The sequence below is a fragment of the Pseudarthrobacter sp. NKDBFgelt genome, assembly GCF_046097905.1.
In the GTDB taxonomy this organism is placed as follows: Bacteria; Actinomycetota; Actinomycetes; order Actinomycetales; family Micrococcaceae; genus Arthrobacter; species Arthrobacter polychromogenes.
This window is the reverse complement of record NZ_JBJURL010000011.1, coordinates 1-55,425: the sequence shown is the minus strand read 5'-3', so window position 1 is coordinate 55,425 and position 55,425 is coordinate 1. Positions and strand designations below refer to the sequence as shown.

At 65.6% G+C, this 55,425-nt stretch carries 54 protein-coding genes; 35 read left to right on the top strand and 19 right to left on the bottom strand.

What is annotated here, in order from left to right; translation table 11 throughout:
- Positions 1-108: 108 nt before the first annotated feature.
- Positions 109-1,356 carry an MFS transporter gene (locus ACKAE7_RS04945; RefSeq protein ID WP_190609826.1) on the top strand — a complete coding sequence of 416 codons (1,248 nt, stop codon included), beginning with the start codon at positions 109-111 and terminating at the stop codon, positions 1,354-1,356.
- A 56-nt stretch (positions 1,357-1,412) separates the two neighbouring features.
- Here ACKAE7_RS04945 and ACKAE7_RS04940 read toward each other — a convergent pair whose 3' ends face one another.
- Positions 1,413-1,916: an Lrp/AsnC family transcriptional regulator gene (locus ACKAE7_RS04940; RefSeq protein ID WP_066277621.1), complete on the bottom strand. Its 504-nt coding sequence runs from the start codon at positions 1,914-1,916 to the stop codon at positions 1,413-1,415.
- A gap of 163 nt (positions 1,917-2,079) precedes the next feature.
- Positions 2,080-3,318 (bottom strand): MFS transporter, encoded by a 1,239-nt coding sequence (locus ACKAE7_RS04935; RefSeq protein WP_408978632.1) that lies wholly within the window; start codon positions 3,316-3,318, stop codon positions 2,080-2,082.
- A 197-nt stretch (positions 3,319-3,515) separates the two neighbouring features.
- Between ACKAE7_RS04935 and ACKAE7_RS04930 the strand changes: the two genes are divergently transcribed.
- Together ACKAE7_RS04930 and ACKAE7_RS04925 are read left to right on the top strand one after the other, a co-directional pair.
- The gene (locus ACKAE7_RS04930; protein ID WP_408978631.1) at positions 3,516-4,490 is read left to right on the top strand and encodes a LysR family transcriptional regulator; all 975 of its coding nucleotides are present in this window, start codon (positions 3,516-3,518) and stop codon (positions 4,488-4,490) included.
- Positions 4,491-4,550: 60 nt separating this feature from the next.
- Entirely contained in the window at positions 4,551-5,498 is a 948-nt protein-coding gene (locus ACKAE7_RS04925; RefSeq protein WP_408978630.1) for an N-acetylglucosamine kinase, read from the top strand.
- Between the two features lie 15 nt (positions 5,499-5,513).
- On the opposite strand, the gene ACKAE7_RS04920 is transcribed toward ACKAE7_RS04925, so the two are convergent.
- Positions 5,514-6,527, bottom strand: a complete 1,014-nt coding sequence (locus ACKAE7_RS04920) for a pirin family protein (RefSeq protein WP_408978629.1) — start codon at positions 6,525-6,527, stop codon at positions 5,514-5,516.
- A 248-nt stretch (positions 6,528-6,775) separates the two neighbouring features.
- Between ACKAE7_RS04920 and ACKAE7_RS04915 the strand changes: the two genes are divergently transcribed.
- The 6 genes from ACKAE7_RS04915 to ACKAE7_RS04890 all read left to right on the top strand — a co-directional run bounded on the left by ACKAE7_RS04915 (position 6,776) and on the right by ACKAE7_RS04890 (position 12,534).
- Entirely contained in the window at positions 6,776-7,876 is a 1,101-nt protein-coding gene (locus tag ACKAE7_RS04915) for an ABC transporter ATP-binding protein (protein ID WP_408978628.1), read from the top strand.
- Positions 7,876-8,556, top strand: coding sequence for an ABC transporter permease (locus ACKAE7_RS04910; RefSeq protein WP_188809693.1), 681 nt, complete (start codon positions 7,876-7,878; stop codon positions 8,554-8,556). Before ACKAE7_RS04915 ends, ACKAE7_RS04910 begins: the two co-directional genes overlap by 1 nt.
- On the top strand, positions 8,553-9,299 hold the full coding sequence (locus ACKAE7_RS04905; RefSeq protein WP_104185091.1) for an ABC transporter permease: 747 nt from the start codon (positions 8,553-8,555) through the stop codon (positions 9,297-9,299). The genes ACKAE7_RS04910 and ACKAE7_RS04905 overlap by 4 nt, the downstream gene beginning before the upstream one ends.
- Positions 9,296-10,258, top strand: a complete 963-nt coding sequence (locus tag ACKAE7_RS04900; RefSeq protein WP_188809694.1) for an ABC transporter substrate-binding protein — start codon at positions 9,296-9,298, stop codon at positions 10,256-10,258. Before ACKAE7_RS04905 ends, ACKAE7_RS04900 begins: the two co-directional genes overlap by 4 nt.
- A 149-nt stretch (positions 10,259-10,407) precedes the next feature.
- Entirely contained in the window at positions 10,408-11,628 is a 1,221-nt protein-coding gene (locus ACKAE7_RS04895) for a pyridoxal phosphate-dependent aminotransferase (protein WP_066277595.1), read from the top strand.
- Between the two features lie 51 nt (positions 11,629-11,679).
- The gene (locus tag ACKAE7_RS04890) at positions 11,680-12,534 is read left to right on the top strand and encodes a polyphosphate kinase 2 family protein (protein WP_188809695.1); all 855 of its coding nucleotides are present in this window, start codon (positions 11,680-11,682) and stop codon (positions 12,532-12,534) included.
- 25 nt (positions 12,535-12,559) lie between these two features.
- On the opposite strand, the gene ACKAE7_RS04885 is transcribed toward ACKAE7_RS04890, so the two are convergent.
- Both ACKAE7_RS04885 and xseA read right to left on the bottom strand, forming a co-directional pair.
- A complete protein-coding gene (locus ACKAE7_RS04885; protein WP_066277590.1) occupies positions 12,560-12,778 on the bottom strand; it encodes an exodeoxyribonuclease VII small subunit in 219 nt (72 codons plus the stop codon).
- Positions 12,771-14,111: an exodeoxyribonuclease VII large subunit gene (gene xseA, locus ACKAE7_RS04880; RefSeq protein ID WP_188809696.1), complete on the bottom strand. Its 1,341-nt coding sequence runs from the start codon at positions 14,109-14,111 to the stop codon at positions 12,771-12,773. The genes ACKAE7_RS04885 and xseA overlap by 8 nt, the downstream gene beginning before the upstream one ends.
- A gap of 225 nt (positions 14,112-14,336) precedes the next feature.
- Between xseA and ACKAE7_RS04875 the strand changes: the two genes are divergently transcribed.
- Together ACKAE7_RS04875 and ACKAE7_RS04870 are read left to right on the top strand one after the other, a co-directional pair.
- Positions 14,337-15,188 (top strand): hypothetical protein, encoded by an 852-nt coding sequence (locus tag ACKAE7_RS04875; RefSeq protein ID WP_408978627.1) that lies wholly within the window; start codon positions 14,337-14,339, stop codon positions 15,186-15,188.
- 9 nt (positions 15,189-15,197) lie between these two features.
- Entirely contained in the window at positions 15,198-16,277 is a 1,080-nt protein-coding gene (locus ACKAE7_RS04870; protein ID WP_066277584.1) for a 4-hydroxy-3-methylbut-2-enyl diphosphate reductase, read from the top strand.
- A gap of 120 nt (positions 16,278-16,397) precedes the next feature.
- On the opposite strand, the gene ACKAE7_RS04865 is transcribed toward ACKAE7_RS04870, so the two are convergent.
- Complete coding sequence (locus tag ACKAE7_RS04865; protein ID WP_188809699.1) at positions 16,398-17,645, bottom strand: DNA recombination protein RmuC; 1,248 nt, start codon at positions 17,643-17,645, stop codon at positions 16,398-16,400.
- Positions 17,646-17,745: 100 nt separating this feature from the next.
- Between ACKAE7_RS04865 and ychF the strand changes: the two genes are divergently transcribed.
- The 8 genes from ychF to ACKAE7_RS04825 all read left to right on the top strand — a co-directional run bounded on the left by ychF (position 17,746) and on the right by ACKAE7_RS04825 (position 28,739).
- On the top strand, positions 17,746-18,831 hold the full coding sequence (ychF, locus tag ACKAE7_RS04860; protein ID WP_190609834.1) for a redox-regulated ATPase YchF: 1,086 nt from the start codon (positions 17,746-17,748) through the stop codon (positions 18,829-18,831).
- A gap of 38 nt (positions 18,832-18,869) precedes the next feature.
- Positions 18,870-19,523: an SDR family NAD(P)-dependent oxidoreductase gene (locus ACKAE7_RS04855; RefSeq protein ID WP_408978626.1), complete on the top strand. Its 654-nt coding sequence runs from the start codon at positions 18,870-18,872 to the stop codon at positions 19,521-19,523.
- 101 nt (positions 19,524-19,624) lie between these two features.
- Positions 19,625-21,247: a cryptochrome/photolyase family protein gene (locus ACKAE7_RS04850; RefSeq protein WP_408978625.1), complete on the top strand. Its 1,623-nt coding sequence runs from the start codon at positions 19,625-19,627 to the stop codon at positions 21,245-21,247.
- A gap of 63 nt (positions 21,248-21,310) precedes the next feature.
- Complete coding sequence (locus ACKAE7_RS04845) at positions 21,311-23,089, top strand: ABC transporter family substrate-binding protein (protein WP_408978624.1); 1,779 nt, start codon at positions 21,311-21,313, stop codon at positions 23,087-23,089.
- A gap of 262 nt (positions 23,090-23,351) precedes the next feature.
- The gene (locus ACKAE7_RS04840; RefSeq protein ID WP_408978623.1) at positions 23,352-25,022 is read left to right on the top strand and encodes an ABC transporter substrate-binding protein; all 1,671 of its coding nucleotides are present in this window, start codon (positions 23,352-23,354) and stop codon (positions 25,020-25,022) included.
- 129 nt (positions 25,023-25,151) lie between these two features.
- The gene (locus ACKAE7_RS04835; protein ID WP_188809704.1) at positions 25,152-26,081 is read left to right on the top strand and encodes an ABC transporter permease; all 930 of its coding nucleotides are present in this window, start codon (positions 25,152-25,154) and stop codon (positions 26,079-26,081) included.
- Positions 26,071-27,021 carry an ABC transporter permease gene (locus ACKAE7_RS04830; RefSeq protein ID WP_188809705.1) on the top strand — a complete coding sequence of 317 codons (951 nt, stop codon included), beginning with the start codon at positions 26,071-26,073 and terminating at the stop codon, positions 27,019-27,021. Before ACKAE7_RS04835 ends, ACKAE7_RS04830 begins: the two co-directional genes overlap by 11 nt.
- An 11-nt stretch (positions 27,022-27,032) precedes the next feature.
- Complete coding sequence (locus tag ACKAE7_RS04825; protein WP_408978622.1) at positions 27,033-28,739, top strand: dipeptide ABC transporter ATP-binding protein; 1,707 nt, start codon at positions 27,033-27,035, stop codon at positions 28,737-28,739.
- 69 nt (positions 28,740-28,808) lie between these two features.
- Here the strand turns inward: ACKAE7_RS04825 and ACKAE7_RS04820 are convergent, their stop codons facing one another.
- Positions 28,809-29,693 (bottom strand): SGNH/GDSL hydrolase family protein, encoded by an 885-nt coding sequence (locus tag ACKAE7_RS04820; protein WP_408978621.1) that lies wholly within the window; start codon positions 29,691-29,693, stop codon positions 28,809-28,811.
- Positions 29,694-29,963: 270 nt separating this feature from the next.
- Here ACKAE7_RS04820 and typA point away from each other — a divergent pair, with 270 nt between their 5' ends.
- Positions 29,964-31,892, top strand: a complete 1,929-nt coding sequence (gene typA, locus ACKAE7_RS04815) for a translational GTPase TypA (RefSeq protein ID WP_104185076.1) — start codon at positions 29,964-29,966, stop codon at positions 31,890-31,892.
- 706 nt (positions 31,893-32,598) lie between these two features.
- On the top strand, positions 32,599-32,931 hold the full coding sequence (locus ACKAE7_RS04810; protein WP_188809709.1) for a hypothetical protein: 333 nt from the start codon (positions 32,599-32,601) through the stop codon (positions 32,929-32,931).
- 49 nt (positions 32,932-32,980) lie between these two features.
- Here the strand turns inward: ACKAE7_RS04810 and ACKAE7_RS04805 are convergent, their stop codons facing one another.
- On the bottom strand, positions 32,981-33,220 hold the full coding sequence (locus ACKAE7_RS04805) for a hypothetical protein (protein WP_321202333.1): 240 nt from the start codon (positions 33,218-33,220) through the stop codon (positions 32,981-32,983).
- Positions 33,221-33,356: 136 nt separating this feature from the next.
- On the opposite strand from ACKAE7_RS04805, the gene fdxA reads away from it, so the two are divergent.
- The 3 genes from fdxA to ACKAE7_RS04790 all read left to right on the top strand — a co-directional run bounded on the left by fdxA (position 33,357) and on the right by ACKAE7_RS04790 (position 36,360).
- Positions 33,357-33,683, top strand: coding sequence for a ferredoxin (fdxA, locus tag ACKAE7_RS04800; RefSeq protein ID WP_026265673.1), 327 nt, complete (start codon positions 33,357-33,359; stop codon positions 33,681-33,683).
- A 14-nt stretch (positions 33,684-33,697) separates the two neighbouring features.
- A complete protein-coding gene (dapC, locus tag ACKAE7_RS04795; protein WP_408978620.1) occupies positions 33,698-34,846 on the top strand; it encodes a succinyldiaminopimelate transaminase in 1,149 nt (382 codons plus the stop codon).
- Between the two features lie 227 nt (positions 34,847-35,073).
- Complete coding sequence (locus ACKAE7_RS04790) at positions 35,074-36,360, top strand: citrate synthase (RefSeq protein WP_066277559.1); 1,287 nt, start codon at positions 35,074-35,076, stop codon at positions 36,358-36,360.
- Positions 36,361-36,505: 145 nt separating this feature from the next.
- Here the strand turns inward: ACKAE7_RS04790 and galE are convergent, their stop codons facing one another.
- Positions 36,506-37,519, bottom strand: a complete 1,014-nt coding sequence (gene galE / locus ACKAE7_RS04785) for a UDP-glucose 4-epimerase GalE (RefSeq protein WP_190609851.1) — start codon at positions 37,517-37,519, stop codon at positions 36,506-36,508.
- A gap of 153 nt (positions 37,520-37,672) precedes the next feature.
- Between galE and ACKAE7_RS04780 the strand changes: the two genes are divergently transcribed.
- Together ACKAE7_RS04780 and ACKAE7_RS04775 are read left to right on the top strand one after the other, a co-directional pair.
- A complete protein-coding gene (locus tag ACKAE7_RS04780; protein ID WP_190609853.1) occupies positions 37,673-38,275 on the top strand; it encodes a TetR family transcriptional regulator C-terminal domain-containing protein in 603 nt (200 codons plus the stop codon).
- Between the two features lie 99 nt (positions 38,276-38,374).
- A complete protein-coding gene (locus ACKAE7_RS04775) occupies positions 38,375-38,986 on the top strand; it encodes a hypothetical protein (protein WP_188809713.1) in 612 nt (203 codons plus the stop codon).
- Between the two features lie 60 nt (positions 38,987-39,046).
- Here ACKAE7_RS04775 and ACKAE7_RS04770 read toward each other — a convergent pair whose 3' ends face one another.
- A complete protein-coding gene (locus ACKAE7_RS04770; RefSeq protein WP_188809714.1) occupies positions 39,047-39,904 on the bottom strand; it encodes a hypothetical protein in 858 nt (285 codons plus the stop codon).
- Between the two features lie 7 nt (positions 39,905-39,911).
- Positions 39,912-40,934 (bottom strand): 2,3,4,5-tetrahydropyridine-2,6-dicarboxylate N-succinyltransferase, encoded by a 1,023-nt coding sequence (dapD, locus tag ACKAE7_RS04765; protein ID WP_188809715.1) that lies wholly within the window; start codon positions 40,932-40,934, stop codon positions 39,912-39,914.
- 50 nt (positions 40,935-40,984) lie between these two features.
- Here dapD and dapE point away from each other — a divergent pair, with 50 nt between their 5' ends.
- Complete coding sequence (gene dapE, locus ACKAE7_RS04760; protein ID WP_408978619.1) at positions 40,985-42,121, top strand: succinyl-diaminopimelate desuccinylase; 1,137 nt, start codon at positions 40,985-40,987, stop codon at positions 42,119-42,121.
- Positions 42,122-42,179: 58 nt separating this feature from the next.
- Here dapE and ACKAE7_RS04755 read toward each other — a convergent pair whose 3' ends face one another.
- From ACKAE7_RS04755 to ACKAE7_RS04740, 4 genes are all read right to left on the bottom strand, one after another.
- A complete protein-coding gene (locus ACKAE7_RS04755) occupies positions 42,180-43,019 on the bottom strand; it encodes an amino acid ABC transporter permease (RefSeq protein ID WP_188809717.1) in 840 nt (279 codons plus the stop codon).
- The gene (locus tag ACKAE7_RS04750) at positions 43,016-43,666 is read right to left on the bottom strand and encodes an amino acid ABC transporter permease (RefSeq protein WP_102974984.1); all 651 of its coding nucleotides are present in this window, start codon (positions 43,664-43,666) and stop codon (positions 43,016-43,018) included. Before ACKAE7_RS04750 ends, ACKAE7_RS04755 begins: the two co-directional genes overlap by 4 nt.
- 85 nt (positions 43,667-43,751) lie before the next feature.
- Positions 43,752-44,639, bottom strand: coding sequence for a glutamate ABC transporter substrate-binding protein (locus ACKAE7_RS04745; protein ID WP_188809718.1), 888 nt, complete (start codon positions 44,637-44,639; stop codon positions 43,752-43,754).
- A gap of 66 nt (positions 44,640-44,705) precedes the next feature.
- Positions 44,706-45,461 carry an amino acid ABC transporter ATP-binding protein gene (locus ACKAE7_RS04740; RefSeq protein ID WP_188727622.1) on the bottom strand — a complete coding sequence of 252 codons (756 nt, stop codon included), beginning with the start codon at positions 45,459-45,461 and terminating at the stop codon, positions 44,706-44,708.
- 104 nt (positions 45,462-45,565) lie between these two features.
- On the opposite strand from ACKAE7_RS04740, the gene ACKAE7_RS04735 reads away from it, so the two are divergent.
- From ACKAE7_RS04735 to ACKAE7_RS04720, 4 genes are all read left to right on the top strand, one after another.
- Positions 45,566-46,348 carry a TIGR00730 family Rossman fold protein gene (locus tag ACKAE7_RS04735; protein ID WP_104185063.1) on the top strand — a complete coding sequence of 261 codons (783 nt, stop codon included), beginning with the start codon at positions 45,566-45,568 and terminating at the stop codon, positions 46,346-46,348.
- A gap of 58 nt (positions 46,349-46,406) precedes the next feature.
- Complete coding sequence (locus ACKAE7_RS04730) at positions 46,407-46,787, top strand: DivIVA domain-containing protein (RefSeq protein WP_188809719.1); 381 nt, start codon at positions 46,407-46,409, stop codon at positions 46,785-46,787.
- A complete protein-coding gene (locus ACKAE7_RS04725) occupies positions 46,784-48,079 on the top strand; it encodes a hypothetical protein (protein ID WP_408978618.1) in 1,296 nt (431 codons plus the stop codon). Before ACKAE7_RS04730 ends, ACKAE7_RS04725 begins: the two co-directional genes overlap by 4 nt.
- Positions 48,080-48,312: 233 nt before the next feature.
- Positions 48,313-48,480 carry a DUF3117 domain-containing protein gene (locus ACKAE7_RS04720; RefSeq protein WP_009357720.1) on the top strand — a complete coding sequence of 56 codons (168 nt, stop codon included), beginning with the start codon at positions 48,313-48,315 and terminating at the stop codon, positions 48,478-48,480.
- Positions 48,481-48,537: 57 nt separating this feature from the next.
- Here ACKAE7_RS04720 and ACKAE7_RS04715 read toward each other — a convergent pair whose 3' ends face one another.
- Positions 48,538-49,170, bottom strand: coding sequence for an O-methyltransferase (locus ACKAE7_RS04715; protein ID WP_104185061.1), 633 nt, complete (start codon positions 49,168-49,170; stop codon positions 48,538-48,540).
- Between the two features lie 225 nt (positions 49,171-49,395).
- On the opposite strand from ACKAE7_RS04715, the gene sigE reads away from it, so the two are divergent.
- The 3 genes from sigE to ACKAE7_RS04700 all read left to right on the top strand — a co-directional run bounded on the left by sigE (position 49,396) and on the right by ACKAE7_RS04700 (position 51,391).
- A complete protein-coding gene (gene sigE, locus ACKAE7_RS04710) occupies positions 49,396-50,010 on the top strand; it encodes an RNA polymerase sigma factor SigE (protein ID WP_408978617.1) in 615 nt (204 codons plus the stop codon).
- Between the two features lie 109 nt (positions 50,011-50,119).
- Positions 50,120-50,914: an anti-sigma factor gene (locus ACKAE7_RS04705; protein WP_408978616.1), complete on the top strand. Its 795-nt coding sequence runs from the start codon at positions 50,120-50,122 to the stop codon at positions 50,912-50,914.
- 69 nt (positions 50,915-50,983) lie between these two features.
- Positions 50,984-51,391 carry a Sec-independent protein translocase TatB gene (locus ACKAE7_RS04700; protein WP_188809721.1) on the top strand — a complete coding sequence of 136 codons (408 nt, stop codon included), beginning with the start codon at positions 50,984-50,986 and terminating at the stop codon, positions 51,389-51,391.
- Positions 51,392-51,458: 67 nt separating this feature from the next.
- On the opposite strand, the gene ACKAE7_RS04695 is transcribed toward ACKAE7_RS04700, so the two are convergent.
- Genes ACKAE7_RS04695 through ACKAE7_RS04685 form a run of 3 tightly spaced genes read right to left on the bottom strand, consistent with a single transcriptional unit; the run spans position 51,459 to position 54,569 of the window.
- Complete coding sequence (locus ACKAE7_RS04695) at positions 51,459-52,601, bottom strand: Mrp/NBP35 family ATP-binding protein (protein WP_190609868.1); 1,143 nt, start codon at positions 52,599-52,601, stop codon at positions 51,459-51,461.
- Positions 52,601-53,302 carry a DUF1003 domain-containing protein gene (locus tag ACKAE7_RS04690; RefSeq protein WP_174176464.1) on the bottom strand — a complete coding sequence of 234 codons (702 nt, stop codon included), beginning with the start codon at positions 53,300-53,302 and terminating at the stop codon, positions 52,601-52,603. Before ACKAE7_RS04690 ends, ACKAE7_RS04695 begins: the two co-directional genes overlap by 1 nt.
- Entirely contained in the window at positions 53,286-54,569 is a 1,284-nt protein-coding gene (locus ACKAE7_RS04685) for a magnesium transporter MgtE N-terminal domain-containing protein (RefSeq protein WP_066277496.1), read from the bottom strand. Before ACKAE7_RS04685 ends, ACKAE7_RS04690 begins: the two co-directional genes overlap by 17 nt.
- Before the next feature lie 77 nt (positions 54,570-54,646).
- Between ACKAE7_RS04685 and ACKAE7_RS04680 the strand changes: the two genes are divergently transcribed.
- The coding region (locus ACKAE7_RS04680) for a general stress protein (protein WP_408978615.1) at positions 54,647-55,425 on the top strand (779 nt) is incomplete at its 3' end.

Sequence of the window (55,425 nt, the reverse complement as noted above, 5' to 3'; positions counted from 1 at the left end):
ATCCGGTCAAAGGAGCAGAAGTAACGCACTCTTGAGGCATCGGATATCCACCCCGCGCCGGACTCCCACAAGGATTTCCACCGCGGTATGAACCAGAGGCGGCACACGATGACGGTCTTCAGTGAACTCCGCATGCGCCCGGCCCCGGCTGCTGCGTCCGCCGGGTGGGATGCGTCCACCACAACCCGGCTCGTAATGGCGGGAACCGTAATTTTCACCCTCCTGGTGGGCGCCAACCTGGCGACACCGTTGTATCCCCTCCTGCAGGCCGAACTTGGGCTGTCCACGCTGGGAGTCACCGCCGCGTTCGCCAGCTACGTCCTGTCCCTGGTTGCCACGCTGATGCTGGCCGGACACTGGTCTGACCACATCGGCCGGCGGGCGGCGCTCATCCTGGCCGTCCTTGCAGGACTGGCCGGCGGGTGGCTCTTCTCCGAAGCAGAGACGCTCGCCGCGCTGTGTGCCGGCAGGGCACTGCAGGGGACAGCGGTTGCGCTGGCCACGGGTGCCAGTGCCGCAGCCCTGCGCGAACTCCTTCCGTCCCGCCCGGAGTGGGCCTCCCGCTTCACGTTGCTGGCCTCATCCGGGGGAGTGGCGGCGGGGCCGGTCATTGGGGGACTGCTGTCACTCCTCCCGGGCGCCACCACAGCCCCGTACTATGTCCATTCACTGATCCTGGCCGGGCTCCTTGTGCCGCTGTTCCTGCTGCGTGCCCGCCCCGCGATCAGCCTCCCCGAGCCTTCCCGGCCGCTGAAGGCCCTCGCGCCGCGCCTCCCTTCCGTGTCCCGAGAGGCGAGGGGCGCCTTCTGGCTCGCCGCCGGCGTCGGATTCCTCAGCTTTGCGGTCTTCGGTTTCTGCCTGTCGCTTGCTCCCGGCTACTTTGCGCAGGTGCTGCACACCGATTCCCGCCCCCTGGTGGGCGTCCTGGCCGGGCTCGCCCTGGCGTCCTCCGCGCTGAGCCAGCTGCTGACCCTCCGCGGCCGCTACACGGTTCCGGCCGGACTGGCGGTCCTGGGCGTGTCCGTCCTGCTCCTGGGGGCGGCGGGAGCATGGCACAGTCCCGTGCTGCTGGTGGCCGCCGCCCTTGCCGCCGGTGTGGGCCAGGGAATCGCGTTCCGCACCGTCTTCAACGACGTTGCGGCCAGGGTGGAGGCATCGCGGCACGCACAGATTGTCAGCACCGTCTACGTCATCACCTACCTTGGCAGCGCGGTGCCGGTCCTCGGCCTTGGCTGGGCAGCCGGCGTCTTCGGCCTGCCCGCTGCCGTGGCCGGATTCGTGGGGCTGTGCGGCGGTGCGGCACTGATCCTGTCGGCCGTCACGCTCCGGCTCGCGCTGATCGGCCGGCACAGGTAGCCTGCCCAGGCACGTTCCGGCAGGCACATTCCGGCCAGCAGGTTGCGGCAGCCCTGCTAATCCGGCAGCGGACCGTGGTTCCCCTGGATGTGTTCGAACACCAGCGTTGTTTCGGTGTGCCCCACCACGGGGTCCGTCGCCAGGTTGTCCAGAACCCAGTCCCGCAGGTCCTCGGTGGTAGCGACGGCAATATGCAGCAGGTAGTCCACCGAGCCCGAGGTGTGGAAGGTGGACAGCACGGCAGGCAGGTGCGGCACCCTGCCCGTGAAACGGTCAATCTGGTCGCGGTCATGGGCCCGGAGCCGCACGGCAACCAGCGCCTGTACGGACCGGCCGATCGCGGACAGGTTGAGCTTAGCCTCGTAGCCCTGGACGATTCCCCGCTCTGACAGGGCGCGGGTGCGCATCAGGGCGGTGGAAGGGGCGATTCCCACCAGTTCCGCGAGCTGCTTGTTGGAGATCCGGGCATCGGCCACCAGGGCCGCCAGGAGCCGCTCGTCAATCGCGTCCAACGGTTCCAGATGCGCTCCCGGCCTGGCGTTCCTGGCATTCGTGCTCACTGCAGCTCCTCGTGACGGTCCTGGGTTTCATCCTAGCCGCGCCCGGCTGCGGTACCAGGTACTTTGCGGGCTGGCCGCCGAATTTCGCGTTGCCGCTTTCCGCGGGGAGAGCAGGATCTTCACGGGAGCACCCTGGTAGGCGGAACCGCAGTGCCGCCGGCTTCTAGGCCGCGGCGCGTTCCGTACCGGGATGGACGACGGCGACAGCCGCCGCAGTGAGGCAGGCAAGGACCATGACTGCCGCGGCCAGGGCATTCCAGCCAAGGGACTGGAACACCAGGCCGCCGGCCCAGCCGATGATGCTGGACCCGAGGTAGTAGGCCAGGTTGTACAGCGAGGCGGCCTGGGCCCGGCCGGTGCTGGCAAGCGCACCGGTCCAGCCCGCCCCGATGCTGTGGGCGGCGAAGAAACCGCCGGTGAACACCACCAGGCCGGCCAGGATCAGGACAAGGGACTGCGTCAGCGTCAGGGCAAGGCCGGCCGTGGACAACGCCAGGCCTGCGAGCAGGACAGTCCGGCGGCCAAAGCGAAGGGTCAGTCCCGCCGACCAGCGCGACGTGACGGTCCCCGACAGGTAGGCCAGGAAGATCAGGCTGATCAGTGTTCCCGGAAGGCCGAAGGGTTCGCCGGAAAGCCGGAACCCCAGGTAGTTGTACACCGCCACGAACCCGCCCATCATCAGGAAGGCCTGGCCATAAAGGACCAGCAGCCGGACATTCCGCAAGTGGCCGCCGAGGGTCCGGAAAGCCCCGCGCAGCCCGGCGGCAGGGGCGGTGACAAAACCCTGGGCCTTCGGCACCAGGATGAGGAAGGCGACGGCGGCGAGGGTGGCCAGGATGGAGACCGCCAGTGCCGCCGCGCGCCAGCCCCACAGTTCGCCGGCCGGACCGGCCACCAGCCGTCCGGCGAGCCCGCCCAGGGTGGTGCCGGCGACGTAGCTTCCGGCCGCCAGGGCTGCGTGGGCTTTGGTGACTTCCTCGTTGAGGTAGGCAATGGCGATGGCCGGGATGCCGCCCAGCGCCATTCCTTCCAGGAGCCGCAGGGCAAGCAGCATGCCAAAGCTGGTGGACAGCGGAACCAGCAGGCCAAGGACTGTGGCTATCGAAATGCCCCATGCCATGGCCCGGACCCGGCCGATCCGGTCCGCCAGGAAAGACCACGGAATCACAGTCACCGCAAGGCCCACCGTGGCCAGGGAGATGGTCAGGGCGGCCTCCGCCGCACTGACCTGGAGGTCTGAGGCCAGGATCGGCAGTACGGCCTGGGTGGAGTAAAGCTGGGCGAAGGTGGCCACACCGGCGAAGGACAGGCCGGCGAGGATCCTGACGTACGCCGTCGAGCCCTTTGCATGTCCGTTCCAGCGCGGGAACGGAGCGCTGGTGGGGCGGACGATGTGTGCCATGCCGCCAGCGTAGCTTTTCCGCATAGATGCATCCAATGCATGCGTCGTGTAAAACTGATAGCAATTTCGCATGCGTCTCCAAACTCGGCGGCTTTTTCCCAACTAGGTAGCGCCAAGTGTCGTTATGAGCCGTCAAAACGACACTTGGCGCTACCCGGTTGGGCCGGTGGGGAGCAGGAAAGTGGGAGAACAAGCACATGGAGCCAGACCACAAACAGCTGGTGCAGCTGCTGCCGCTCCTGCCCGTGCTCGCTGAGCTGGGGCGCACCGAGCACGTCACGGAAACCGCGGAACTGCTCGGAGTACCCCAGTCCACGGTGAGCCGCGCTTTGGCCCGGGCGAGCGCCGTCGTCGGTACCGAACTCCTGGTCCGGGACGGCAGGGGAGTCCGGCTGACACCCGCCGCCCGCACCCTGCTGCCGTACATCGAGCAGGCCCTCACGGCGTTCCAGGCGGGATTGGACCTCGTCCGCGACGAGTCGGACGTGGTGCGGGGAAGGATTTCCCTCTCTTTCCAGCACACGTTCGGCGAGGCAGCCCTGCCGCTCCTGATCAGTGCCTTCCGGACCCGTCATCCCGGCGCTGCCTTCACACTGAGCCAGGGCGCCCGGAACGCCTGCCTTGACGAACTGGCCTCGGGTGGGTCGGACCTGGCACTGACGGCTCCCGTGGCGCCGCCCGGCCGGAACCTGTCCTCGGCGCCGCTGTACCGTGAGCCGCTCCGCCTGGTGGTGCACCACAGCCATCCCCTCGCCGCACAGCCCTCCGCCCGGCTCGCCGACATCAGGGCAGACCCCTTCGTGGCGCTCGGGCCCGGGTACGGCATGCGTTCGCTCACCGATGCGTTGTTCCGCGAGGCCGGCTACCGGCCGCGCATCGCGTTCGAAAGCCAAGACTCGCACACGGTCCGGGGACTGGTCTCCGCGGGCCTGGGCGTCAGCATCCTGCCGCCGGGAGGTGATGCCCCGGGCCGTACCGTCAGCCCCGAAACCGGGAACCTGGGCTGGGTCGAAGTTCCCCTGGACTCCGGCCTGGCGTTCCGCGAGGTGGGCCTGTCCTGGCGGCGGCGGAAACCTGGCGCGGAGCCGGTGCCGGTACGGCTGTTCCGGGACATGGTGGTGACGGAGGGGCCCGGACTGCTGGCCGGGCTGGTGCGGCGGCGGTCCCGTTGACTGATGCCGGGAAATGCGGGGATGGGCCTTCCGCCGCCCCCGCACCATTACCCTTGTGACGTGACCAACACCGAAAATTCCTCCGCGCTCCCCGCCGCCCCCCAGGTTCCCGCATCAACTCCGCCCGGCGGTGTCATCATCGGGCTGGACATCGGTGGCACCAAGACCCACGGGGTCCGCTTCGAGGACGGGGTGCCGGTTGCGGATGAGTCCGCCGGCAGCTCCAACGTGCAGAACGTGAGCCGCGACGAGGCGGCCGCCAACCTTGCCCACCTCTTCTCGCGCATTGGCGGAGGGCAGGTGTCCCAGGTTTACGCGGGCTCGGGCGGCATCGACACCGAAGACGACGCCGCAGCCCTGGCGTCCCTGATCCAGCCGCACGTGCCCGGTGCACGGGTGACGGTGGTGCATGATTCACGCCTGCTGCTGGCCGCCGGGCACGCGAGCACGGGAGTCGCGGTGATTGCGGGCACCGGCTCGGCCGCCTGGGGCAGGAATGCCGACGGCGGCGAGGCCAGGGCAGGCGGCTGGGGCTACCTCCTGGGCGACGAAGGCAGCGGTTACTGGCTTGGCCGCGAAGCGGTCCGGCACAGCCTGGGCCGGATGAACCGGGGACTGCCCGCCGACGAACTCACCACGGCCCTGCTGCAGTCCTGCGGAGTGGGCGACCCCAACCGCCTCATCGCGCTGTTCCATTCACCGAAGACCGGCCGGCGCTTCTGGGCCCAGCAGGCCCGGTATGTGGTGGAGGCCGCGGCGGGCGGCCACCCTGAAAGCCAGGCGCTGCTGGACCAGGCCGGGAAGGACCTTGCCGGCCTGGCGCTGCAGGTGCTGCAGCAGCTGGGTATTACCGGCCCCGTGATCCTGGGCGGCGGCCTGGGTATGAACGTGGCACCGCTGCAGCACTCGTTCCGCCGCCATCTGACGGACGCCGGCGTGACCGATATCCGCGTGCTGGACCAGGAACCCGTGTTCGGTGTGCTGCAGTTGGTGGCAGAGCAGGCCTGACCCGCGCTGGCCTTTTTAGAGCCGCTTCCGGGGCGTCAGCCGCACGCCGGGCAGGGGAGGGGCGGGAATGCGTCCAGCCTCTGGCCCCGCGTCCGGACCGTGGCCGGGAACCAGGCCATACCGTGCCGCCGCCGTTTCCGTGTCCGGGAGGCCGGCCTGCGCCTCCCAGTCGCTTCTGGCCTGCTCCACTTCGTCGTGGGTGCGGCCCACAAAGTTCCACCACATCAGCAGCTCGTCCTGGAAGGGCTCGCCGCCGATGAGGAGGAAGCGCGTCCCGGGGAGCGCCTGCACCTGCAGCTCCGCACGGCCGGTGCCCAGGTAGCCCAGCGGGCCCGGTGGAACCTCCTGCCCGTCCACCGCCAGGCCGCCGTCGAGCACCAGGATGCCGTGCTCAAACCCCGCGTTCAGCGGCAGCACGGCGGCGCCTTCACACAAAATGTCCGCACCCACGATTGGTGAGTACATGGTGGCGGGGGAAGTGGCGCCGGCAAATTCGCCCACCATCACCGTGGCGGTGAAACCCTTACCACTGACCTGGGGAAGTTCGCGGTGCTGTTCGAAGGCCGGCTCCCGGTGCCGTTCACCGCCGGGCAGGGCAACCCAGAGCTGCAGCCCGCGCTGCACCGGCAGGGCTTCCCCGGCTGGCGGAAGCACGGCGAACTCGGAATGGGAGACGCCGTGGCCCGCCGTCATGATGTTCAGTTCACCCGGCCGGACCACAACATCGCTGCCCACGCTGTCCCGGTGGCGGATGCGGCCGGCCAGCGGCCAGGTCACTGTCTGCAGGCCGGTGTGGGGGTGGGGAAGCACGGACATGGCAGTCCGGTCCGGGCCGAAGCTGTCCAGGAAACACCATGCCCCGATGGTGGGGAGGCCACGCTGCGGAAGCGTCCGCTGGACGTTCATGGCGCGGACTCCGCCGAGCGGCACTTCGCGTTGCGGCCACAGCTGCAGGCAGGGTCCGGAACTGCCTTCAGGGGCCGCCGGCGGACAGAGTTCCTGCTGCGGTGCTATTTCCAAATTGGTCACCCCACCACTTTAGGCCGGTCTTCCCGCGGCGGAACAGCGCCCAGAGCCATGGTGGTTTCCGGCCGGAAGGACGGTTCCCATCCGGCACGCCCGCGGCTCCGAATGGTTACAGTAGGGATTCCTTTGCCCGGATTCGGGGCGCTGCAGGTGTTGCCGGCCCCGGTTTGGGTTACCGTAACTATCAGCGTGCTGATGACAATGTCGCGGTGCTTCCAGAGGCCGTCCCAGAGAACAGGTGAGTCCGCGCCATGGACCAGGCCATGATCGAGTTTCAGAGCGTTACCAAGCAGTTCCAGGGCGGGCAGCCGGCCGTGGACAATCTTTCCATGTCCATCGCCAAGGGCTCCATTACCGTCTTCGTGGGCCCGTCAGGCTGCGGCAAGACAACCTCGCTGCGGATGATCAACCGGATGGTGGAACCTACCTCCGGGACCATCACGGTGGACGGCAAGGATGTCACCTCCGTGCCGGCGCCCGAACTCCGCCGCTCCATGGGGTACGTGATGCAGTCGGCCGGGCTGCTGCCCCACCGCTCCGTGCTGGACAACATTGCCACCGTTCCCCGGCTGAACGGCGTGTCCAAGGCGGATGCCCGCCGCCGCGCGGAGGAGCTCCTGGACGTTGTAGGCCTGGCCCGGCCGCTCGCCAAGCGTTACCCGTCGCAACTCTCCGGCGGCCAGCAGCAGCGCGTGGGGGTAGCCCGCGCGCTCGCCGCCGATCCACCCATTTTGCTCATGGATGAGCCGTTCAGCGCCGTGGATCCCGTGGTCCGGGACGAGCTCCAGCAGGAGCTGCTGCGGCTCCAGAAGGACCTGGCCAAGACCATCGTCTTCGTCACGCACGACATCGATGAAGCCACCGTGCTGGGCGACAGGGTGGCCGTCTTCGCGGTGGGCGGAAAACTGGCGCAGTACGCCACGCCGGAGGAAATCCTCCGTGCCCCGGCGAACGACTTCGTGGCCTCCTTCGTGGGACGGGACCGGGGGTTCCGGCACCTTGGCTTTACCGCTTCCGACGGCGTGACCCTCCACTCGGTGCCGACAATCGTCCGCGGCCGCACCGGCTCCGGAACCGATCCGGACGCAACAAGCGGCTGGCAGCTGGTGGTTGACGAAGAGATGCGCCCGCTGGGCTGGTCCACGCCCGGCACTGCCACCGGCCTCATTCCGGGAGGTTCGTTGTTCCGCCCCGGGGAAAGCCTGCGCCGCGCACTGGACGCTGCGCTGTCCTCGCCGTCGGGCCTCGGCGTCGCAGTGGATACGGAGGGCCGGGTGCAGGGTGTCATCCGGGGCGGCGAAGTACTGGCCCTCATTGAAGAAGCACGCCAGCTCCGTCAGGCTGCACTCTGATGGAGTGGTTCCTGGCCAACATCGACATGGTCCTGGAACGGTCCGGCCAGCACCTGGTGCTTGCCCTGGTCCCCATGGTCCTGGGACTGGTCATCTCCCTTCCCCTGGCGCAGCTGGCCCGGCAGAACCGGGCCCTCCGCTCGGTGGTGCTGACCGCATCCTCGCTTCTGTACACCATTCCGTCACTCGCACTCTTCATCATCCTTCCCACCATCCTGGGCACCAGGATCCTGGACCCGCTCAACGTGGTGGTGGCCCTGACCATCTACGCGGTTGCGCTCCTGGTCCGTGCCGCACTGGACGCTTTCGACTCGGTGAGCGAGGACGTGGGACAGGCCGCTGTGGCAATGGGATACAAACCGCTGGCCCGGTTCCTGCGGGTGGACCTTCCGCTGTCCCTGCCGGTGATGTTCGCAGGGCTCCGGGTGGTGTCCGTCAGCAACATCTCCCTGGTCAGCGTGGCAGCGCTGCTTGGCATCGGAAACCTGGGCATGCTGTTCACATCAGGGCTGCAGCGGGGCTTCATAACGGAAATCGTGGTGGGGATTATTGCCATCCTTGTCCTCGCCCTGCTGATGGACGCTTTGCTTGTCCTGCTGGAACGGCTCCTCACGCCGTGGGAGCGGGCCGGAAAGATCCGCCCGGGACTGGTGCCGGCCGCTGAGGGGGACCGGGCATGAGCAACGTTTTCACCGACACCTTCGCCTGGCTGGCCGATCCGCTGCACTGGACCGGCGCCGCAGGAATACCCGCCCGGCTGGGAGAGCACCTCCAGTACACCGGCCTGGTCATGCTGATCGCTGTTGCCATTGCCGTCCCCGTTGGCATGTACGTGGGCCACACGGGCAGGGGAAGGGTTGCCGTGGTGGCGCTCGCCGGTGCGCTGCGCGCCTTGCCCACCCTGGGCCTGCTGACACTCTTCGTGCTGCTCGCCGGGATCGGGCTGATGCCGCCCATCTGGGCGCTCGTTATCCTCACGGTTCCCCCGCTGCTGGCCGGCACCTATGCCGGTATTTCCAGCGTGGACCGCAACGTGGTGGATGCCGCCCGCGCCATGGGCATGACCGAACTGCAGGTCCTGTTCCGGGCTGAACTGCCCAACGCCCTCACCGTCATGTTTGGCGGCTTCCGGACCGGCGTGCTGCAGGTCATCGCCACGGTCTCCGTGGTGGCCTACATCAACCTTGGCGGTTTGGGCCGCTACCTTTTCGACGGCCTGGTCCTCAGCGACTTCCCCCAGATGCTCGGTGGGTCCCTGCTCATCGCAGCGCTGGCCATCGCCGTCGACCTCGTCCTGTCCCTTTTCCAGAGGCTGTTCCTGGCAACAGGCGCCTCCGGCCAGTCCCGCCGCAGCCAGCAGGCTGCGGCCGATCTCACAGACCCCGTCCTGACGGAGGCTGTGGTACAAGGAGGTAAATCATGAAGGAAAGCCGTCCACACCACCTCGGCAGGCGGGCATTCAGCGGGCTCGCCGCCGGGCTCGGCCTGGCCATGGCATTGTCCGCGTGCGGAGGGTCCTCCGATCCGCTGAGCAACGCGCCGGCCACCACCGGCGCAGCCTCCGGGGAAGCAACGTCCCTCGTCGTCGGCTCGGCTGACTTCCCGGAAAGCCAGATCGTGGCGGAACTCTACGCAGGAGCCCTGACCGCCGCCGGCATCACCGCCACCACCAAGCCGAACATCGGCTCCCGCGAGGTGTACATCAAGGCCGTCCAGGACGGATCGGTGGATGTGGTTCCGGACTACACGGGCAACCTCCTGCTGCACGTGGACAAGGAAGCGTCCGAGGAGTCGGCGGAGGACATCGCGGCGGCCCTGCCGGAGAAGCTGCCGGACGGACTGGCGGTGCTGGAACCCTCCAAAGCCGAGAACAAGGATGCCATGGTGGTCACCAAGGCCACGGCCGAGAAGTACCAGCTGAAGTCCCTCGAGGACCTGGCCAAGGTGTGCAGCGAGATCGTGGTGGGCGCCCCCGCCACCTTCGCCGAGCGGGCCTACGGGCTGCCCGGCCTGAAGGAGAACTACAACTGCGAGCCGAAGAAACTGGAGCCCTTCAGTGACGGCGGCGGTCCCGTGACGCTCAAGGCGCTCCTGGAGGACCAGGTGCAGGTGGCGGACATCTACACCACAACCCCGTCCATCGCCGACAACGATCTTGTGGTCCTTGAAGACCCCAAGAACAACTTCATCGCCCAGCAGGTGGTTCCGCTGTACAACGAGGCGAAGATGACCGACACGGCCAGGGAGGCCCTCAACTCGGTGTCCCGCATCCTGACCACCGAGGACCTCATCAACCTGAACCGTGCCGTCAGCGGCAGCCAGAAGCAGGGTGCCAAGGAAGCGGCGGACGCCTGGCTCAAGGAAAAGGGCATCATCAAGTAGGGCTTCCTTCCTGACCACAAGCAGGACGACGGCGGCTGCCGGACTTCCAGAAGTCCGGCAGCCGCCGTCGTCCGTTCCGGGTGGCGGCGCGCGCACCCTGTGGCTGACGTCTCAACGGCCGTCCATCCTTCCTGTGGCATATTTGAGGAATGGCAGAATTCAGGCAGTCCACCAAGCTCAACAACGTCCTTTATGACATTCGTGGGCCGATCCTCCAGGCTGCCCAGCAGATGGAAGCGGAGGGGCACCGGATCCTCAAGCTGAACATCGGAAATCCCGCGCCGTTTGGCTTTGAAGCGCCGGACGCCATCCTCGTGGACATGATCCGCCACCTGCCGCACGCCCAGGGCTACAGCGATTCCCGGGGCATCTTCTCCGCACGGACCGCCGTCTCGCAGTACTACCAGACCCGGGACATCCAGAACATCCACGTGGATGACATCTACCTGGGCAACGGCGTCAGCGAACTCATCACCATGTCCCTGATGGCCCTGCTCAATGACGGTGACGAAGTCCTGATCCCCACTCCGGACTACCCGCTGTGGACCGCGTCCGTGGCGCTCGCCGGCGGCAGGCCCGTCCACTACCTCTGCGACGAGGAAACGGGCTGGCAGCCGGACCTTGAGGACATGGAAGCCAAGATCACGCCCCGCACCAAGGGACTCGTGGTCATCAATCCGAACAACCCCACCGGCGCGGTCTACCCGGAAGAGACGCTGAAGAAGATCGTTGCCCTTGCTGAGAAGCACGGCCTGGTGGTCTTTGCCGACGAGATCTACGAAAAGATCCTGTACGAGGACGCAGTCCACATCAACCTGGCCAAACTGACCGGCGACGACGTCCTGTGCCTGACGTTCAGCGGCCTGTCCAAGGCGTACCGGGTATGCGGCTACCGGGCCGGCTGGATGGCCATCTCAGGCCCCAAGAAGGACGCGGCGGACTACCTCGAAGGCATCAGCCTCCTGGCCAACATGCGCCTGTGCGCCAACGTTCCGGCCCAGCATGCCATCCAGACGGCGCTGGGTGGGTACCAGAGCATCAACGACCTGATCCTGCCCGGCGGGCGCCTGCTGGAGCAGCGCAACAAGGCCTACGACATGCTCAACGCCATCCCCGGCGTGAGCACCCAGCAGGCGCGGGGCGCACTCTACCTCTTCCCGAAGCTGGACCCCGAGGTCTACCACATCCGCGACGACGAGAAGTTCGTCCTGGACCTGCTGAGGGAACAAAAGATCCTGGTGTCCCACGGCAGGGCCTTCAACTGGGTCCGCCCGGACCACTTCCGCATGGTCACCCTGCCCAACGTCAAGGACATCGAAGAAGCGGTGGGCCGGATGGGGGACTTCCTCAGCAGGTACCAGGGCAACTAGCCTGTGCTCACGGGCGCTTCGATCCCGTGGAACTTCGCGAAAGGATTTCCCATGTCCGCCGCCACAGGCTTTGATCAGCACCCCTCTGAGACCCTGCGGGCAGGAAAGGGTTTTTCGCTGGCCGGCGTGGACCCTGATTCCACGCCGGGCTTCAAGGGCACCAAGGAGGACGGCCAGGCCCTGCTGGCGGAACTCGACGACGGGCTGGCGGAACTGCAGGAAAAGCTGTTCGCCGAGTCCCGGTTCGGCGGCCGCAAGCGTCTCCTGCTGATCCTCCAGGCCATGGACACCGCGGGCAAGGGCGGCATCGTCAACCATGTGATGGCCGCTATGGATCCCCAGGGTGTGCAGTTCAAGGCCTTCAAGGCTCCCACGGATGAAGAAAAATCCTACGATTTCCTGTGGCGGATCGAAAAGGAAGTACCCGCCGCCGGGATGGTGGGGGTGTTCGACCGTTCCCACTACGAGGACGTCCTGATCCACCGCGTCCACCGCTGGGCCAGCCCGGAGGAGATCAAGCGCCGGTACGTGGCCATCAACGAGTTCGAGGCCAGGCTCAGCAGTTCCGGAACCACGGTGGTCAAGGTGATGCTCCACATCAGTGGAGACGAGCAGAAGGAGCGGCTGCTGGCCCGGCTGGACAACCCGGCCAAGCACTGGAAGTACAGCCGCGGCGACCTTGACGAGCGGGCTTTCTGGGAGGACTACATGAGCGCCTACCAGGCTGCCATCGATGAAACTAACACCCCGAATGCGCCCTGGCACGTGGTCCCCGCCAACAAGAAGTGGTTCGCCCGGATCGCCGTGCAGCAGCTGCTGCTGGGTGCGCTGAACGGAATGGACCTTCAATGGCCCAAGGCCGAGTTCGACGTCGCCCTGGAACGCGAGCTGGTAGTGCGGTCCTGACGCTTCCTTTCAGCCCGCGGCGGGCCTAGAGCGGCTGGTCGCGGGCAGCTGCCAGCCGCTTCCGGGCGCCTTCCAGCCATTCCTCGCACCGTGCGGCCAGGGCCTCGCCGCGTTCCCACAGGGCCAGGGATTCTTCAAGACTGGCGCCGCCGGCCTCAAGTTTTCCCACCACAGCGATGAGCTGCTCACGGGCCTCCTCATAGCTCAGTGCCTGGATGTCGGCCGCTGGTTTCTGCTCAGTCATTCAGTTCTCCGGTTTCGGTAATGGGCTGTTCAAGTGTCCCGGTGGAGGTTGCGCCGAATCGGCCTTCAGCCACGCGGATGGACAGGGGCGAGCCGGGCGGAGCTTCGGCCGGGCGGCGCACCACGGCATGGCCGGCGGTGCCGGCTTCTTCCGCCCGCTTTCCGGCGAGTTCGACGACGGCGTACCCCCGGTCCAGCGTCTTCTGCGGCGACAGCGCCCGCACCTGGGCTTTCAGGTGCTCCAGCTGGTCGGCCGCGCGGACCACGGAGGAGCTGACGGCGGCGGAGGACCTCCGGAGCAGCCGCTCAATTTCCTCGGACCGGATGGTCACGAGTCCTTCCGGCGCTGCCAGCACGGGCCGTGAGTGGAGGGACGCCAGGCGGTCCGATTCCCTGTCCACCAGGCGTTCCATGCACCGGCGCAGCTGCACCCTTGCCTGGCGGACCCCTGCCAGTTCCTCGGATACTTCCGGGACAATCCGCTTGGCGGCGTCCGTGGGCGTGGAAGCCCTTAGGTCAGCGACGTCGTCCAGCAGCGGACGGTCCGCCTCGTGGCCGATGGCGCTGACCACCGGGGTGGCGGCGGCGGCCACGGCACGGATCAGTTCTTCGCTGTTGAAGGGCAGGAGGTCTTCCAGGGCTCCGCCGCCGCGGGCGATCACGATGACATCCACTTCGGGCAGGGCGTCCAGGTCGCGGAGGGCGCGGACCACCTGGGCCACCGCGGTGTTCCCCTGCACTGCCACCTCCCGGATTTCGAACTCGACTGCCGGCCAGCGCAGGGCTGCGTTGCGCAGGATGTCCTTCTTGGCGTCGGAATCGCGGCCGGTAATGAGGCCGATGCGGTGCGGCAGCAGGGGCAGGGGCTTCTTGCGGGAGTCCGCGAAGAGCCCTTCGGCGGAGAGCGCCTGGCGCAGCCGCTCGATCCGGGCCAGGAGATCGCCCAGGCCCACCGGCCTGATGTCCCTGACCAACATGTTCAGCCGGCCGGTCTTGAGCCAGAACTCCGGCTTCAGCAAGGCAACCACGCGGGAGCCCCGCTCCAGCGGCAGGTTCTGGCGCTCCAGCACCTTGGTCCACACGGACGCAGGCAGCGACACCTCGGCGTCGACATCCCGAAGGGTGAGGTAGGCGTTGGTGCCCCGGCGGTTCAGCTCAATAACCTGCCCTTCAACCCAAGCAGACGGCGTACGGTCGATATGGGCTTTGAGCTTCTGTGACAGCAGCTGGAGCGGCCACGGATTGTCCGGGCTGGTCTCGGCAGCAGTGGCAGGCAGGGTGGTGGGCGGCTCGAGCTGCTGGCCGGGGACCGGAAGCGACGCCTGTTCAGACATGCCGACGCTCGTGGCGGGCTGGAGCTGCGGGCATGGGGTCCTTCGTCCGTTGGTCGGCTGGTTGTTTCGGAGCACTCGTTGCAATAAAAGCTGGTTGAAATAAGAGCTGGTGGTGTCCGGCGGTCATTCAACCTTATCCATAAGCTCTACCACCACGGACTGACAAGGGTGCCGCCCGGGGCCCGCCTAGGATGGGGTGACCCCTGCCAACATGAAGGATCCTCCGTGCGAAGTTTTGTTTCCGCTGCCGCCGCCGTACTGGCTGTGCTGCTGGCCGCCGTCGCAATCCCCGCCATCTGGCTTGACCGCAACATCGTCCAGGAGCAGGGCTTCGTTGAGATGGCCGCTCCGCTCGGAAGGAACCCCGGGTTCCAGCAGCAGCTGGCCGTGGCAGCGGTGGCAACCATCGACACCAGCGCCGTTCCAGGTTTCCTCTCGGATCTGGTCCAACCGGTGCTGGAGGACGCCGCGTCCGCACTGACCGCCCTGCCGGAGTATCCGGCCGCGTGGGAGGAAACGCTGCGCAAGAGCCACCGTCTCAGCTTTGCCGGCCCGGCAACGGACGACGGCGGATCAGCCCCTGCGTCGTCCCTCACCCTGGACGTCGCTCCCTTGGTGTCGCTGGGTGCCGGGGAAATTTCACGCACCACCGGGTTGCCCCTGGACCCGTCGGACCAGACCCTCATCAACGTGGGCCAGCCTGAGCACAAGGAATGGACTGAGAGGCTCACCACGTATGCCCCCGCCGGCTACCTGCTGGCCGGAGGTGCAGCCATTGCACTGCTCCTGGCCCTGGTGGCTGCGAACCGGCGCTGGACAGTGGTTGCCGGAGCAGGAGCAGGCGCGCTTCTGCTGGCGGCTGCGTGGACCGTCGGTGCCGGGATTGCCTCCGCTGCTGCTGTGTCCGCGGACAGCGGAAATGAGGTTGCCAACATGTTCAGGGATGAATTCGTGCCTGCCGCTGCAGCAGATTTCCAGGGCTGGACCATGGCAGCGGCCGCTGGAGGCGGTGTGCTGTTGCTGATGGGCCTGGTGGCCGGGTTCGCCACGCGAAAGCGGGCCCGGGCAAGCCGGTAGCATGGAGTAATGACCCCCTCAGCTGTTTCCCTTTCGATGCCCACCATCCCGCGTAGGCGCCGCTCACCTGAGGAAGTAGCTGCCGCAGCCCCCGTCTCCGGAACCAAGAAGGTGCTGCTCGCTGCTCCCCGCGGTTACTGTGCCGGCGTTGACCGTGCGGTCATCGCCGTCGAGAAGGCCCTGGAACACTACGGTCCTCCGGTGTACGTGCGGAAGCAGATCGTCCACAACGTGCACGTGGTCAGCTCCCTGGAGGAACAGGGTGCCATCTTCGTCGACGAAACGGACGAAGTGCCCGAAGGTGCCCTGGTCATCTTCTCGGCCCACGGCGTATCGCCTGCAGTGGTCCAGTCCGCCGAGGACCGCGGCCTGCGCACCATCGATGCCACCTGCCCCCTGGTGACCAAGGTCCACAAGGAGGCCGTCCGGTTTGCCAAGGACGATTTCGACATCCTGCTGATCGGCCACGACGGCCATGAGGAAGTCGAGGGCACGGCGGGGGAAGCGCCGGAACACATCCAGATCATCAACGGCCCGCACGAGGTGGACAAGGTAACCGTCCGGGACCCGGAGAAGGTGATCTGGCTTTCCCAGACCACCCTCAGCGTCGACGAAACCATGGAAACGGTCCGCCTGCTCAAGCAGCGGTTCCCCACCCTGCAGGATCCGCCCAGCGACGACATCTGCTACGCCACCACCAACCGCCAGGTGGCCATCAAGAAGATCTCGCCGCAGGCAGACCTGGTGATCGTGGTGGGCTCAGCGAACTCCTCCAACTCTGTCCGCCTGGTGGAAGTGGCACTGGAGTACGGGGCGAAGGCGTCCTACCGCGTAGATTTCGCGAACGAGGTTGATGAAGCCTGGTTTGAAGGCGTCGCCACTGTCGGCGTGACATCCGGGGCATCAGTCCCGGAAGTCCTGGTCCAGGACGTCCTGCGCCTGCTGGCCGAGTACGGCTACGGCACCGTGGAGGAAGTTGTTACGGCCGAGGAGGACCTGCTCTTCTCGCTGCCCAAGGAACTCCGGGCAACACTCAAGCAGGCCGGCGACGTCAGCCGTGCCCTGGGCGGACGCCGCTCGCGCGACTGACCTGCAACACGGCCGGGACCGCGCAGCCCGCAGTGCGCGCAGCCAGTGACCGCGCATCTGATCTTATGGAAGTGGGCCCGGCAACTGCCGGGCCCACTTTTTTGCCTCTTGGCGTTGCTGTCAGGCTGCTTCGTGGTCGCTTTGCAGCTCAGGTGCCGCCAGGGCCCGCGGCGTGACCTCGACGACCGGAGGGGCAGCAAGTCCGGACTCCTCAAGCGAGTTCAGCTTCCGCGCCGTGGGAAGGACGCGGGCTTCCAGGGTCCCCACCATGGCGTTGTAGCGGTCCACTGACGATTTCAGGGACGAGCCCAGCTTGGTGACGTTCTCGCCCAGGGTCCCCATCCGGTCGTACAGCTGCCGCGCCAGTTCGAACAACTCCCTGGCGCTGTCCGTGAGGACGTCCTGCCGCCAGGTGAAGGCCACAGACTTCAGAACGGCCAGCAGCGTGCTGGGTGACGCCAGGACCACGTTCTTCGACAGTGCGTGGTCGAGGAGCCCGGCGTCGGCCATGAGCGCGGCGGCCAGGATGGACTCGGCAGGAATGAAGCAGATCACGAGTTCGGGGGAGTTGCCCGGAATGTCCCAGTACTTCTTGCTGCTCAGGGAATCAACGTGTGCCCGCAGTGCCTTGGCATGGGCGGCCAGCAGCGCCTGCTGGTTCCGGCGGTCGCTCCCGGACAGCGGTCCGGTGTGCCGGGCGCTGGAATCCTCGGCCGGGCGGAGGTCCTGCGACGCACCCAGTTCCTGGGCTTCCAGGTAGGAGGAAAGCGGTACTTTTGCGTCCACCACCAGCTGCTTTTCGCCCGGCAGCTGTACCACCAGGTCCGGCCTTATGCCCGTATCATGACCGGCGCTGTGGACCTGCTCCACGAAATCGACGTGCCGCAGCATGCCCGATGCTTCCACCACCCGGCGGAGCTGGACTTCGCCCCACTGGCCCCGGGCACTGTTGGACCTCAGGGCAGACTCCAGGGCGTGGGTGGAACGGATGAGCTGTTCATCGGAGAGCCGCGCTTCCTGCAGTTGCTGGGCGAGCTGGCCGTACTGCTCCACCCGGTCCCGTTCCAGCAGCGCCACCTGCTGCTGGACAGCCGTCAGTTTTTCCGCCACCGGGGCAAGTGCGCGCAGCACGCTGCCGTCCTGCGTCCTGGCCTCACCCAGCTCGCGGTTCTGTGCCGCCAAAAGCCTTCGCTCGGCGTCGGCCGCGGCAAACTGCGCGCTGACCTCTGAAAGCCGTGACGACACGGCGTCGAAGTCCTCTTCCAGGCCGCGGGTGTTTTTCCGCAGCACGAAGAACACGGCGGCAGCACCCGCAAAGGCACCCAGCAGCAGCATGAACAAAGCAAGAATCAACGCGAAACCATCCATGCCCTCACTGTCGCATGGGGCTGTGACATTTTGCCGAAGCGACATTTTCCCGGACCGGCGCCGGACCCCGGGCCGCCGGCTGCGGGTAGAATAAATCCTCGTGGCTCTTACTATTGGCATCGTCGGACTGCCCAACGTCGGCAAATCAACTCTCTTCAACGCACTCACCCGCAACCAGGTCCTGGCCGCGAACTACCCGTTCGCCACCATCGAACCCAACGTCGGCGTCGTGAACCTGCCCGACCCCCGGCTTCAGAAGCTGGCTGAGATCTTCGGATCGCAGCGCCTCCTGCCCGCGCCGGTGTCGTTCGTGGACATCGCCGGCATCGTCAAGGGCGCCTCTGAAGGAGAAGGCCTGGGCAACAAGTTCCTGGCCAACATCCGCGAAGCCGAAGCCATTGCCCAGGTGGTGCGGGTGTTCGATGACCCCGATGTCATCCACGTCGACGGCAAGGTGGACCCCCAGTCCGACATGGAAACCATCAACACCGAGCTCATCCTGGCCGACCTGCAGACTATCGAGAACGCCATTCCGCGGATCGAAAAGGAAGTCAAGATCAAGAAGCGGGAAGCTGCGGAGCTTGCCGCCATCAAGGCAGCCCAGGTGGTCCTGGAGCGCGGCGACACCATCTTCTCTTCCATCAAGAGCGACAAGCTCGAAATGGAACACCTCAAGGAGCTCGGCCTCCTGACGGCCAAGCCGTTCATCTACGTCTTCAACGCCGATGAAGGCATCCTGGGCAGTCCCGAAAAGCAGGCGGAACTGCGGGCCATGGTTGCCCCGGCGGACGCCGTTTTCCTTGATGCCAAGCTCGAAGCCGACCTCGTGGAACTGGACGAGGAAGAAGCCCGCGAGATGCTGGAAATGAACGGCCAGGACGAATCCGGGCTGGACCAGCTGGCGCGCGTCGGCTTCCACACGCTGGGGCTGCAGACCTACCTGACCGCCGGCCCTAAGGAAACCCGCGCCTGGACCATCCGCCAAGGTGATACTGCACCGCAGGCCGCCGGGGTAATCCACTCCGACTTCCAGCGCGGCTTCATCAAGGCCGAGGTGGTGTCCTTCAACGACCTGGTGGAAGCCGGTTCCATGGCGGAGGCCAAATCACGCGGCAAGGTCCGTATTGAGGGCAAGGAATACGTGATGGCCGACGGCGACGTGGTGGAGTTCCGCTTCAACGTCTAGCCCACAGGATTTTCGGGCACGTGACCTAGGATCTACCCATGACGACTCTTCAGGGTGCGGTTGTTTTGGTAGTCGGCGCCACTGGCGGACTCGGTTCGCGCATCGCCGCCCAGCTGGAAAGTAAGGGCGCCATCGTCGCCCGGTCGTCTAAGTCTGCTGGGCACGATCTGCGCGCACCCTCCGTGATCCAGGAGGTCCTGGATGAGACGAATGCGCAGTACGGACGCCTCGACGGGCTAGTGCTTGCGTCCGGGGTCGTCGCCTTCGGCGCCGCATCAGACCTTGAACCCGCCACGGTGGACGAACTCTTCGCTGTGAATACGACCAGTCCGATTCAGCTCATTACCCAGAGCCAGCCCTACCTCGCGGCCTCGGCACGTGAGGGCCGGGAGCCCTTCGTTGTCACACTGAGCGGCGTTGTCGCCGAGGCGCCCGTCGCTGGTCTGGCAGCATACTCGGCGTCGAAGGCTGGGCTTGCGGCCTTCGTTGTCGCAGCGGCGCGCGAATATCGCCGCGCGGGCATCCGAATCGTGGACGCCCGCCCGGGCCACACTGGCACGGCGCTGTCCGAACATCCGATCGCCGGGTCAGCGCCGAGATTCGGCGCGGGGCTGGATCCAGACCTGGTTGCAGCGCGGATTATCACTGCGATCGTCGATGGCGAGAAGGATCTGCCCAGCACCGCCTTCTAGGTCCGGCTGAGGCCCTGCAACTGAGCACCAAAGAAGCTAATGGACCCCGAAGCGGGTTCATTGGTGGCGGCGGAGGCGTCCAATCCATCTAGGGTGGGGGAATGACGTCCGGCCCGCCTCTGCGCCTGGTTCTGCCGCATCAGTTGTTCAGGGAGCACTTCGATGCGGCAGACGGTACCGTGTTTGTGCTGATCGAGCATGACCTGCTCTTTCGCCAGTACTCGTTCCACTCCCACAAGCTGGTCCTGCACCGGGCGTCCATGAACCGTTTCGCCCGCCGCCTCGGCGGGACGGGCCACGAGGTCGTCGTCCTCCGCAGTGACGCCGGCCGCAGCTCCCGCCAGCAGCTCGCAGACCTGGTGCGCCACCGCCGCCCGGCCCAGGTGACCTGGTTCGATGTGGTGGACGACTGGCTTGAACAGGACCTGTATTCCGGCCTGGCCGACGGCGGCTACCGGATGCGCGGCGAAGACGTGCTGGAGACGCCGAACTTCCTCACCGACCGCGGGCAGATTGACGCTTGGTTTGCCGCCAACACTGCCCGCATGCACGACTTCTACGTGTGGCAGCGGCGCCGGCTCGGCGTCCTTGTCGACGGCGGCGGGAAGCCGGCCGGCGGGAAATGGTCCTTTGACGCAGACAACCGGAAGAAGCTTCCCCGAGGGTACACGCCTCCCACGGTGGGCCGGTTCGCCCGCCACCCCATCCAGCGGCCGGAGGGGACTTTTGACCTCGAAGCCCTCACTGGACCAGAAGCAGCTGCCGGAGACGAACCGCCCGACGACGTCGACCAGGCGATTGCCTGGGTGGCGGAGGAGTTTCCGGATGCTCCGGGCGATCCCGCCCTCTTTGCCTGGCCCACGAGCGCGGACGAGGCACGCAGGCACCTGCACGAGTTCGTCCGCCAGCGGCTGGACGACTTCGGCCCCTACGAGGACGCAATTTCCACCACGCATCCGTTTATCGCCCATGGCCTGCTCACGCCGGCGTTGAACATCGGGCTGCTGGACCCGCGGGAGATCCTGGAGGCCGTGCTAGAGAATGCAGGCCCAAATACTCCCCTTGCCTCCCTGGAGGGTTTCGTCCGGCAGGTGATTGGCTGGCGTGAATACATGCGCGCCACCTACCGGACCCGCGGCCGGCAGATGCGCACTGCCAACCGGTTGAACCACAGCAATGGGCTGGGGGACGGGTGGTGGGACGCGGGCACCGGGCTGGCTCCGGTGGACATGGTGATCTCGCGGGTACTTGCCACGGGGTATGCCCACCACATTGAGCGGTTGATGGTCCTGGGCAACGCCATGTCCCTGCTGCGGATCCATCCCGACGACGTCTACGAATGGTTTATGGAACTCTTCGTCGACGCGTACGACTGGGTGATGGTCCCCAACGTGTACGCCATGAGCCAGTTCGCGGCGGGGGAGGAGATCACCAAGAAACCGTACGTTTCGGGCAGCAACTACCTCCGCAGGATGTCGGACCTGCCGGCAGGGGAATGGATGCAAGACTGGGACGGGCTGTACTGGACCTTCATCGATGACCATCGGGAGGTCTTCGAAAGGAATCCCCGCTCGCGGATGGCGGTCTCCCTGTTGGACAGCATGGACCCGGACAAGCGGCGGGAGCACCGCCGTCGTGCTGAAGCCCTGCTCGGCGTAGGACGGGAAGCAACACGGCTGCTGCGGACGGCACCGCCAATCGAGGGCCCGGACGCCTTATCCTGAGTACAGGGCGTGATCCTGGCGATTCCAGGAGCCCCTCCCGCAGAAGGAAAACAAGGAGGCGGCATGCCGTTCAGGCGTCTGGTGCGCTACATCACCGCGGCGGTGGCTTCCGCCCTGGTCCTGTCGGGGTGCTCGGGCAACGGCGGCACCACCCCTGTGGTGGTGGGGGAGGCCGAGCGCGGCGGCAGCGTGAGCGTCGCGGAGGTCAACGCGTTCTCGTCCTTCAACCCGTTCAGCGCGGACGGCAACACCGATATCAACTCCAAGATCGGTTACATCACCCACTCGGGTTTCTATTACCTGGATGACGCCGCAAAAGTGGTGCGGAACGAAAAATTCGGGCGCTATGAGAAGGTCTCGGACCAGCCGCTGAAGGTCAGATACACCGTTAACGAGGGCGTCAAATGGTCCGACGGCGAGGCGGTCGACGCCGGCGACCTCCTCCTGAGCTGGGCGGCCGGGTCAGGGTATTTTGACGACGCCGACGCCCTGGCGGGGACAGGCAGCAAATACTTTGCGGTAGCCTCCGACACCAGCGGCCTTGCCGGCACCGTGCTGCCGGAAATCGGGGCAGACGGCCGTTCCATCACCCTGGAATACGCTGTGCCCTACGCTGACTGGGAAGTGGCGTTCGACGTCGGCCTGCCGGCACACGTGGTGGCAGCGAAAGGCGGCCTGAACGACGAAGAGGACCTGATCGACCTGATCCGGGACTCGCCCCGCGGCAATGAGGAGGAGCCTGCAGTCAACGAACCCCTCAAGCAGGTCAGCGACTTCTGGAACTCCGGGTTTGACTCCAAAAGCCTGCCCGATGACCCGTCCGTGTTCCTCTCCAGCGGCCCGTACATCGTCCGCGACATCGTCCCCGAAGTCTCCATGACCCTCGTCCGGAACCGCGACTACGTGTGGGGCCAGGAGCCCTGGCTGGATGAAATAACCGTCCGCTTCACAGGTTCCGTGCCCACGGCAGTCGAAGCGCTCCGCAACGGCCAAGCGGACATCATCTCGCCACAGCCCTCCGCCGAGACCGGGGAACTCCTGGCAGGACTCGCGGACCAGGGCAACACCGTCGAGTGGTACAATCAGTCAGGCTACGACCACCTGGACCTCAACTTCTCCGGGCCGTTCGCCGACGAGGACGTCCGCCAGGCATTCCTCAAGGCGGTACCCCGCCAGGCCATCATGGGCGCCGTGGTGGGCGACAGGCAGCCCGATGCGGCGCCGCTGGATTCGCACGTCTTCCTTCCCGCCCAGCCGAAATATAACGACACCGCCAAGAACAACGGCTCGTCGGACTACGCGGAGGTGGACATCGACGGGGCAAAGGCGCTCCTGGATGGTGACACCCCCACCATCCGGATCCTCTACAACCGGGACAACCCCAACCGCGCCATAGCGTTTTCCCTGATTCGGGATTCCGCCGCGCTCGCAGGGTTCGACGTGGTCGATGCAGGGCAGGGGAGTGCTGACTGGGCCCGGGCACTCGGTGGCGGAGGCTACGACGCCGCGCTGCTGGGATGGATTGGCACCGCCGCTGGGGTCAGCCGCGTCCCCCAGATTTTCCGCACCGGAGCCGGCAGCAACTTCAACGGCTTTTCCGACGGCGACGCCGACAGGCTGATGGAACAGCTTGCCGGCACCACGGACCTGGGCAAGCAGGATGAGCTCCTGGCCGAGATCGACAAACAGATCTGGGAAAACGCCTATGGCCTACCGCTGTACCAGACCATTGGCGCCACAGCCTTCAGCGCCCGGGTGGCCGGGGTCAAGACGAGCGCCGGCCCCTTGGGTGTCTGGTGGAACGTGTGGGACTGGCGCCTGGCGCAGCCGGCGTCGTCCTGAAATTTCTGGGCAAAACCTTCCCTCCTGCCCGATTCGCCGTAGGGGCTACCGGCGAGTAGCATGTGACTTGCACAACTTCCGTTGACCGACTAGGCGTTCAGTTGAAGCCGGTCACGGTTTGGCAACGGAGTACCAGTATCTGGACTTCGTGCGGTTAGGCTACTCGTATATGTAGGTTGCGTCACAGTCGAAAGCTGCGTCTCGCCTGCGGGGAACCACCAGATTCCCCCCTCGTTATCTCCCACAACTCATAGGAGGCGGAATGCGTTTTACGCGCACTTCCAAAGCACTGGGCATGGTGGCAATCGCCGCCCTCGCCCTGACCGGCTGCGGCGCTGGAGGCGGCAGCAATGAAGGGGCAAGCGACGCCGCAGGCGATCCGGCCAAGATCATCACGGCTTACAGCAACGAACCCCAGAACCCGTTGCTGCCGGCAAACACCAACGAGGTCTATGGCGGCCGCGTTGTTGAGCTTCTCTTTGAGGGCTTGACCAGCTACAGCCCCAGTGGTGAGTCGGTCAACGCGCTGGCTGAGTCCATCGAATCCCCGGATGGCCAGAACTACACCATCAAGGTCAAGAGCGGCACCAAGTTCACCAACGGCGAGGAAGTCACCGCCAAGAGCTTCGTTGACGCATGGAACTTCGCCGCGCTGAGCACCAACGCCCAGGCGAACAGCAGCTTCTTCGAATCCATCGAGGGCTACGACGCCGTCAGCGCCACCAAGAAGGAAGGCGAAACGGAAATCCCCGCCCCAACGGCAGAGACCCTCTCCGGCCTGGTCCTCAAGGATGACTCCACCATCGAGGTCAAGCTGACGCAGCCGGAGGCCGACTGGCCGCTGCGCCTTGGCTACACGGCCTTTATGCCGCTTCCCTCCGAGGCCATCGCTGATCCCAAGGCTTACGGCGAGAACCCGGTGGGCAACGGCCCGTACAAGATGGCCAAGGAAGGCGCCTGGCAGCACGACAGCCAGATTGAACTCGTCAAGAACGAGGACTACGCCGGCACCCGCGAAGCCAAGAACGGCGGCGTGACCTTCAAGTTCTACACGGACCCGGCTCCCGCCTACACCGACATCCAGGCCAACAACCTGGACGTCACGGATGTCCTTCCCACCAACGCCCTGAAGACCTACACCATGGACTTCCCGGACAACCACCTCAACAAGCCGTACGCAGGCAACTCCACCCTGAACATCCCGGGCTACCTGCCCGAGTTCCAGGGCGAAGCAGGCAAGCTGCGCCGCCAGGCCATCTCCATGGCCATCAACCGTGACGAGATCACCAAGGTCATCTTCAGCGGCACCCGCATCCCGGCCAAGGACTTCACCTCCCCGGCCGTGGACGGCTACAACGAGAACGTCGAGGGATCCGACGTCCTGAAGTTCGATGCCGCCAAGGCCAAGGAAACCTGGGAAAAGGCCAATGCCATCAGCCCGTGGCCGGCAGACAAGACCCTCCAGCTCGGCTACAACACCGATGGCGGCAACAAGGAATGGATCGACGCTGTTGCCAACAACCTGAAGAACAACCTCGGCATCCAGGCTGAAGGCCAGCCCTTCGCCAAGTTTGCTGAACTTCTGGACCTGCGCAAGTCCCAGACGCTTCCCGGCTTCGCCCGGGCCGGCTGGCAGGCAGACTACCCGTCGCTCTACAACTTCCTCGGCCCGCTGCTGCGGACCGGTGCCAGCGCCAACTACGAGGGCTACTCGAACCCCGAGTTCGACAAGCTCCTCGACGAAGGCCTGGGCTCCAAGTCCACCGACGACGCCAACGCGAAGTTCACCGAGGCCCAGGAAATCCTGTTCCAGGACCTGCCCAACCTCCCGCTGTGGTACTCCGCACGCCAGGTCGTGTGGAGCCAGAACGTCACCAACGTGGACAGCGGCTGGAACGGTGTCATCCAGTACTACAACATCACCGCAAAGTAGTCCTGAGACCGTCCAACTCAAATAGCTAGTGGGGGTCCGGCACCAGCCGGGCCCCCATAGCCTTGATACCGGCAGGAAGCTGTCCTACATGAAATTCCCCCCATCTCCACAAGCCCCGGAGGGTCAGCTGTGATCCAGTTCATTTTCCGGCGCCTGCTCCAAGTCATCCCCGTGTTCCTGGGCACCACCCTGCTGGTCTACTTCATGGTGTTTGCCCTCCCCGGGGACCCCATCAGGGCGCTCTTCGGAGACCGTCCGCCCAGCGAAGCCGTCATCGCGGCCCTTCGCCAGCAGTACAACCTGGACCAGCCGTTCTGGGTCCAGTACGGCTTGTTCCTCAAGAATCTCTTTACGTTCAACCTGGGTGTCGATTTCACCGGCCAGCCCATCGCCGCCACGCTCGGCCGCGTCTTCCCCGTCACCGTAATGCTGGCCGTCGAAGCGCTCGTCATCCAGGCAGTGTTCGGCATCGGTTTCGGACTCATCGCCGGCCTCCGCAAGGGAAAGATCTTCGACTCGACGGTCCTGCTCGCCTCGCTCGTCGTCATCGCCATCCCCATCTTTGTCCTCGGCTTCGTCCTGCAGTTGGTTTTCGGTGTGTACCTGGGCTGGGCCAAACCCACAGTGGGCACGGACGTCAGCTGGAGCACGCTGCTGCTTCCGGCGTTCGCGCTTGCGCTGGTCTCGTTCGCCTACGTGCTTCGCCTCACCCGCGCGTCCGTGATTGAAAACTCAACGGCCGATTACGTCCGTACCGCCACTGCGAAGGGACTGTCCCGGCCCCGCGTGGTCATGGCGCATATCCTCCGCAACTCGATGATTCCCGTTGTCACCTACCTGGGCGCCAGCCTCGGCGGATTGATGGGTGGCGCCATCGTCACTGAAGGCATCTTCAACGTCCCCGGTGTGGGGCAGAAGCTCTACCAGGCGATTCTCCGCAGCGAAGGACCCACCGTCGTCGCGATCGTGAGTGTGCTGGTGCTGGTCTTCGTTATCGCCAACCTGCTGGTTGATTTGCTGTACGCCTGGCTTGATCCGAGGATTCGCTATGAAAAGTAACCAAGACACCACGCACTTCGTTGCCCCCATCGAGGAGACCCCTCTGCTGGCAACGGATGCGGTGAAGACTGACCAGGCCCCGCTGAGCCTGTGGGCTGACGCCTGGCGGAAGCTCCGCCGTCGTCCGCTGTTCATCGTCTCGGCAGTGATGATCCTGGTCATCCTGATTGTCGCGTTCTTCCCGGGCCTGTTCACCCAGACTCCACCGAACGACAACTGCCAGCTGGCAAATTCGGACGGCGCCCCTTCGGCCGGCCATCCGTTCGGGTTCACCTTCCAGGGCTGCGACGTGTACGCCCGCGTCATTTACGGCACACAGGCCTCCGTCATGGTTGGCGTGTTCGCCGTCATCGGCGTGCTCATCATCGGCGTGACCCTGGGCGCGCTGGCCGGCTTCTACGGCGGCTGGATCGATGCCGTGATCGCCCGCCTCGGCGACATCTTCTTTGCCCTGCCGCTGGTGCTCGGTGCGCTGGTGGTCACCCAGCTGCCGTTCTTCCGCGAGAACAAGAGTGTGTGGACGGTCATCATGATCATCGTGCTGCTTGCGTGGCCGCAGATGGCAAGGTTGACCCGCGGCGCGGTGATAGAGGTCCGCAACGCCGATTTCATCACGGCGGCCCGGTCGCTGGGGGTGTCCAGGATCCAGAGCCTCATCAAGCATGTGCTGCCCAACGCCCTCGCCCCCATCATCGTGCTGGCCACGATGGAGCTGGGTGTGTTCATCGTGCTGGAGGCGACGTTGTCGTTCCTTGGCATCGGCCTTCCAGGAAGCATCATGTCCTGGGGGAATGACATTTCCGCGGCGCAGTCGTCCATCCGCACCAACCCCGCCGTGCTCCTCTACCCGGCTGCCGCACTGTCCATCACCGTCCTGAGCTTCATCATGCTGGGCGACGCCCTGCGCGATGCTCTTGACCCGAAGAGCCGCCAGCGATGAAGGAGGCACATGTGACTGCATCAGATGTCACCATTACTGAAGCCGGAACACCCGCAAACCGGCCGCTCCTGGAAATCCGGGACCTCGCCATCACGTTCAACACCAGCAACGGCGAGGTGAACGCTGTCCGGAATGCCCACCTGACCATCATGCCGGGTGAGACCGTGGCGATCGTGGGAGAATCCGGCTCGGGCAAATCAACAACCGCCCTCGCAGCCATTGGGTTGCTGCCGGCAAACGGCCGGGTCTCCGGCGGACAGATCCTGCTGGACGGCGAAGACATCTCGGATGCGCCGGAAAAGCGGATGATCGAGCTGCGCGGCAACACCATCGGCATGGTGCCCCAGGACCCCATGTCCAACCTCAACCCGGTCTGGAAGATCGGGTACCAGGTCAAGGAGACCCTGCGCGCCAACGGCAGGCCCAGCGGACCGGACGACATCGCGAAGGTTTTGGCCGAGGCTGGCCTTCCGGACGCCCATCGGCGCGCGAGGCAGTACCCGCACGAGTTCTCCGGCGGTATGCGCCAGCGGGCCCTGATCGCCATCGGCCTGTCCTGCCAGCCCCGGCTGCTGATCGCGGATGAGCCCACGTCAGCGCTGGATGTCACGGTGCAACGGCAGATCCTGGACCACCTTGAAGGGATGACATCCGAGCTCGGCACGGCTGTCCTGCTGATCACCCACGACCTCGGCCTCGCCGCCGAACGCGCGGACAAGGTTGTGGTGATGTACCGGGGCCAGGTGGTCGAATCCGGGCCGTCCCTGGAGCTGCTGCAAAACCCCCAGCATCCCTACACGAAGCGGCTCGTGGAGTCGGCACCGTCCCTGGCCAGCCGACGGATCCAGGTTGCCAAGGAACAGGGCGTGGAAGCGGCTGACCTCCTGGCTCCGGCCGCCGAGGCGCTCACCGCCGACAACGTCCTGCAGATCCAGGACCTGCGGAAGGTGTACAAGCTCCGGCAGGGCCTGGGCAAATCATCCGATTTCGCGGCCGTCGACGGCGTCACCTTCGACGTCCTTCGGGGAACCACGACGGCGATCGTGGGGGAGTCGGGCTCCGGCAAGTCCACAGTGGCCAAGATGGTGCTCCAGCTGGAGAAGCCGACCGACGGCAAGATACTTTTCGACGGCGTGGACACCTCACTGCTGAAGCCCTCGGAACTGTTCAAGTTCCGGCGCCGGGTGCAGCCCATCTTCCAGGACCCCTATGGATCCCTGGACCCGATGTACAACATCTACCGGACCATTGAGGAGCCCTTGCGGGTCCACAAGATCGGGAACAAGGCCAGCCGCGAGAAGAAGGTCCGCGAGCTGCTGGACCAGGTGGCGCTGCCGCAATCCACCATGCAGCGGTACCCGAACGAGCTCTCCGGCGGGCAGCGGCAGCGCGTTGCCATTGCCCGTGCGCTGGCGTTGGATCCCGAAGTCATCATCTGTGACGAGGCGGTGTCCGCCCTGGACGTGCTGGTCCAGGCGCAGGTGCTGAACCTCCTCGCGGACCTGCAGTCCAACCTCGGCCTGACCTACCTCTTTATCACCCACGACCTTGCGGTGGTCCGCCAGATCGCCGACCATGTCTGCGTGATGGAGAAAGGGCGCCTGGTGGAGACAGGTTCCACAGACGACGTCTTCGACGCACCGCAGCAGGAGTACACGCAGGCGCTGCTCAACGCCATCCCGGGGGCCAAGCTAATGCTTCCGCCGGAAGTTGCATAAGCGGGCTGCCCGCACCACAAGAACGGCTGGAGCCGGGGCCTTCGGGCCTCGGCTCCAGCCGTCTGCATTTCAGTCCTGGCCCGGGCCGTCGTCCATGGTGCCTGAGGCCCGCAGCGGCTGCTGGTCCGCCGTCGGCTTGCGGTCCAGGCCCAGGTCATGGAGGCGGTCCTCGAGGAGGGTTCCCAATTTCTGGCGGCCAGCGGGGTTCATGTGCACTGTGTCCGCGAGATCCTTGACCAGGCCGTACCGTGTCAACCAGTCACCCACGGATACGAAGGGGAGGGCATGGGACGCTGCCACCGACCCCAACAGGGCATCGACTTCGGTTCGCCGCCCGCCGCCGTGGGCTTCCCCACGGGCAAGCGTTCCGATCATCGCCATGCGCGTGCCGGGGTAGCGCTCCCGGAGCTCGGCGATGAGGCGTTCGGCATTGGCGGCTATCTGGCTGTCACTAGCTGCACCGGCGGCGTCATTGCCGCCGCCCTGAATGACAATGAGCGCCGGCGTGCCGGACGGGAGCAGCCAGTCGCCGCGCAGCAGGGCATCGATGTAGTTGCCCGTTGCACCGTTCGACGAGACAAAGCCGGTCCCGCCCCGGCCGCAGAAGTACACCTTGTACCCCGCCGCAGCCAGGCCCAGCCGTGGCCAGCCGTCCAGGGGTTCCGACTGTGAATCACCGATCAGCAGGACAGTCCTGCTGATCTCGGGGACAACGGCCTCGAGCCGCCCGTTGGCCGGGTTCAGGACGCGGGCACCGGCAGCTACTCCAACAGGATTCCCGGGTGCCCCTTGGGATCCCGCCGCCACTGCCGCCGCCGCAACTGGACGGGCGGATTTTTCGGGGGACGGGGCGGGCAGGCTGCAGCCGGAGAGGCCGGCAGACAAGGCAATAACGGCAGCGACGCCGGACGCGGCACAACGGGTCCAGGCCTTGGCGGCCGGGGATTTTCGCATCTGGTGTCTTTCGGGCTTGCACGGTCTGTCAGAGCAATCATGTGGCATGCCGATCCTTATGGCCAGTGATATTGCCCACAATTTTCCGTGGCGTCTCAGGGCCGGGGCCACGGAGTGCCCGCACGCCGCCGGAGAATTTAGGCCAATAAATGGCACTGGCGCTAGAATGGAGGAAGGCGCCCTGTGCTAAGGGCCTGATCCGTCGTGCGTTCCGGTTGGAAATGTCGCGATACAACAGCTGACTTTCACCACTGAATCGAGCCATTACGCATGTCTGAAACCACCACCAACACCGCGGTAGCCACTGCATCACGCAGTGACCTCCGCAACGTCGCGATTGTGGCCCACGTTGACCACGGCAAGACCACCCTGGTCGACGCCATGCTCAAGCAGACCAACTCCTTTGCCGAGCACAACCACCTTGAAGACCGCGTGATGGACTCCGGTGACCTGGAGCGCGAAAAAGGCATCACCATCCTGGCCAAGAACACCACCGTGGCCTACAACGGACCGTCCTCCAACGGCGAGACCATCACCATCAACGTCATCGACACCCCCGGCCACGCCGACTTCGGCGGCGAGGTGGAGCGCGGCCTGTCCATGGTCGACGGCGTCGTCCTCCTCGTTGACGCTTCCGAGGGCCCGCTGCCCCAGACCCGCTTCGTGCTGCGCAAGGCCCTTGCCGCACACCTGCCCGTCATCCTGCTGGTCAACAAGACCGACCGTCCCGATGCCCGCATCGAGGAAGTCGTCCACGAGTCCATGGACCTCCTCCTGGGCCTTGCCTCGGACCTGGCGGACGAAGTTCCGGACCTGGACCTGGACAAGATCCTCGAAGTTCCCGTTGTCTACGCAGCCGCCAAGGTTGGCCGCGCTTCCCTCGACCAGCCCGCTGACGGCACTGCTCCGGAGAACGAAGACCTGGAGCCGCTGTTCAAGACCATCATCGAGCACATCCCGGCACCCACTTACAACCCGGAGGGTGTGCTGCAGGCGCACGTCACCAACCTGGACGCATCCCCGTTCCTGGGCCGTCTCGCCCTGCTGCGCATCTACAACGGCACCCTGCGCAAGGGCCAGACCGTTGCCTGGGCCCGCGCCAACGGTGAGCTCAAGAACGTCAAGATCACCGAACTGCTGGCCACCAAGGCCCTGGACCGCGTTCCCGCAGAGTCCGCAGGCCCGGGTGAGATTGTCGCCGTCGCCGGCATCGAGGAAATCACCATCGGTGAGACCCTGACCGACGCCGAGAACCCGCAGCCGCTGCCGCTGATCACCGTGGACGATCCCGCGATCTCCATGACCATCGGTATCAACACCTCGCCGCTGGCCGGCAAGGTCAAGGGCGCCAAGGTCACCGCGCGCCAGGTGAAGGACCGCCTGGACAAGGAACTGATCGGTAACGTCTCCATCAAGGTTCTCCCCACCGAGCGTCCCGACGCCTGGGAAGTCCAGGGCCGTGGCGAGCTGGCACTGGCCATCCTCGTTGAGCAGATGCGCCGCGAAGGCTTCGAACTGACCGTGGGCAAGCCGCAGGTGGTCACCAAGACCATCGACGGCAAGATCCACGAGCCGATGGAGCACATGACCATCGACGTCCCCGAGGAATACCTCGGCGCCGTGACCCAGCTGATGGCCGCCCGCAAGGGCCGCATGACCAACATGGCCAACCACGGCACCGGCTGGTGCCGGATGGAATTCATCGTTCCCGCCCGTGGCCTGATCGGCTTCCGCACCAAGTTCCTCACGGACACCCGCGGCGCCGGCATCGCAGCGTCCATCTCCGAGGGCTACGAGCCGTGGGCCGGCCCCATCGAGTACCGCACCAACGGCTCGATGATCGCTGACCGCGCCGGGGTTGTCACGCCGTTCGCCATGATCAACCTGCAGGAGCGCGGCTCGTTCTTCGTCAAGCCCACCTCCGAGGTCTACGAAGGTATGATCGTCGGCGAGAACTCCCGCGCCGACGACATGGACGTCAACATCACCAAGGAAAAGAAGCTCACCAACATGCGTGCAGCCTCCTCCGACACCTTCGAGAACCTGACGCCCCCGCGCGACCTGACCCTCGAAGAGTCCCTCGAATTCGCCCGCGAGGACGAGTGTGTGGAAGTGACCCCGGAAGCCATCCGCATCCGCAAGGTCATCCTGGACACCAACGAGCGCGCCAAGGCCAACCGCGCCCGCGCCAAGGTCTAGTCACCCAGGCCCATAACTGAAACTGCCGGTACGGCGGTGGGTAATTCCCGCCGTCGTACCGGCTTTTTCTTTGTCCGACGGGGCGGCGCGGTCTGCGCAGTAATACCCGGGTTCGTTGCGCCGGAACGCTCCCTGCGCAACGAACGGCCCCTTCAACGCGCCCGGGCGTTTTCCACATAGCCGATCTTCACCGCTGTGTCTGAGCCCGTGGGCAGGCAGCACTGCTCTCATGCGGACTGTTACTGCGGCGCTGGCCGCACTTGGGGGAGTTGCCAGCACCACTTCACTGCAGCGGGCCGGAGTATCCCGGCGAAGTATTGAAGCCGGTGTGCTTGACGCCGCTGTCCAAAGAGTGGCGCGGGGCGTGTATGCGCTGCCGAACTCAGATCCCTTGCTGGTCCACGCCGGCCGCCATCATGCGGTTCCGGGCTGCGTCACGGCTGCCTCCGCAGCGGGGCTATGGGTCATCAGAACGCCCGGTAAACCGCATCTGACTGCGCGGCATGGCAGGCCGGTCAGTGGTTGCGTGGTGCACCGGGGCCCCGTCCCACCCACGCATCTGGACATTGTGTGTCAGGCCCTGCGCTGCCTGCCGCCCCTTGAAGGACTGACAATTGCGGAATCTGCAGTCAAAAAGGGGCTGGTTCAGCTCCCGGCGCTGCGGTACCGGTTTCCGGCGGCACGGGAACAGGCGATTTTTCGCTTGGTGGCCAGAATCCGCCCGCAATCCGGGTCCATCATCGAGACGATGGCCCGGTACCTGCTGGAAGAGGCAGGGCTGACCGTCGAGTTGCAGGTCCAGATTCCCGGCATGGGTCACCTGGATCTGCTGGTTGACGGTCTGCTGGGCGTTGAGGCAGATGGGTACGCCCATCACGCCAGCAGGGAAGCGTACCGGGAGGACAGGCGGCGATGGAACGTGACCGTTATCCGGGGTGTTCCCACCCTTCGCGTGACCTACGAAATGCTGCTCAGCGAGCCCCAGGAGTTCGTGCGCCTGGTGCGCCAGGCCCTCGCAACGTACCGGTCTGCGCAGTGACCCGCGGGTTCGATCCGCTGCGGCAGTTCCTGCGCAGTGTGGGCCGCGCCTACTGCGCGGGCCGGCGCCGCTCGGGTGCCGGCGGAACTTCCTTGGCGGCCACCACGTCTGCCAGCTGGATGACGACGTCGGCCTTCCGCGTGCGGATGGTGCACGCACCGGCGTCGCATTCCGCCAGATGGCCCAAGGCATCCGTCAGGCCGCCCTCGATGCGGTACCGCACCACCACCCGCATTCCGGGTGTTGCGCCGGAGAGGAATCCGGCAGGGGCAGGTACAGGCTGACTCACCAGTTCATACTAGGGTGTCCGGCTAGGTTCGCGGGAACGGGCTGGGAGATAATAGGCTCAGATGTCAAGGGTCCGGCCGCAGCGCCGGATGCAAGTGCCGGCGGGTTGCCGGAACCAACGTGGAGAGGCCAGGGACGTGACGTACGTAATCGCGCAGCCGTGTGTAGATGTCAAGGACAAGGCATGTATCGAGGAATGCCCCGTCGACTGCATCTATGAGGGTGAGCGTTCGCTGTACATCCATCCGGACGAGTGCGTGGACTGCGGTGCCTGTGAACCGGTGTGCCCTGTTGAAGCCATTTACTACGAGGATGACACCCCGGAGGAATGGGCGGACTACTACAAGGCCAACGTTGAGTTCTTCGACGACCTCGGTTCGCCCGGCGGAGCAGCGAAGGTCGGCAACACCGGCAAGGACCACCCGATGATCGCCGCACTGCCGCCGCAGAACCAAGACCACTGACGCGGGAAGATACCGTGACCGCAGCAGCGAGGACGTTTGGCCTGGACCTGCCCGACTACCCGTGGGAAGCCATGGCGCCGTACGCCGCCAAAGCGGCGCAGCACCCCGGCGGGGCCGTTAATCTGTCCATCGGGACCCCGGTGGATCCTACGCCGGCCCTGATCCAGGACGCGCTCAAGGCCGCGGCGGACGCCCCCGGATACCCCACCGTGCACGGCACAGCGGCCTTGCGTGAAGCTATCGCAGGGTGGTTCGAAAGGCGCCGCGGCGTGGCAGGGCTCGATCCCCGCAACGTCATGCCCACCGTGGGCTCCAAGGAACTGGTGGCTTGGCTGCCGCTCCTCTTGGGACTCAAGCCGGGAGACGTCGTCGTCCGCCCCAAGGTTGCGTACCCCACGTACGACATCGGCGCCACCCTCGCCGGCGTGACGTCCGTGGCAACGGACAATCTGGACGAACTGGATGACGCCACCCGTGCTCGCGTCCGGCTGATCTGGGTTAATTCCCCGGGGAACCCGACCGGCAGCGTCCGGGGTGTCGAATCCCTGAAGGCGCTGGTGCAGCAGGCAAGGGAACTGGGCGCCGTGGTGGCCTCCGACGAGTGCTACGCAGAACTTGGCTGGGGCGACTGGGATGTCCAGCGAGGCGGCCAAGCCGTTCCCAGCATCCTCGATCCGCGCGTAGCCGGCGGATCCCATCAGGGCCTGCTGGCTGTCTACTCCCTGAGCAAGCAGTCCAACGTGGCGGGCTACCGGGCAGCATTCGTGGCGGGCGACCCCGGCCTCATGCCCAACCTGGTGAACAGCCGCAAGCACGCGGGCATGATCGTGCCCTATCCGGTGCAGGAGGCCATGCGCGTGGCGCTCGGCGACGACGCCCACGTGGAGGCGCAGAAGGACCTGTACCGGGGGCGGCGCGAGCGGCTGGTTCCGGCGCTGCTGGACTTCGGCCTCGAGATCAAGGATTCCGACGCCGGACTGTACCTGTGGTCCACCGCCGGGGAAAGCACCTGGGACACGGTGGCCCGGCTGGCGGACCGCGGGATTGTGGTGGGCCCCGGGGTTTTCTATGGCGAGGCGGGCAACGGGTATATCCGCGTGGCGCTGACCGGAACGGACGAGCGTGTCGACGCAGCAGTGTCCCGGCTCGTTGCGACACCGTAACAATACTATGACTCGCGCCACAACGGCCCGGTTTTAGGGGCTTCCGGACCGTCTCGGATTAGTGGCACCCGCCAAGGGGCGGTACTTTTTAAGTGACTATCAATGGTGGCTTTCTACAAGAAGGCAGCCCGGGTGTTGGAACCTGTGTTCTCAGGCTTCGTGCGCGGCTCACCTGATGTTGGATCAAGCTTTCGACAGAGGCCCAGAAGCCTCATGAAGGGGACTCCATGACTGAGACCAACAATGCGGCCACCCTGCACCACGCAGGAGGCGAGCTCAAGCTGCCGCGCATCCAGGTTGTTGAAGGAAACGAGGGCTACGACGTTTCCAAGCTGCTGAAGCAGACGGGCGCAGTCACCTTTGACCCCGGCTTCATGAACACGGCAGCCACGACTTCGGCCATCACCTACATCGACGGCGATGCTGGCATCCTGCGCTACCGCGGGTACCCCATCGAGCAGCTGGCCCAGCACTCCAGCTTCCTCGAGGTGTCCTACCTTTTGATCTACGGCAACCTGCCCAGCCCCACGGAGCTGGAAGAGTTCGATCAGAAGATCCGCCGCCACACCCTGCTGCATGAAGAGCTCAAGGGCTTCTTCAGCGGCTTCCCGCGCGACGCGCACCCCATGCCTGTGCTGTCCTCGGCGGTGTCCGCGCTGTCCACGTTCTACCAGGACTCGCTGGACCCGTTCAACGCCGAGCAGGTGGAGGTTTCCACTATCCGCCTGATGGCCAAGATGCCGGTGATCGCGGCGTACGCGCACAAGAAGTCCATCGGCCAGCCCATGCTGTACCCGGACAACTCCCACAACCTCGTGGAAAACTTCATGCGCCTGAGCTTCGGCCTGCCGGCCGAGCAGTACGAAGTCGACCCGGTCATTGCCAAGGCGCTGGACCTGCTGCTGATCCTGCACGCAGACCACGAACAGAACTGTTCAACGTCCACCGTGCGCCTGGTGGGCTCGTCCAACGCCAACCTGTTCGCATCGGTCTCCGCTGGCATCAACGCGCTCTTCGGTCCCGCCCACGGTGGCGCCAACGAGGCAGTGCTCAAGATGCTCCGCCAGATCCAGGCCGACGGCACGAAGCCCGAGGACTACATGGAGAAGGTGAAGAACAAGGAAGACGGCGTCCGCCTCATGGGCTTCGGGCACCGCGTCTACAAGAACTACGATCCGCGCGCGAAGATCGTCAAGGCCACGGCCCACGAGATCCTCAGCAAGCTTGGCGGCAACGACGAACTGCTGGACATCGCCCTGCGCCTGGAAGAGAAGGCGCTCAACGATGACTACTTCATCCAGCGCAAGCTCTACCCGAACGTGGACTTCTACACCGGCCTGATCTACAAGGCCATGGGCTTCCCCGAGAAGATGTTCACGGTACTGTTCGCCATCGGCCGCCTCCCCGGCTGGATCGCCCAGTGGCGCGAAATGATCAGCGACCCGAACACCAAGATCGGCCGCCCGCGCCAGCTCTACATCGGCGAGCCGGAACGGGACTACCCGGTCCGCTAACTCCCCGGATCAATCCCTGCAATTACGACGGCGGCCGCCCACCTTCCAAAGATGGGCGGCCGACGTCGTTAATCACCATCGATTGCTCCGTAGGTGTCGTTTTGGGTCGTCAAAACGACACCTACGGAGCAATCGACGGGGGAGATCAAGAGGTGTAGCCCTGCGGGTTGTTCTTCTGCCAGCGCCAGTGGTCCTCGCACATCTGGTCAACGGTTTTGGTGGTGGACCAGCTGAGGTCTGCCAAGGCGGACGTGGCGTCCGCCCAGAAGGCGGGGAGGTCACCGGCACGGCGGCCGGTGATCTCGTAGGGGATGGGCTGTCCGACGGCCTTCTCGAAGGAACGCAGCACCTCCAGGACGGAGGAGCCCTTGCCCGAGCCCAGGTTCCAGCGGAAGACGCCGGTGCGGTCCGCAACGTAGTTCAGCGCGGCCACGTGGCCTTCGGCGAGGTCCACAACGTGGATGTAGTCGCGCAGGCAGGTGCCGTCCGGGGTGTCGTAGTCGCCGCCGAAGACCATCAGCTTCTCGCGGCGGCCGACGGCCACCTGGGCGATGAAGGGAACCAGGTTGTTGGGAATGCCCTGGGGGTCCTCGCCGATCCGGCCGGAGGGGTGGGCGCCGACCGGGTTGAAATAGCGCAGCAGGGCTATGTGCCAGCGGGGGTCAGCGGCACCCAGGTCCGAGAGGATGTCCTCGATCTGCTCCTTGGTGCGGCCGTACGGGTTGTTGGCCCCGATCTCCATCTTCTCCACATAGGGAATGGGGTTGTGCTCGCCGTAGACGGTGGCCGAGGAACTGAAGACGATGGACCGGACGTCGTGGCGGTCCATGACCCGGATGAGGTTCAGGGTCCCCACCAGGTTGTTGTGGTAGTACTTGAGCGGCTCACGGACGGATTCGCCAACGGCTTTCAGCCCGGCAAAGTGGATCACCGCGTCAATGGGGCTGGCGGCGAAGACACGCTCGACGGCGGCCTCATCCACCAGGTCCACGTGGTGGAAGTCCGCGGTCTTGCCGCTGAGTTCGGCAACCCGGCGGAGCGATTCCTCGCTGGAGTTGACCAGGTTGTCGATAACCACCACATCATGGCCGGCTTCCTGCAGGGATAGAACAGTGTGGGAACCAATGTAGCCGGTGCCCCCGGTGACCAGAATTTTCATGCCTCTAACGCTATCCCAAGGACACCGGCTGCCGCCGCCGTGTTCCGGATGCCGGGCAGGGCCCACCTGAACCACGGTGAGGCGCAGCAGGTCACGGCGGCGGCGCGGCATGCCGGACCGTCCAATGGAGCACATCCGTGCTAAATAGGAGGAGTGCCAAAAATCGTAGATGCCGAAGCCCGGCGCCAGGACGTTGTTGAAGCAGTCCTACGCATCATCGCCGGTGACGGGCTGGAACGGGCTTCCCTCAGGGAAACGGCGGACGAAGCCGGGCTGGCTGTGGGTTCTGTCCGCCACTATTTCGCGGGTAGTGAGGAATTGCTGGCATTCGCCTTCGCCTCTGTGGTGGACCGCATCGTGCGCCGCCTGGAGGCATCCATGCCTGACGTGCACGCGGCGGAACCCGGTACCCCTGAGCATCGCGCGGCCATATTAACCCTCCTGTGCGGGCTGCTGCCCCTGGACGGGCCCCGGGCGCTTGAGGTGTGCGCCTGGATGGCGTTCCGGAATGCCGCGAGGGTCCGCCCGTTCCTTGCCGCTGAGGCAGACCGTAGCCACCGGGAGGTGGCCGTCATCGTGGGCAGGGTCATCAGCGCCCTGAGGCCCGAGGACGAGCCGAAGGAAAGCCTGGTGGTGGAAGCCGAGCGGCTGCTCGCGACCCTGGACGGGCTGTGCATGCACGCCCTGCTGCAGCCCGGATGGATGACCCGGGAAATGTGCGTGGACGTCCTGGAACAGCACCTCGACGGGATGTGATGACTGCCACTAACGTGGGCATCAGGGGGAATAGACTGGGAGCCGGGGGCGCTACCGGATCGCCCCTCCCGGCAAGGGCACGCGACGGAAGGACGTCGGATGTATCAGACAAGCGGTACCAGGTGGCAAATCACCGCGGACACGTCGGGGCCAATGATGATAGCCCTGTTCGTCCGGGATACTGCGGGGCTCGACGGCGCAGGGCACCCCGCGCTGTCCCACGCAGCGCCCAAGGTACGCAGCGCCGATCATTCACACTTGACCGCGGACGTCGGCGGCCTGAGTGCCCTCAAGACAGAGTGGGAGGCATGGTGGGAGCAACTGCTCAAGGCACATCCACAGACGTCTCCCGAGCTGTCACCGCCGGACTTCGACGCCTTTGGCAATTCTCCTGCCCTGCAGCGCGTGCTCCAGGCCCACTTCGGGTCCGCCCTCACCTGGGCCCGGGAGCGCAGGAGCGAATACGCGGAAATTGAGGCGGAGCGTGCTGCCAGCGGCGCGGACCAGCTGCTGGAGGACTTGGTGGACGACAGGCTGATGGAGGTTGGCCGCGATTCCCGTGACTTCAAGCTGACCATCATCGAGCTTCCGCTGAACGAGCAGCGGGCCTGGTACCTGGAGCCGGACAAGATCATTATGAGCAACCGGCTGATGGCCGAGCCTGAGCTCTTCCGCAGTTACGTGCAGCCGGTGGTTGAGATCCTCGTCTAGGGACCTCCATCCGGCAGCAGGCCGCCGGCAGCCACGGGGCAGTATTCCTGCGGCAGCCGTTCAGCTGCCGGTCCCGTCCGCCGCCACCGTGATCCGAACCTGTCCGTCCGTGGCCGCAGAGGCCTGCCACCCGTCCCGGGCCTCCCGGTTCCAGCTCCGGCCGGCGACGTCCACCTGCGTGACCTCGAAGCCTTTGGCGTTGGCAACCGCCCATTGCGCCACGGACCAGGCCTGGCTGCCGGCAGCGTCCACCACCAGCGTTTCACCCTCAACAGCCGTCCCCAGCGGCCCGTAGGCCTGGCTGAGTTCCGCTGACAACGCGGCGGTATCCCCGCCGGTGCCGGGCGCGCGGAGGGTGCACCGGACGGCTTCGGGCGTCTGGCCGGTCAGCCCGGAAGCAAAGGTTCGCCCCATCTCCTCGTGCTGGGCATAGGCGGTGGGGTAGGCGGAGCGCTGGACGCGCTGGGCTGCGTCCGTGATCTCAAGTGACTCGTAGCCTGGAACTTTGACCAAGGCGTCGTAGAAGGCGTTCGCGGCGTAGTAGGGATCCATGATCTGTGCTTCGGTTCCCCATCCCTGGGAGGGGCGCTGCTGGAACAGCCCGCGGGAGTCCGGGCCGGCCTTGTCCCCGTGATCAATGTTCCGGAGTTTGGACTCCTGCATGGCGGTGGCGAGGGCGATGCTGGCAGCCCGCGGTGGAAGCCCGCGCTGCACCGCCACGGCGGTGATCAGGGAAGCGTTGACGGCCTGGTCCGGGGCGAGTTCCGAGGTTCGCTCGCCAATAACGGCCCTGCAGCGCTCCGAAACGAGTGTTTCGGAGCGCTGCAGGAAAAAGACGGCCGAGTAAACGCCGCCTGCCACCAGTGCCAAGGCCAGCACCAGTACTGTGAGGCGGCGCAGTCCGCGTCTTCGTGCCATGGAATGATCAGTTGGCGTGGAGGGCGTCGTTCAGCTCCACGGTCTGGCCCTGGCGGGGGAGGACCTCCACCGCGCCCGTGGTGGAATTGCGGCGGAACAGCAGGTTGGGCACACCGGACAGTTCGGCAGCCTTAACGATCTTTGTGGTGTCCTCGCCCACCTCGTCCTTGGGCCCGGGCACGCGGACCCGGGTTCCGGCCGTGACGTACAGGCCTGCCTCCACCACGGAGTCGTCGCCGATGCTGATGCCCACGCCGGAGTTCGCCCCCAGCAGCACCCGCTCGCCGATGGTGATCTTTTCCTTGCCGCCGCCGGACAGCGTGCCCATGATGGAGGCGCCGCCGCCCACGTCGCTGCCGTCGCCGGTGACCACGCCCGCAGAGATGCGGCCTTCCACCATCGACGTACCCAGGGTGCCGGCGTTGAAGTTCACGAACCCTTCGTGCATCACGGTGGTTCCTTCGGCCAGGTGCGCACCCAGCCGCACCCGGTCGGCGTCGGCAATCCTCACTCCGGAAGGCACAACGTAGTCCACCATGCGCGGGAACTTGTCGATGCCGTAGACGGTGACGGCACCGCGGCGCCTCAGCCGCGCACGGGTGAGCTCAAAGCCTTCCACTGCGGCGGGGCCGAAGTTTGTCCACACAACGTTGGGCAGCTTGCCGAAGATGCCGTCAAGGTTGATGGTATTGGGCCGGACCAGGCGATGCGAGAGGAGGTGCAGGCGCAGGTAGGCATCGGCGGTGTCGGCCGGGGCTTCATCGAGGTGGATCTGGGCAAAAACCACCTTCTGCTCGGTGCCGCGGTCCTGGTCCGCACCATTCTCGGCGATGCTGGTCAGCGATGCATCCGCGTTCTCGACGGAACGAAGGTTTTCGGCGGCGACACCAAGCGCCGGAGCGGGAAACCATACATCCAGGACGCTGGCATCAGCGGTGGAAACGGTGGCCACGCCGAAGCCGTAGGCGGAGCGGTGGTCGGTGGATGCATGCGAGGTTTCGGGCACGGCAGAAGAAGCAGTCTCAGTCATGGCCCCAGTCTATCGACGGGCGGGGACAGGGTCCGAACTAGACTGGCTTCGTGACTGCCGAAACCACACCCCAGCCTTCCACCCTGCAGCTCGACCTCCGCCAGGATGTTGCGTGCCTCACCGCCGCCATTATGGACATCAACAGCGTGTCCGGCCACGAAAAGGAACTTGCGGACGCCGTTGAAGCGGCCCTGTTGGCAGTTCCCCAGCTGAGCGTTCTCCGGGACGGCGATTCGATCATCGCCCGCACCGATCTGGGCCTTCCCGAACGCGTCATCCTGGCAGGACACCTCGACACCGTGCCGCTGCCCCTGGCAGGTGATGCGAAAGGGACCGTTCCCTCCAGCTGGGAGTCGGGCGTTCCGGGGGAGGGCATCCTGTACGGCCGTGGCGCTACCGACATGAAGGGCGGCGTTGCGGTGCAGCTTGCCCTGGCGGCCACAATGTTCGACGACGGCGCCTCGCCAAAGCGGGACGTCACCTTTGTGTTCTACGACCACGAGGAAGTGGAAGCCGTCAAGAGCGGTCTGGGCCGCCTGGTCCGCAACCACGGCCACCTGCTCCGCGGTGACTTCGCCATCCTGCTGGAACCGACGCACGGCACGGTGGAGGGCGGCTGCAACGGCACCAGCAGGTTTGAGGTGACCACGGTGGGGGAGGCAGCCCACTCCGCCCGTGCGTGGATGGGCAGCAACGCCATCCACGCCGCGGCACCGATCCTGGCCAGGCTGGCCAGCTACGAACCGCAGACCATCACCGTGGACGGACTCGAGTACCGCGAGAGCCTCAATGCCGTGAAGATCAATGGCGGGACGGCCGGGAACGTGATCCCGGACCGGTGCGTGGTGGAAATCAACTACCGGTTCGCCCCGGATAAAACCCCCGACCAGGCCGAGGCCGTCGTTCGGGACCTGCTGTCAGGTTTCAACGTTGTCCGCACCGATGCTGCCGCCGGCGCCCGGCCCGGTCTGCACCATCCGGCCGCCGCGTCCTTCGTTTCCGCCGTGGGAGCCGAGCCGAAGCCCAAATACGGCTGGACCGACGTCGCCCGTTTCAGCGAACTGGGCATCCCGGCGGTGAACTTCGGTCCGGGTGATCCCTTGCTGGCACACAAGGACAACGAACACGTGCACGCAGACGCCATCCGCACGTGCCTGGCGGCGCTGCGGAAGTGGTTGGCAACCTGAACTTAAGAACGACGGCCCGGACCAGTTGGTCCGGGCCATCGTCATTTAGGGAGGACTATCAGGGAACGGGTGCTTCGGCAGCTTCGGGTTCGGCCTTGGCCACACCGCCGGCTGCCTTCTTGGATCCGCGCCTCTCGATCCACACCGCGATCCTCGAAACGAGGATGTTGATGGCGATGTAGATGGCTGCCGCCACGAAGAAGATCGGGAACAGGAACTGCGTTCCCAGGAAGTCTGCCATGACCTGCACGGCGCGAAGGAGCTCGCCGTACGCCACGATGTAGCCGAGCGAGGTGTCCTTGAGGAGCACCACCATCTGCGCCACCAGGGACGGCATCATGCGCCGGACCGCCTGCGGAAGCTCGATCAGCATGCGTGACTTGAAGCTGGTGAGGCCGATGGCAAGCCCGGCCTCGCGCTGCCCCTTGGGCAGCGACTGGATACCGGCACGGATGATTTCGGCAAACACTGCCGAGTTGTACAGCACCAGGCCGGTAACAACAGCAATGAAGGGCGACGTGCCAAAGCCCAGCAGGACGAACAGCATCATCAGGACAACCGGCATGCCGCGGAGGAATTCCAGCACCACCCGGGTGGGGATCCGGATGAAGGCTGCATCCGAGATGCGCAGCAGGCAGAGCAGCAGACCCAGGGGGAAGGCGATGACAGCCGCGAGGGCTGCAGCGCTGAGGGTTGCGCCCAGGCCATTGCCCAGGAGCATCCACACATCGGCCCGGGTGAAGATCTGCCAGCGGCGCCCTTCAAAGATGCCCTGCTGCGCGAACGTCATGATGATCCAGGCCAGCAGGCCCAGGATCAGCAGCGAACCCACGATGGATCCGATCAGGGAGATGCGCCGGGCTTTGGGGCCTGGCACGTCGTAGAGGACTGAGCTCATCGGGCAATCGCCACCTTTCGTTCCACCGTGCTGGCCAGGATGCCCAGCGGAACGGTGAGGAGCAGATAGAAGAATGCAACGCCCAGCAGGACGGGGATGACGGCGTCACCGTTGGCGTTTGCCAGCTGCCGGCCGTAGCCGAACAGCTCCAGGACGAAGAATGCGCCGGCCACCGAGGAGTTCTTGACCAGGGCGATCAGGATGTTGATGAGCGGCGGGACCACCGTCCGCAGGGCCTGCGGCAGGATGATGAGGTTCAGGACTTGCCCGAAGTTCATGCCAATGCTGCGGGCCGCTTCGGCCTGGCCCACCGGGACGCTGTTGACACCGGAGCGGACAGCTTCGGCGATGAACGCTGCGGTGTAGGTGCTGAGTGCAATGATGGCGGCAATTTCGAACTGCTCGAACTTCACTCCGAGCCGGGGAAGGACAATCGCCGCGAAGAAGAAGGCAATGGTCAGGGGAGTGTTCCGGAGGACCTCCACGTAAACCGTGCTGAATCCGCGGAGCGCTGCCACGGGGGAAACCCTGGCTGCCGCGAGGAGGGTGCCGAGTACCAGTGCGATGACGCCGGAAACGGCGGAGAGGAAAAGCGTGCGAAGAAAACCGTTCCAGTAGAGGGGAAGGTTCTCAAGAATGACGTCCATAGGATCCTTTGGATGTGGGCGTGGACGGAAGCGGAGACGGCGGTTGCCGGGGCCGCGGAGCAGCCCCGGCAACCACTGGGGTTACTTAGTAACGGTCAATCTCGGGCAGCTCGGGGGCAGTCTTGATGACGGAGCCCGCAGTGTCTTCCCATGCCTTCTTGTACGACCCGTCCTCTTCGAAGGATTCCAGCTGGTCGTTGATCCAGTTGCGGAACTCGGTGTCGTCCTTCTTCAGGCCGATGCCGTAGGGCTCCTTGGTGAAGGTCTCATCGGAGGCGAGCTTGAAGGCTTCCGGTTCCTTGTCCACGAAGCCGGCCAGGATCACGTTGTCCGTGGTGACGGCCTCTACCTGCTTGTTGCGCAGCGGCTCAAGGCAGGCGGAGTAGGTTGCAGCCGGAACGAGTTCCGCTCCGTACTGGTCCACGATGGTGGCTGCGGGGGTGGAGCCGGTTACTGAGCAGACCTTCTTGCCGCGGACGTCCTCGGGGGTCTTGATGGTGTCATTGTCCGCATTGACCATCAGCGCCTGGCCGGCCTCGTAGTACGGCCCTGCGAAGCTGACAACCTGCTTGCGCTTGTCGTTGATGGTGTAGGTGGCGATGACCAGGTCGACCTTGCCCTGTTCGATGAACGGCTCGCGGTTGGCGGAAACGGTCTCGGACCATTCGATCTTGTCAGCCGGGATGCCCAGCTTGGCCGCGATGAGCTTGCCGATCTCCACGTCGAAGCCGATGGGCTTGCCGTCCAGGCCCACCTGGCCGAAGAGGGGCTGGTCGTACTTGGTGCCGATCTTGATGGTGCCGGCCGAGGCGAGCTTTTCCATGGTGGTGCCGGCAGCGAAGGTGGGCTCTGCAGCAACCGAGGGATCGCCTCCGGCATCGGTGCCGCCTCCGCCGCAGGCGCTCAGGGACAGGGCGAGGGCGGCGGTAGCCGCCACGAAGAATGACTTCCGCCGGGTCATAAATGCCTTCATGACATTCCTTTCATTGCGGCCGTGGGTCACGGCCTGGGTGCGAACTTGGATGTTTGTCCGGGTGGATCAGTGGGTGAGGAGCTTGGACAGGAAGTCCTTGGCGCGGTCGCTCTTCGGATTGGTGAAGAACTCCTCCGGGGTGGCGTCCTCAACGATCTGGCCGTCCGCCATGAAGACGACGCGGTCCGCAGCCTTGCGGGCGAAGCCCATCTCGTGGGTGACCACGATCATGGTCATGCCCTCCTTGGCCAGCTGGATCATGACGTCCAGGACCTCATTGATCATTTCCGGGTCGAGCGCCGAGGTGGGCTCGTCAAAGAGCATGACCTTGGGCTTCATGGCCAGCGCCCGGGCGATCGCGACGCGCTGCTGCTGGCCGCCGGACAGCTGTGCCGGAAGCTTTGGGGCCTGGTGCCCCACGCCAACGCGTTCGAGGAGCGCCATTGCGTCCTTGTCCGCGGTTGCCTTCGGGACGTTCTTGACCTTGATGGGCCCGAGGGTCACGTTTTCGAGGATGGTTTTGTGGGCGAAGAGGTTGAACGACTGGAAGACCATTCCGACGTCGGCACGCAGCTGCGCCAGCTCCTTGCCTTCCTCGGGGAGGACCTTTCCATCGATGCTGATGGTCCCGCCCTCGATGGTTTCCAGGCGGTTGATGGCGCGGCAAAGGGTGGACTTACCGGAGCCTGAAGGTCCGATGACCACAACAACCTCGCCCTTGCGGACCTGGAGGTTGATGTCTTTCAGTACGTGCAGCTGGCCGTAATGCTTGTTTACGGCGTTCAGGGAGACGAGGGCATCGCCGGGCACATGAGTAGTCATAGGAAGAATCTAGCGAACAACACCGGCTTATGACGCGAATCACCCCATGTTCCTGCGGATCGTGATTCAAGAGATACCTCCCGCCGGCAGGTTAGCCTAGGGGAATGAGCATCAGTGCAGATCCGGCAAGAAATTCCCAGCCACGCCGCAAGGGGCCCCTTGAGCTGCGCCGCAAACAGGCGGCCGTGGAGATGTCGGACCAGCATCTGCTCGACACCAAGGGCCCCGGGCAGTTCGTCCACACAGATCCCTGGCGGGTCCTGCGCATCCAGAGCGAGTTCGTGGAAGGGTTTGGTGCCCTGGCGGACATCGGCAAGGCCGTGAGCGTCTTCGGTTCAGCACGCACCAAGCCCGGCAGCCCCTACTACGAGATGGGCGTGGAGGTGGGGCGGAAACTGGCGGAGGCCGGTGTTGCCGTCATCACCGGCGGCGGTCCCGGATCCATGGAGGCTGCCAACCGCGGCACCGTGGAAGGCAACGGCGTGTCCGTGGGCCTGGGGATCGAGCTGCCGTTCGAGCAGGGCCTGAACCAGTGGGTGGACCTGGGCATCAACTTCCGGTACTTTTTCGCCCGCAAAACCATGTTCGTCAAATACGCCCAGGGTTTCATCGTCCTGCCCGGCGGGCTGGGAACACTCGACGAGCTGTTCGAGGCCATGGTGCTGGTCCAGACGCGGAAGGTGACATCGTTCCCGATCGTCCTCCTCGGCGTTGACTTCTGGGGTCCCATGATCGAGTGGATCAGGGGCACCCTCGTGGCTGAGGGCATGGTCTCCGAGAAGGACCTGGACCTGATCCAGGTGGTTGACGATCCCGCCGAGGCCGTGGACCGCGTGCTCCACGGGGCCGTTACTCCCTCCTTCAAGGGAGAGCAGCGGCCGGAGTAACCGGTCCCGCGCGGGTGTCCGGACTGGCAGCAGCCACCCGGTCTGGCACGATGGAATGGTGAGTTTCTTTCTGGTTTTCCTGGCCATAGGGCTGGTCGGGGCGGTTTTCTGGGTGGGCCTTGGCCTGCGTTCCGGCAGGACAGGCAATGGTCCGTTGCCTGTCCTGCTCGACGGCGGCTTCGAGCAGCCGCCTGCCAACCTTCCCCCTGTCCTGCTGCCCGCCCAGGCCGCGCCGGAGGATGTGGACCGTGTGCGCTTCTCCCTTGGCCTCCGTGGCTACAGGATGGACCAGGTGGACCAGGTTTTGGATGAGCTGCGGGACCAGTTCGCCTCCAAACAGGAGGAGATTGACGCCTTGCGGGCTGAGCTGCGGGCCCTGCGGGAAGCCGGCACTGCTGAACCCGGCGGGACCGCGTCCGCTGGAAAGAACACGCTGTGAGCACAGTGGCTCGTCGCCGCCCAGGCCTGCTCCCGTCGCTTCAAGGGGTGGCCGGGCGGGCGGGAACGGCTCTTCGGGGCTGGCCGTGGTGGCTGCAGGCCACCGCCGTCTATATGGCTGCCCGCCTTGTCAGCGCCTGCATTTTCATGGCCGCTGCCCTCCACCAGGGTCCCAATCCCTGGTTTCCGGCAAAGCCTGATTACTGGAATTTCATCAACATCTGGGACGCGCGCTGGTACGCCCAGGTGATTGCCGGGGGCTACCCCTCCGTGCTGCCGACTGATGCGGCAGGCAATGTCCAGGAAAACACGTGGGCCTTCTATCCCTTGTTTCCAGCGTTGGCCGGAGGACTCAGCGGCCTCACCGGCATGGCCCCCACGGCGGCCCTGACCCTCATCGCCATGCTTGCGGGCTGGGGAGCGGCGCTGGTTGTCTACGTCCTGTTCCGGCACAAGGCTTCCCACGCACCGGCGCTTTGGGGCGTGGTTTTCTTCGCTACCTTCCCTGTGGCTGCCGTCCTGCAGGTGCCGTATGCTGAACCGCTGTCCTTGCTGCTCCTCGCGGCAGCGTTGCTGCTGGTGGTCCGGAAACAGTACCTCTGGGCCGTTCCGGTGGTGGTGCTCCTGTGCCTGTCCCGTCCGGTAGGCGTTCCCTTTGCGGCCATGCTGGGGCTGCTTCTCCTGCACCGTCTCTGGGTGCGCTTCGGCAAAGGTCGGTTCGGTAATGCCGCATTCGGTGCCGTCATATCGGATGCCGGGACGCGGGAAGGAGCCCATTCAGCCCGTGACCTCGCGGCCCTTGCTGTCCTGACCTGCGTCGGAGGCGCGATGGCGCTCGCCTGGCCCGCGGCGGCGTGGGCGGCCACCGGAGACATCCAGGCCTACACAAGAACCGAAACAGCCTGGCGCGGCCACGACCTGGTGCCGTTCAAGCCCTGGTTCGACACGGGCATCAACCTTTTCGGACCGGTACTGGGGGTGCTGGCGCCCTTCATTTTCGTGGCACTCTTCGCCGCCATGCTTTTCCTTCCCCCCGTACGGCAGATCGGCGTCGAACTCCGCCTGTGGTGTGCCTGCTACATGGGGTACCTGGTGGTGTTCCTGCACCCGCAGACCAGTACTTTCCGCATGCTGCTGCCGCTGTTTCCGCTGGCACTGGGAGCTGCCCTGGTTTCCAGGTCGCGGGCTTACCGGGGGACGGTGGTCCTCATGTTCCTGCTGCTGCAGATCGTCTGGATCGTGTGGCTGTGGGCGTGGGCGCAATTGCCCGGCGGTGGGGATTATCCACCCTAGCCTTTGGGGCTTTCGCGCAGGTCAGGGCTGAAATACCACGACGCCGGAAATGTCCATCGATTAGCTACGTGCGGGTAATTCCGCGATAATAGTAAGTAAGCAAGGACAAAAAGCATTCAGAATACGCGCAGCCCGGGCGGTGTCCAACCACTCCGCCGTGGCAGCTTGATCTACATGCGGACACAGCCCGCCCGGGCTGATCAGTCCTGGGACTAAATGGAGGGGAATTCCTCATGGCGGCTATGAAACCACGCACCGGCGACGGCCCAATGGAAGTCACCAAGGAGGGCCGCAGCCTGATCATGCGCGTCCCGCTCGAAGGCGGCGGGCGACTGGTGGTCGAGCTGAACGCTGCTGAGGCAGCCAACCTCAAGGAATGCCTGGTCGGCGTTACCGAATAATCGTGACAAGGCAGGGCCCGCAGCCACCAGGCTGCGGGCCCTGCCTTTTTCGAATCGCTACTTCTTCACGGCCACCAGCAGGCCATCGCCGGTGGGAAGCATGGCTGAAGCAAGCCTGTCGTCGTCGCGTATGGCCTTGCCCACCTGGCGCAGGACCACGGTGGTGGCTTCGCGGCTTGCCGGGTTGGCCACCTTGTCCTTGTCCAGCGCGTCATTCACGATCAGCAGCCCTGCGGGCTTCAGGAGCCGGATTGCCTGTTCCACATATCCGGGAAGTCCGGGCTTGTCGGCGTCAATGAAGACGAGGTCGTAGGCGCGGTCCGTCAGCCGGGGGAGGACGTCGCCCGCCCGCCCGGAAATGGTCCTGGTGCGGTTGGCCGGGCTGCCCGCCTCGGAGAATGCCTCCCGCGCCGCCCGAAGGTGTTCTACATCCACGTCAATGGTGGTGAGCACGGACTGTGGGCCAAGGCCGCGGAGCAGGCACACACCTGACACTCCAGCCCCGGTCCCGATCTCGACGGCGGTCTGGGCCTTGGACGCGGCAGCCAGCACGGTGAGGACTGCTCCCACTCCCGGGCCAATGGGCGTCACACCGAGCTCGAAGGAGCGCTCCCTGGCCCGAAGCATGACCTCATCCTCAGCAGGAAGATCTTCTGCATAGGACCAGCTGGTGGACTTGTCGGCGCTCATGGGTTTCGCTTTCTGGGCGGCAGGGAATGTCCTCTACAGCCTACTGTGTCCGATGGCAACGGCAGGGGAGGCAGGCGGTTGCGCCTATGGCTGAACTTTTCCACAATCAGGAAATTCCCAGACAAGTTTGAAATGATTAATATCCGCTCATCCAAAAGGTGACCGGCGCCGAATCAGAGATGTCAACAGTATCCGGGCGTTAGTATTCCACGAGGGGAGTGGACGATGTCATCTTCAATTGTGGCACCTGTCCCTGCAACAAACCATCCTGAGGCTGAGTGGGTGCGTCCCACCTGGGAAGAAGTGGTCACCAACCACTCGGCGAAGGTTTACCGGCTGGCCTACCGCCTGACGGGCAACAAGTACGACGCCGAGGACCTCACCCAGGAGGTGTTTGTCCGCGTCTTCCGCTCGCTGGAGAACTTCAAGCCGGGCACGCTGGACGGCTGGCTGCACCGGATCACCACCAACCTCTTCCTGGACCAGGCACGGCGGAAAACCCGGATCAGGTTCGATGCCCTCGCCGAGGATGCCGAATCCCGGCTTCCCGGACGTGAACCGGGTCCGGAACAGAGCTTCGAGCTCAACAACCTCGACGTGGATGTCCAGGCTGCGCTGGAGGAACTACCGCCGGACTTCCGCGCCGCCGTCGTCCTCTGCGACCTCGAAGGCCTGTCCTACGACGAAGTGGCGGAAGCGCTCGGCGTCAAGCTGGGCACTGTCCGCTCCCGGATCCACCGCGGACGGACCATGCTTCGGGAGAAGCTGGCACACCGGGATCCGCGTCCCCAGCAGTCGCGCCGCAAACTGTCCATGCCGCGTATCGCCGGTATCCTCTGAACGGCGCATGAGGTCCCGGACTTCATTCGGACGCAGGCACCAGCGCACGCGCAGCCATCTCCAGTCCTGCCACGAATGCTCTGCAGCGTTGCGGCGGGAACGCCAGTATTTGGAGCGGCTCCGCGATGCCCCCATCCCTCCCGCCAGCGATGACCTGACGGCCCGTCTGCTGGCACGGACGCAGGAACTGGCTGCCGTCCCGCACCGTCCCGCCCAGCGGCCCGCATCGCCGCGCACGGCTGTCCGGGTCCTGGCGCTGGCCGCCGGGGGCAGCACGGCCGCTGCGGCGGTCCTGGCTGCAGGTGCCTTTGCGGCTGCAGGGGACCCCCTGCCCGGGGATGCCACCGGAAACCCCGCCGCCTTCTCGCCGGTGTCATCCCAGACGCCGGCGGACGGCAGGCTGCTGAACGCTGAACAGCTCACCCGGCTGCGTTCCGAAGGCTGGGCCTGCCCGGAACTTGAAGCGATGGGCTTCCACCTTGAATCGGCAAAGGCCACGGTGCTCAACGGGCAGCCGGCGGTTGAGCTGAGGCTGACGGACGGGGCCCATTACGCCACTGTGACTGAACAGCGGCTCCCCAAACCGGTCGGTGACGGTCAGGATACCGGCGGACAGAAGGGTGCTGCGGACGGGGAAGCCGGTGCGGCCGGGAACAACCTGCGCGTGTGGCAGTCTTCGCCGTGGTCGGCAACCTACCTGACGCCAGGGCACAGCTTTACTTACGAGTCCGACCTGCCGGCGGAACGGGCCGATGACGCCGTTCCCATCCTGCAGCGCATGGGCACCAGGGCTGAAGAAGGCGTTGCCGCCGGAATCCCGCCTTCTGCCGAAGCGGGCGGGGAACCGCTCACGACGCGGCTGCAGCGCGGGGCCAACCGGATCGTGGCCTTTTTCGTCCCCTAGCGCAGGCAGTTCTCCCGGGCCCCGGGTTGAAATCGTCACTGGCAGCCCGGAGAGGGTAATCTTCCTAAAGTGTTTGGAATCAACGGCCCGGAGTTCTTTCTTCTGCTGATCATTGGCGTTCTGGTGATCGGCCCCCAGCGGCTGCCCGAATACACCCAGAAGCTTGCGAACCTGGTCAAGGAAGTCCGGCGCATGGCGTCCGGTGCCCGCGAGCAGATCAAGGAAGAAGTCGGCATCGACATCGATGATGTCGACTGGAAGAAATACGACCCCCGGCAGTACGACCCCCGCCGCATCATCAAAGAGGCGCTCCTCGACGACGACTCCAAACCCGTCAGCGCCGGCGCGCCGGCCGCTGTGGCGGCAGTATCCGGGGCCGCCGCCGTGGCAGCGGATGCCGCGCCGAGGCGGCCGGAACGGGTGCTCCAGTCACTGCCGCCGGGCGAGGCTGCACCTTTCGACACCGAAGCCACCTAGCAGCGGCTGCGCGCACAGCAGCTCCCCGACCGTTGCTCTTTCTGCACCCTTCCCGGCTGCCGCCGGCTCAGCGCGGCTGAAGGCCCAGTTTCATCCCGGCCAGTCCACGGGGTCTTGCCGCCAGTTGTCCGGCGATACCTGACAGCGCCGCCGCGGCCGGTGTGCCGGCCTGGCCGAGGACGATAGGCACGCCGGTGTCCCCGCCTTCACGCAGCTGGATGTCCAGCGGAATCTGGCCCAGGAGCGGCACCTCTGCCCCCACCGTTGCCGTCAGCCGCTCGGCGAGGACCTGCCCGCCGCCGCTGCCGAACAATTCCATCCTGCCGCCGTCGGGCATTTCCAGGTAGGACATGTTCTCGATGACGCCCGCCACCTTCTGGCCCGTTTGCGTGGCGATGGCTCCCGCGCGCTCGGCGACGTCCGCGGCAGCAGCCTGCGGCGTAGTGACCACCAGGATTTCCGCCTTCGGAAGCAGCTGGGCCACGGAGATCGCGATGTCACCGGTGCCGGGCGGCAGGTCGAGGAACAGGGCATCCAGGTCGCCAAAATAGACGTCGGTAAGGAACTGTTCGAGGGCGCGGTGCAGCATGGGTCCGCGCCAGGCCACAGGCTGGTTTCCGCTGACGAACATCCCGATGGAGATCACCTTCACCCCGTAGGCGACCGGGGGCAGGATCATGTCGTCCACCCGCGTGGGCTGCTGCGTGATGCCCATCAGTCCCGGGACGGAGAAGCCGTAGACGTCCGCGTCCACGATGCCGACGCGCAGGCCCTGCGCTGCAAGGGCACAGGCCAGGTTGACGGTCACCGAGGACTTCCCGACCCCACCCTTGCCGCTTGCCACCGCGTAGACCCTGGTGAGGGAACCTGGCTCGTTGAAGGGGATGCCGCGCTGGCCTCCTTGGCCGCGGAGCAGCTCCTTGAGGGCATCGCGCTGTTCCTGGGTCATCACCTTGAGTTCAACGTCGACGGCGGCCACTCCTGGAACTGCCAGCAGCGCGTTCGTGGCATCTGCCGTAATGGTCTCCCGCAGGGGGCAGCCGGAGATGGTGAGCAGGACAACCAGGCTGGCCCGGCCGGCGTCGTCCACGGCGACAGACTCCACCATGCCCAGTTCGGTGATGGGGCGGCGGAGCTCGGGGTCGATGACCGTGGCCAGGGCAGCGTTGACTGCCTCAGCCAACGCAGTGTTGGCAATGGGTTCGCTCATTAACGGTCCTGGGTGGAATGGCCGGGCTTGACCCGGGGGATCTGCTGGGTGCGGGGGTTCCGTTGCCGGTCGCGCTGTTCCTTGAGTTTTTCCTTGACCTTGTCGCGGGGGGATTCATGCTGCCCCTGGCCGGAGGGATCATGGGTCCGGAGCTCCTCCTGGGCCTCCAGCATGTCCTCAAGCAGCGAACGGAGCTCGGCACGGACGTAGTCACGTGTGGCAACCTCGCGCAGCGCAATCCGCAGGGAGGCGAGTTCCCGCGTGAGGTACTCAGTGTCGGACAGGTTGCGCTCGGCGCGCTGGCGGTCCTGCTGGAGCGACACGCGGTCGCGGTCGTCCTGCCGGTTCTGGGCCAGCAGCAGCAGCGGCGCGGCGTAGGAGGCCTGCAGGGACAGCATCAGCGTCAGCAGGGTGAAACCGAGCGCGCGGGAATCGAACTGCCACTCGAGCGGTGCCCAAGTATTCCACGCCAGCCAGATGACCACGAAGACCGTCATGTAGACCAGGAACTGCGGCGTGCCCATGAACCGCGCAAAGCCCTCCGTGGCGTGGCCGAAGGCATCGGGATCCGGCGAGAACTTGGGCAGAATCCGCTGGCGGCCGCTCAGGGGCGTGTCCAGGCTGCCCTTGTCCGCCGTCTTCCTGGCGGGAGTCCGCTGGTTCGGATTTTTTGGTGCGCTGCTCTCAGCCAATACGGCCACCAAGCCTTCTTATCGGGGCTTCGCCATCATGGGCGCGCCAATCATCCGGCAACAGATGATCCAAAACGTCATCAACAGTCACCGCCCCCACAAGCCGGCCGGCGTCATTGACCACGGGGAGGGAGTTCAAATTGTAGGTAGCCAGCGTCCGCGCCACTTCGCTGATGTGTGCCTGGTCCGACAGGGGTTCCAGGTTCTTGTCCACCAGGTTGCCGAGCGGCTCGAACGGCGGGAACCGGAGCAGCTGCTGGATGTGGACAACACCCAGGAAACGGCCGGTGGGCGTTTCCAGCGGCGGCCTGGCGATGAAGATGGAGGAGGCAAGCGCCGGGGACAGTTCCTCCCTGCGCACGTGGGCCAGGGCCTCGGCAACCGTGGCCTCGGGAGGAAGGATCACCGGCACCGGGGTCATGAGACCCCCGGCGGTGTCCTCGTCGTACTCCAGCAGGCGCCGGACATCCTCTGCGCCCTCCGGCTCCATCAGCTGAAGCAGCTCCTCCGCCTGGGCGGAGGGCAGCTCGCCGAGGAGGTCGGCGGCGTCGTCGGGATCCATTTCCTCCAGCACGTCGGCTGCGCGCTGCACGTCAAGGGCGGAGAGGATCTCCACCTGGTCGTCCTCCGGGAGCTCCTGGAGGACGTCGGCCAGCCGCTCGTCCTGCAGCTCGCTGGCCACCTCGAAACGGCGTTTGTCACTCATCTCCTGCAGTGCTTCTGCGAAGTCTGCTGGTTTGAGGTCCTCATGGTTGGCCACGAACTGGGTGGCGGCCTGCGGCTCCGTGCGCGGACCCTGGAGGGCGTCGGCCCAGTCGATGATCAGGGTTTCGTTGCGGCGGAGCCGGCTGAGCGGGGAGAGGGAATGGCCGCGCCGGACAAAGAGCTTGCTGACGAACCAGTCGCGGGAGCGGTGCTGGTCCATGGCGATGTCCTCGATGGTGGCGTCGCCGCTGCCGTCCCGCAGGGTGACACGGCGGTCGAACATCTCGGCCACAACCAGTGTTTCGGCGCCGCGCTGCTCGAAGCGGCGCAGGTTCACCAGCCCGGTGCAGATGATCTGGGTCTGGTCGATGGAGGTAATGCGCGTCATGGGCACGAAGACGCGCTTCTTGCCGGGGACTTCGACGACGATACCCACCACGTGCGGTGCGCCCTGCGTTCCCCGGGACAGCACAACAACATCGCGCAGCCGGCCCAGCCGGTCGCCCAGCGGGTCGAAGACGTCGAGGCCCAAAAGGCGCGCCACGAAGACGCGGGTAGGAGTTGTGCTCACTCCTACAGGCTACCGAGTCTGCTCTCTTTTAGCTGAATTTACAGGCAGCACACATGCTCATGGGCAAGAATGGGGGTATGGCAAACATATTTGGTGCTCCCAAGGCCGGCGGGCCCGGCGGGATGGATGAAGCCCGGGCCGTTCCCACCGGCGATACCGTGGGTTCCTACACGTCCTACCTGGATGCCCAGAAGGCCGTGGACTACCTTGCGGACCAGCAGTTCCCCGTCCACATGGTGTCCATCGTAGGCAACGAGCTGAAGATGGTGGAGCGGGTGACCGGCCGCCTGAGCTACCCCAGGGTGGCGCTCTCCGGAGCGCTGAGCGGCATGTGGTTCGGCCTGTTCGTGGGTGTCATGCTGTCCTTCTTCGCACCGTCGCCAGGGTACTTCTCCATTCTTACCTCGGTGCTGATGGGCGCAGCGTTCTTCATGCTCTTCGGCATCGTCACCTACGCCATGCAGCGCGGCAAGCGCGACTTCACCTCCACCAACCAGGTGGTGGCCACCAGCTACGACGTCGTGGTGTCGCCGGAGGCCGCCCACGAGGCACGGCGCCTGCTCCAGCAGCTGCCGATGACCCGCTCGGATGCGGCCGCCGGCGGTGGCCCCTACACCCAGCGCGACTACCAGAGCCAGCCCTACCAGCAGAACCAGCCCGGCCAGGGTCCGGCCCGTCCCTCGGGCTGGAACGATCCTTACGGCCAGCAGTCTTCCGGGTCCTCCGCCCAGGCACATCCTGTCCAGGAGGACCAGAGCCCGGCTGCTGCCCCGCAGCAGGAGCAGCCCGCCCCGGCCCGGGCCGTACGGTACCCGGACCTGCCGGACGGCCGGCCGCAGTACGGCGTCCGGCTGCC

Excerpts from the sequence above, each read along its gene's own strand:
- ACKAE7_RS04905 (WP_104185091.1), top strand. The coding sequence starts at position 8,553 with ATGAGCAACGTTTTCACCGACACCTTCGCCTGGCTGGCCGATCCGCTG.
- ACKAE7_RS04865 (WP_188809699.1), bottom strand. The coding sequence starts at position 17,645 with ATGGATGGTTTCGCGTTGATTCTTGCTTTGTTCATGCTGCTGCTGGGT.
- dapD (WP_188809715.1), bottom strand. The coding sequence starts at position 40,934 with ATGACTGAGACTGCTTCTTCTGCCGTGCCCGAAACCTCGCATGCATCC.
- ACKAE7_RS04930 (WP_408978631.1), top strand. The coding sequence starts at position 3,516 with ATGGAGCCAGACCACAAACAGCTGGTGCAGCTGCTGCCGCTCCTGCCC.
- ACKAE7_RS04890 (WP_188809695.1), top strand. The coding sequence starts at position 11,680 with ATGTCCGCCGCCACAGGCTTTGATCAGCACCCCTCTGAGACCCTGCGG.
- ACKAE7_RS04910 (WP_188809693.1), top strand. The coding sequence starts at position 7,876 with ATGGAGTGGTTCCTGGCCAACATCGACATGGTCCTGGAACGGTCCGGC.
- ACKAE7_RS04740 (WP_188727622.1), bottom strand. The coding sequence starts at position 45,461 with ATGACTACTCATGTGCCCGGCGATGCCCTCGTCTCCCTGAACGCCGTA.
- ACKAE7_RS04790 (WP_066277559.1), top strand. The coding sequence starts at position 35,074 with ATGACTGAGACCAACAATGCGGCCACCCTGCACCACGCAGGAGGCGAG.
- ACKAE7_RS04735 (WP_104185063.1), top strand. The coding sequence starts at position 45,566 with ATGAGCATCAGTGCAGATCCGGCAAGAAATTCCCAGCCACGCCGCAAG.
- ACKAE7_RS04840 (WP_408978623.1), top strand. The coding sequence starts at position 23,352 with ATGCGTTTTACGCGCACTTCCAAAGCACTGGGCATGGTGGCAATCGCC.
- ACKAE7_RS04870 (WP_066277584.1), top strand. The coding sequence starts at position 15,198 with ATGACCCCCTCAGCTGTTTCCCTTTCGATGCCCACCATCCCGCGTAGG.
- ACKAE7_RS04820 (WP_408978621.1), bottom strand. The coding sequence starts at position 29,693 with ATGCGAAAATCCCCGGCCGCCAAGGCCTGGACCCGTTGTGCCGCGTCC.
- ACKAE7_RS04750 (WP_102974984.1), bottom strand. The coding sequence starts at position 43,666 with ATGGACGTCATTCTTGAGAACCTTCCCCTCTACTGGAACGGTTTTCTT.
- ACKAE7_RS04900 (WP_188809694.1), top strand. The coding sequence starts at position 9,296 with ATGAAGGAAAGCCGTCCACACCACCTCGGCAGGCGGGCATTCAGCGGG.
- ACKAE7_RS04895 (WP_066277595.1), top strand. The coding sequence starts at position 10,408 with ATGGCAGAATTCAGGCAGTCCACCAAGCTCAACAACGTCCTTTATGAC.
- ACKAE7_RS04885 (WP_066277590.1), bottom strand. The coding sequence starts at position 12,778 with ATGACTGAGCAGAAACCAGCGGCCGACATCCAGGCACTGAGCTATGAG.
- xseA (WP_188809696.1), bottom strand. The coding sequence starts at position 14,111 with ATGTCTGAACAGGCGTCGCTTCCGGTCCCCGGCCAGCAGCTCGAGCCG.
- ACKAE7_RS04830 (WP_188809705.1), top strand. The coding sequence starts at position 26,071 with ATGAAAAGTAACCAAGACACCACGCACTTCGTTGCCCCCATCGAGGAG.
- galE (WP_190609851.1), bottom strand. The coding sequence starts at position 37,519 with ATGAAAATTCTGGTCACCGGGGGCACCGGCTACATTGGTTCCCACACT.
- sigE (WP_408978617.1), top strand. The coding sequence starts at position 49,396 with ATGTCATCTTCAATTGTGGCACCTGTCCCTGCAACAAACCATCCTGAG.
- ACKAE7_RS04915 (WP_408978628.1), top strand. The coding sequence starts at position 6,776 with ATGGACCAGGCCATGATCGAGTTTCAGAGCGTTACCAAGCAGTTCCAG.
- ACKAE7_RS04945 (WP_190609826.1), top strand. The coding sequence starts at position 109 with ATGACGGTCTTCAGTGAACTCCGCATGCGCCCGGCCCCGGCTGCTGCG.
- ACKAE7_RS04775 (WP_188809713.1), top strand. The coding sequence starts at position 38,375 with ATGTATCAGACAAGCGGTACCAGGTGGCAAATCACCGCGGACACGTCG.
- ACKAE7_RS04935 (WP_408978632.1), bottom strand. The coding sequence starts at position 3,318 with ATGGCACACATCGTCCGCCCCACCAGCGCTCCGTTCCCGCGCTGGAAC.
- typA (WP_104185076.1), top strand. The coding sequence starts at position 29,964 with ATGTCTGAAACCACCACCAACACCGCGGTAGCCACTGCATCACGCAGT.
- ACKAE7_RS04715 (WP_104185061.1), bottom strand. The coding sequence starts at position 49,170 with ATGAGCGCCGACAAGTCCACCAGCTGGTCCTATGCAGAAGATCTTCCT.
- ACKAE7_RS04770 (WP_188809714.1), bottom strand. The coding sequence starts at position 39,904 with ATGGCACGAAGACGCGGACTGCGCCGCCTCACAGTACTGGTGCTGGCC.
- ACKAE7_RS04755 (WP_188809717.1), bottom strand. The coding sequence starts at position 43,019 with ATGAGCTCAGTCCTCTACGACGTGCCAGGCCCCAAAGCCCGGCGCATC.
- ACKAE7_RS04745 (WP_188809718.1), bottom strand. The coding sequence starts at position 44,639 with ATGAAGGCATTTATGACCCGGCGGAAGTCATTCTTCGTGGCGGCTACC.
- ACKAE7_RS04855 (WP_408978626.1), top strand. The coding sequence starts at position 18,870 with ATGACGACTCTTCAGGGTGCGGTTGTTTTGGTAGTCGGCGCCACTGGC.
- ACKAE7_RS04695 (WP_190609868.1), bottom strand. The coding sequence starts at position 52,601 with ATGAGCGAACCCATTGCCAACACTGCGTTGGCTGAGGCAGTCAACGCT.
- ACKAE7_RS04720 (WP_009357720.1), top strand. The coding sequence starts at position 48,313 with ATGGCGGCTATGAAACCACGCACCGGCGACGGCCCAATGGAAGTCACC.
- ACKAE7_RS04850 (WP_408978625.1), top strand. The coding sequence starts at position 19,625 with ATGACGTCCGGCCCGCCTCTGCGCCTGGTTCTGCCGCATCAGTTGTTC.
- ACKAE7_RS04845 (WP_408978624.1), top strand. The coding sequence starts at position 21,311 with ATGCCGTTCAGGCGTCTGGTGCGCTACATCACCGCGGCGGTGGCTTCC.